General features: G+C 33.5%; 47 protein-coding genes and 2 pseudogenes (1 of these 49 only partly in view). 3 read left to right on the top strand and 46 right to left on the bottom strand.

The annotated features are described in order from the left end of the window. Positions 1 to 41: 41 nt before the first annotated feature. Positions 42 to 1280 (bottom strand): methionine gamma-lyase family protein, encoded by a 1239-nt coding sequence (locus tag RPL90_RS07225; RefSeq protein WP_313547299.1) that lies wholly within the window; start codon positions 1278 to 1280, stop codon positions 42 to 44. Further along, positions 1277 to 2533 (bottom strand): GTPase HflX, encoded by a 1257-nt coding sequence (hflX, locus tag RPL90_RS07220; protein ID WP_313547298.1) that lies wholly within the window; start codon positions 2531 to 2533, stop codon positions 1277 to 1279. The genes RPL90_RS07225 and hflX overlap by 4 nt, the downstream gene beginning before the upstream one ends. 106 nt (positions 2534 to 2639) lie before the next feature. Here hflX and RPL90_RS07215 point away from each other — a divergent pair, with 106 nt between their 5' ends. Continuing rightward, a complete protein-coding gene (locus RPL90_RS07215) occupies positions 2640 to 3113 on the top strand; it encodes a glutathione peroxidase (protein WP_313547296.1) in 474 nt (157 codons plus the stop codon). Between the two features lie 114 nt (positions 3114 to 3227). On the opposite strand, the gene hfq is transcribed toward RPL90_RS07215, so the two are convergent. The 17 genes from hfq to RPL90_RS07130 all read right to left on the bottom strand — a co-directional run bounded on the left by hfq (position 3228) and on the right by RPL90_RS07130 (position 22980). Continuing rightward, a complete protein-coding gene (gene hfq, locus RPL90_RS07210; protein WP_061854789.1) occupies positions 3228 to 3437 on the bottom strand; it encodes an RNA chaperone Hfq in 210 nt (69 codons plus the stop codon). A 4-nt stretch (positions 3438 to 3441) separates the two neighbouring features. Then, the gene (gene miaA / locus RPL90_RS07205; protein WP_313547294.1) at positions 3442 to 4386 is read right to left on the bottom strand and encodes a tRNA (adenosine(37)-N6)-dimethylallyltransferase MiaA; all 945 of its coding nucleotides are present in this window, start codon (positions 4384 to 4386) and stop codon (positions 3442 to 3444) included. A 5-nt stretch (positions 4387 to 4391) separates the two neighbouring features. Further along, positions 4392 to 5333 (bottom strand): alpha/beta hydrolase, encoded by a 942-nt coding sequence (locus RPL90_RS07200; protein WP_313547292.1) that lies wholly within the window; start codon positions 5331 to 5333, stop codon positions 4392 to 4394. A gap of 260 nt (positions 5334 to 5593) precedes the next feature. Continuing rightward, positions 5594 to 7267, bottom strand: a complete 1674-nt coding sequence (locus RPL90_RS07195) for a glycerol-3-phosphate dehydrogenase/oxidase (protein ID WP_313547290.1) — start codon at positions 7265 to 7267, stop codon at positions 5594 to 5596. Positions 7268 to 7409: 142 nt separating this feature from the next. Further along, positions 7410 to 8912, bottom strand: coding sequence for a glycerol kinase GlpK (gene glpK / locus RPL90_RS07190; RefSeq protein ID WP_313547288.1), 1503 nt, complete (start codon positions 8910 to 8912; stop codon positions 7410 to 7412). Positions 8913 to 9066: 154 nt separating this feature from the next. Continuing rightward, positions 9067 to 9885 carry an MIP/aquaporin family protein gene (locus tag RPL90_RS07185; protein WP_313547286.1) on the bottom strand — a complete coding sequence of 273 codons (819 nt, stop codon included), beginning with the start codon at positions 9883 to 9885 and terminating at the stop codon, positions 9067 to 9069. A gap of 452 nt (positions 9886 to 10337) precedes the next feature. Beyond that, positions 10338 to 10871 (bottom strand): glycerol-3-phosphate responsive antiterminator, encoded by a 534-nt coding sequence (locus RPL90_RS07180; protein WP_313547285.1) that lies wholly within the window; start codon positions 10869 to 10871, stop codon positions 10338 to 10340. A 12-nt stretch (positions 10872 to 10883) separates the two neighbouring features. Further along, positions 10884 to 12797 (bottom strand): DNA mismatch repair endonuclease MutL, encoded by a 1914-nt coding sequence (gene mutL, locus RPL90_RS07175; RefSeq protein WP_313547284.1) that lies wholly within the window; start codon positions 12795 to 12797, stop codon positions 10884 to 10886. 12 nt (positions 12798 to 12809) lie between these two features. Beyond that, on the bottom strand, positions 12810 to 15386 hold the full coding sequence (gene mutS / locus RPL90_RS07170) for a DNA mismatch repair protein MutS (protein WP_398573856.1): 2577 nt from the start codon (positions 15384 to 15386) through the stop codon (positions 12810 to 12812). A 280-nt stretch (positions 15387 to 15666) separates the two neighbouring features. Further along, the gene (gene thiW, locus RPL90_RS07165; RefSeq protein ID WP_313547280.1) at positions 15667 to 16158 is read right to left on the bottom strand and encodes an energy coupling factor transporter S component ThiW; all 492 of its coding nucleotides are present in this window, start codon (positions 16156 to 16158) and stop codon (positions 15667 to 15669) included. 34 nt (positions 16159 to 16192) lie between these two features. Further along, positions 16193 to 16558, bottom strand: coding sequence for a YlbF/YmcA family competence regulator (locus RPL90_RS07160; protein WP_313547278.1), 366 nt, complete (start codon positions 16556 to 16558; stop codon positions 16193 to 16195). Further along, a complete protein-coding gene (gene miaB / locus RPL90_RS07155) occupies positions 16558 to 18114 on the bottom strand; it encodes a tRNA (N6-isopentenyl adenosine(37)-C2)-methylthiotransferase MiaB (RefSeq protein WP_313547276.1) in 1557 nt (518 codons plus the stop codon). The genes RPL90_RS07160 and miaB overlap by 1 nt, the downstream gene beginning before the upstream one ends. 201 nt (positions 18115 to 18315) lie before the next feature. Next, positions 18316 to 18612, bottom strand: a complete 297-nt coding sequence (locus RPL90_RS07150; protein WP_313547274.1) for a thiamine-binding protein — start codon at positions 18610 to 18612, stop codon at positions 18316 to 18318. A 131-nt stretch (positions 18613 to 18743) separates the two neighbouring features. Then, positions 18744 to 19361, bottom strand: coding sequence for a poly-gamma-glutamate hydrolase family protein (locus RPL90_RS07145; protein WP_313547272.1), 618 nt, complete (start codon positions 19359 to 19361; stop codon positions 18744 to 18746). A gap of 88 nt (positions 19362 to 19449) precedes the next feature. Then, positions 19450 to 20316: a 2-oxoacid:ferredoxin oxidoreductase subunit beta gene (locus RPL90_RS07140; RefSeq protein WP_061854802.1), complete on the bottom strand. Its 867-nt coding sequence runs from the start codon at positions 20314 to 20316 to the stop codon at positions 19450 to 19452. Then, positions 20317 to 22077 (bottom strand): 2-oxoacid:acceptor oxidoreductase subunit alpha, encoded by a 1761-nt coding sequence (locus tag RPL90_RS07135; protein WP_313547270.1) that lies wholly within the window; start codon positions 22075 to 22077, stop codon positions 20317 to 20319. It abuts the gene before it with no gap. Positions 22078 to 22188: 111 nt separating this feature from the next. After that, positions 22189 to 22980, bottom strand: a complete 792-nt coding sequence (locus RPL90_RS07130; RefSeq protein WP_313547268.1) for a TIGR00282 family metallophosphoesterase — start codon at positions 22978 to 22980, stop codon at positions 22189 to 22191. Between the two features lie 158 nt (positions 22981 to 23138). Here RPL90_RS07130 and RPL90_RS07125 point away from each other — a divergent pair, with 158 nt between their 5' ends. Beyond that, a complete protein-coding gene (locus tag RPL90_RS07125) occupies positions 23139 to 23354 on the top strand; it encodes a hypothetical protein (protein WP_061854805.1) in 216 nt (71 codons plus the stop codon). Between the two features lie 57 nt (positions 23355 to 23411). Here RPL90_RS07125 and rny read toward each other — a convergent pair whose 3' ends face one another. The 18 genes and pseudogenes from rny to rbfA all read right to left on the bottom strand — a co-directional run bounded on the left by rny (position 23412) and on the right by rbfA (position 43666). Continuing rightward, complete coding sequence (rny, locus tag RPL90_RS07120) at positions 23412 to 24971, bottom strand: ribonuclease Y (protein ID WP_313547265.1); 1560 nt, start codon at positions 24969 to 24971, stop codon at positions 23412 to 23414. A 426-nt stretch (positions 24972 to 25397) separates the two neighbouring features. After that, positions 25398 to 26450: a recombinase RecA gene (recA, locus tag RPL90_RS07115; protein ID WP_313547263.1), complete on the bottom strand. Its 1053-nt coding sequence runs from the start codon at positions 26448 to 26450 to the stop codon at positions 25398 to 25400. 168 nt (positions 26451 to 26618) lie between these two features. After that, the gene (locus RPL90_RS07110) at positions 26619 to 27764 is read right to left on the bottom strand and encodes a CinA family nicotinamide mononucleotide deamidase-related protein (protein ID WP_313547260.1); all 1146 of its coding nucleotides are present in this window, start codon (positions 27762 to 27764) and stop codon (positions 26619 to 26621) included. 207 nt (positions 27765 to 27971) lie between these two features. Beyond that, positions 27972 to 28550: a CDP-diacylglycerol--glycerol-3-phosphate 3-phosphatidyltransferase gene (pgsA, locus tag RPL90_RS07105; RefSeq protein WP_313547258.1), complete on the bottom strand. Its 579-nt coding sequence runs from the start codon at positions 28548 to 28550 to the stop codon at positions 27972 to 27974. 42 nt (positions 28551 to 28592) lie between these two features. Next, positions 28593 to 28988, bottom strand: coding sequence for a helix-turn-helix domain-containing protein (locus RPL90_RS07100; protein WP_313547256.1), 396 nt, complete (start codon positions 28986 to 28988; stop codon positions 28593 to 28595). Positions 28989 to 29021: 33 nt separating this feature from the next. After that, a complete protein-coding gene (locus tag RPL90_RS07095) occupies positions 29022 to 29858 on the bottom strand; it encodes a DUF3388 domain-containing protein (protein WP_313547254.1) in 837 nt (278 codons plus the stop codon). Between the two features lie 145 nt (positions 29859 to 30003). Then, complete coding sequence (gene ymfI / locus RPL90_RS07090) at positions 30004 to 30708, bottom strand: elongation factor P 5-aminopentanone reductase (RefSeq protein WP_313547252.1); 705 nt, start codon at positions 30706 to 30708, stop codon at positions 30004 to 30006. Between the two features lies 1 nt (position 30709). Beyond that, a complete protein-coding gene (yfmH, locus tag RPL90_RS07085; RefSeq protein WP_313547250.1) occupies positions 30710 to 31996 on the bottom strand; it encodes an EF-P 5-aminopentanol modification-associated protein YfmH in 1287 nt (428 codons plus the stop codon). Further along, entirely contained in the window at positions 31996 to 33264 is a 1269-nt protein-coding gene (yfmF, locus tag RPL90_RS07080) for an EF-P 5-aminopentanol modification-associated protein YfmF (protein WP_313547248.1), read from the bottom strand. Before yfmF ends, yfmH begins: the two co-directional genes overlap by 1 nt. Positions 33265 to 33289: 25 nt before the next feature. Further along, complete coding sequence (locus RPL90_RS07075) at positions 33290 to 34003, bottom strand: GntR family transcriptional regulator (RefSeq protein ID WP_313547246.1); 714 nt, start codon at positions 34001 to 34003, stop codon at positions 33290 to 33292. 2 nt (positions 34004 to 34005) lie between these two features. Further along, a pseudogene (locus RPL90_RS12965) lies at positions 34006 to 35454 on the bottom strand (DNA translocase FtsK); the annotation flags it as partial. 161 nt (positions 35455 to 35615) lie between these two features. Further along, a pseudogene (locus RPL90_RS12960) lies at positions 35616 to 36423 on the bottom strand (DNA translocase FtsK 4TM domain-containing protein); the annotation flags it as partial. 220 nt (positions 36424 to 36643) lie between these two features. After that, positions 36644 to 38317 (bottom strand): ribonuclease J2, encoded by a 1674-nt coding sequence (rnjB, locus tag RPL90_RS07065; protein WP_313547242.1) that lies wholly within the window; start codon positions 38315 to 38317, stop codon positions 36644 to 36646. A 227-nt stretch (positions 38318 to 38544) separates the two neighbouring features. Further along, entirely contained in the window at positions 38545 to 40644 is a 2100-nt protein-coding gene (gene pnp, locus RPL90_RS07060; protein WP_313547240.1) for a polyribonucleotide nucleotidyltransferase, read from the bottom strand. Between the two features lie 311 nt (positions 40645 to 40955). Then, a complete protein-coding gene (gene rpsO, locus RPL90_RS07055; protein WP_048794049.1) occupies positions 40956 to 41225 on the bottom strand; it encodes a 30S ribosomal protein S15 in 270 nt (89 codons plus the stop codon). A gap of 107 nt (positions 41226 to 41332) precedes the next feature. After that, complete coding sequence (locus tag RPL90_RS07050) at positions 41333 to 42304, bottom strand: bifunctional riboflavin kinase/FAD synthetase (RefSeq protein ID WP_313547238.1); 972 nt, start codon at positions 42302 to 42304, stop codon at positions 41333 to 41335. Between the two features lie 12 nt (positions 42305 to 42316). Further along, the gene (truB, locus tag RPL90_RS07045) at positions 42317 to 43234 is read right to left on the bottom strand and encodes a tRNA pseudouridine(55) synthase TruB (protein ID WP_313547236.1); all 918 of its coding nucleotides are present in this window, start codon (positions 43232 to 43234) and stop codon (positions 42317 to 42319) included. Between the two features lie 84 nt (positions 43235 to 43318). Continuing rightward, positions 43319 to 43666, bottom strand: a complete 348-nt coding sequence (gene rbfA / locus RPL90_RS07040; RefSeq protein ID WP_048794052.1) for a 30S ribosome-binding factor RbfA — start codon at positions 43664 to 43666, stop codon at positions 43319 to 43321. Between the two features lie 423 nt (positions 43667 to 44089). Here rbfA and RPL90_RS07035 point away from each other — a divergent pair, with 423 nt between their 5' ends. Continuing rightward, on the top strand, positions 44090 to 44956 hold the full coding sequence (locus tag RPL90_RS07035) for a hypothetical protein (protein WP_313547233.1): 867 nt from the start codon (positions 44090 to 44092) through the stop codon (positions 44954 to 44956). 66 nt (positions 44957 to 45022) lie between these two features. Here RPL90_RS07035 and RPL90_RS07030 read toward each other — a convergent pair whose 3' ends face one another. From RPL90_RS07030 to rseP, 9 genes are all read right to left on the bottom strand, one after another. Beyond that, positions 45023 to 46006 (bottom strand): hypothetical protein, encoded by a 984-nt coding sequence (locus RPL90_RS07030; protein ID WP_313547231.1) that lies wholly within the window; start codon positions 46004 to 46006, stop codon positions 45023 to 45025. A 163-nt stretch (positions 46007 to 46169) separates the two neighbouring features. Further along, on the bottom strand, positions 46170 to 48293 hold the full coding sequence (gene infB / locus RPL90_RS07025; RefSeq protein ID WP_313547229.1) for a translation initiation factor IF-2: 2124 nt from the start codon (positions 48291 to 48293) through the stop codon (positions 46170 to 46172). Positions 48294 to 48297: 4 nt separating this feature from the next. After that, positions 48298 to 48615: a L7Ae/L30e/S12e/Gadd45 family ribosomal protein gene (locus RPL90_RS07020; protein ID WP_313547227.1), complete on the bottom strand. Its 318-nt coding sequence runs from the start codon at positions 48613 to 48615 to the stop codon at positions 48298 to 48300. Beyond that, positions 48612 to 48896: an RNase P modulator RnpM gene (gene rnpM, locus RPL90_RS07015; RefSeq protein WP_313547226.1), complete on the bottom strand. Its 285-nt coding sequence runs from the start codon at positions 48894 to 48896 to the stop codon at positions 48612 to 48614. The genes RPL90_RS07020 and rnpM overlap by 4 nt, the downstream gene beginning before the upstream one ends. 23 nt (positions 48897 to 48919) lie before the next feature. Further along, on the bottom strand, positions 48920 to 50050 hold the full coding sequence (gene nusA / locus RPL90_RS07010; RefSeq protein WP_313547224.1) for a transcription termination factor NusA: 1131 nt from the start codon (positions 50048 to 50050) through the stop codon (positions 48920 to 48922). 20 nt (positions 50051 to 50070) lie between these two features. After that, entirely contained in the window at positions 50071 to 50538 is a 468-nt protein-coding gene (rimP, locus tag RPL90_RS07005; protein WP_048794058.1) for a ribosome maturation factor RimP, read from the bottom strand. Positions 50539 to 50725: 187 nt separating this feature from the next. Beyond that, positions 50726 to 55042, bottom strand: a complete 4317-nt coding sequence (locus tag RPL90_RS07000; protein WP_313547221.1) for a PolC-type DNA polymerase III — start codon at positions 55040 to 55042, stop codon at positions 50726 to 50728. Positions 55043 to 55234: 192 nt separating this feature from the next. Next, a complete protein-coding gene (locus tag RPL90_RS06995) occupies positions 55235 to 56938 on the bottom strand; it encodes a proline--tRNA ligase (protein ID WP_313547219.1) in 1704 nt (567 codons plus the stop codon). Between the two features lie 20 nt (positions 56939 to 56958). Next, positions 56959 to 57671: the 3' portion of an RIP metalloprotease RseP gene (rseP, locus tag RPL90_RS06990; protein WP_313547217.1), read on the bottom strand. The gene runs 571 nt beyond the window's last position; 713 of the gene's 1284 nt are visible here — the last part of the coding sequence; its start codon lies off the right edge, out of view; the stop codon is at positions 56959 to 56961.

Here is a 57671-nt window from a genome sequence, read left to right as displayed (position 1 = left end):
TTAAAGGAATCGATGTTTTTGCTATTACTTAATTTTGAAAATTATACTAAATCATTTGCTCTTAAACGTTCTACTGCTCTTGTCACAGCAATTTTTACATGCTCATATGTTAAACCGCCTTGAATATATGCTTCATAAGGCGGTCTAATCGGTCCATCAGCTGATAGTTCTATAGAAGACCCTTGGATAAATGTACCGGCAGCCATAATTACATCATCTTCATAACCTGGCATATAAGCTGGTTCAGGGCTAAAGTGTGCATTGACCGGTGATGCGTGCTGGACGCTTTGGCAAAATTGTATCATTTGTGCTTTATCTGAAAATGTTACAGTTTGAATTAAATCGGTTCTCGTAACATTGTATTTTGGTGTTGTAGTCATTCCGAGTTTATCTAATAATAAACTCGTATATAATGCCCCTTTTAAACTTTGGCTCACGACGTGTGGTGCTAAAAAGAATCCTTGATACATATCTTGTAACGTATTTAAAGATGCACCCGCTTCTTTACCTATACCTGGTGCAGTCAAACGATAACCACAACGTTGAATCAAATCTTTTCTACCAGCAATATAGCCGCCTATTTTTGCTAAACCACCGCCTGGATTTTTAATTAAAGAGCCAGCAATTAAATCTGCTCCACATTCAATTGGCTCGCGTAACTCAACAAACTCACCATAGCAATTATCTACAAAGACAATGACATTAGGAAATTGTGCTTTGATTAATTGAATGGCTTGCTCAATTTCATCTAAATTTAAAGATGGTCGTTGATCATATCCTTTAGAACGTTGAATTGCGACAACTTTCGTCTGTTCACTCATATGTTCTAATACAGCTTGCGTATTAATGGCGCCATCTTGCAAATCAATTTTATTATAGATTACACCATGTTCTTGTAAACTTTCTATGCCATCACCGTTTATACCAATCACTTCTAACAATGTATCGTATGGGTCTCCGGTAATATATAGCAATTCATCATTGTATTTCAATGTGCTTTGTAAAGCTAACGTTATAGCATGTGTACCCGAAATAATTTGGGGCCGGACCAATGCATCTTCAGCTTTAAAGGTACGTGCATATATTTCTTCTAAATGATCTCGTCCAAAATCATCATATCCATAACCTGTTGTCCCTTGTAAGTCACTTTCAGTAACTTTAACGGCATGAAAGGCATCTAGTACTTTTTCTTGATTTGTTAATGCAATTTCTTCAATTGCATCAAAATAGGGTCTTAACGTTGTTTCAGTTTCTTTTACGAGTTGCTTAATGGCTGTCATTCGCTTTTACTTCCTTCATTCACTTTTTCATAACCTTTAACTTCATATGCTTCTTGTTCTTCATTAAAATTCAATTCAGTAACAAGTGTGTGTTGTTTTAAATAATATAGTCTATCCGCTTCATTACTAGCTAATGATACTTCGTAATAAGTTAATGTTCTTTTTATTTCTTCAATAAGTAAATTATTAACTACATCAATATCCTGTTCATCTTGGCTAGATACAAAAACATGTGGCTTATTAGAAGATGGTTGTACACCTTCATGTAAATCCTTTTTATTAAAAATAATTGCTTGTGGAATTTGTTCCATACTTAAATCTTTTATAATTTTATTGACCGTGTCATATTGAGTTTTATATTCAGGGTGACTACTATCTACAACATGTAATAATAAATCTGCATCTTTAGCTTCTTCTAACGTAGACTTAAAAGCGGCAATTAAAGTTGTTGGCAGTTTTTGAATAAAACCTACTGTGTCGGACAAGATAAAATTAAAGCCTTCATTAATTTTAATTTGACGCGTTTTCGGATCTAATGTAGCAAAAAGTAAATCTTGTTCATACGTACGCTCTTGTGCTAAGGCATTAAACCATGACGATTTACCAGCATTAGTATAGCCAATTAATGCGACTTGAAAGACATTGTTTTGCTCTCTTTTAGCTCTATAGCGTTCACGATGATCAACCACAGTTTGTAATTGATGCTTAATTTCATTCATACGTGTACGAATATGACGACGATCCATTTCTAATTTAGTTTCACCTGGACCTCTTGTACCGATACCGCCACCTAATCTAGATAAACTTCTGCCATGTCCTTGCAAACGTGGCATTAAATAATCTAATTGTGCTAATTCAACCTGCAGTTTACCTTCTTTACTACGTGCACGTAAGGCGAATATTTCTAATATCAACTGCGTACGATCAATTACTTTAATATTAAGTTGACCATTTAAAGATTTAGATTGTGCAGTTGTTAATTCATCATTTGTCACTACAACATCTATATCATAAAACATAATATAGTCTTTTATTTCCTCTAATTTACCTTTACCTACATAGTATTTATTATCAAAATGTGTTCTATTTTGTGTGAATTGTGCTTTAACGTCTAACTTACAAGTAGTTGAAAGTGCTGCTAATTCTTCCATAGTGGATTCAAAATCAAATTCTTCTTCCTCTTGGGCATGCACCCCAACTAAGATTGCACTTTCGAGTTTCTGATTCGTATTATGTGTTTTCTGTTGGCTCATGTCATGCACCTCATTTCAAAGTTTTTCTAAGCCATTTTATCATAGTGTGAATATAAAGACTATCATAGTAAATTATGTTAAATTAAAGTTAGCAGAGGTGATAACAATGAGTATTTATGATATTTCGGTACAGAAGTCAAACGGTGAGTCATATACATTAGACACTTATAAAGGTGATGTACTCCTCATCGTTAATACAGCAAGTGAATGTGGTTTCACTCCACAATTTGAGGGATTACAACATTTATATGAACAATATAAAGATCAAGGTTTAATGATTCTTGGTTTCCCTTGTAACCAATTCGGTGGTCAAGAACCTGGTTCAGGCGAAGAAGCTACACAAAACTGTAAAATTAATTATGGCGTCTCTTTCCCTATACATGAAAAGATTGATGTTAAAGGACCAAATCAACACCCACTATTCAAGTTTTTAACTGAATCACAAAATGGTTTTCTAAATGAGAAAATCAAATGGAATTTCACAAAATTTTTAGTTGATAGAGAGGGTCATGTTATTAAGCGCTTCTCTCCACAGAAGAAACCAGAACAATTAGAAGAAGATATTAAAGCTTTACTATAAATTACATTTTCAAAGACATAAAAAGAGGTTATAACAAAATTGATGATATACGTGACGTTAACGTATTCTACCAATTAAGTTATAACCTCTTTACTTTGACATTAATATTTTGGGTTACTCGCTATCGTCGATTGTAAAAGTACTAATTGCATGCTTGTAAATCAAGTGTTGCTTTTCTTGTGAAAACAAGCATACTGTTGACTCATCAAAATCTTCGATTACACCTTTAATTTGAAAGCCGTTAATTAAAAAGACGATTACGTTTGTCTTTTCGGCTTTAAAGCGCCCTAGGAATTGGTCTTGGTTGTTGTTCTGTGTAGTCATCTTACTAACTCCTTTTGTTTATTTGGGCGGAAACCTCATCTAAGATTAATGAAAGTGACTTCGTCTCTTTATTTAACCAAATCACGTCCAGTTTATTCTTAAACCAAGTCATTTGGCGTTTTGCATAATTTCGTGAGTGTTGCTTTAACTTCTCTGAAGCTTGTGCTAACGAAACACTCCCTTTTACTACTGGGACTATCTCTTTATAACCAATAGCTTGCATACTTTGACATGATTCATATCCATGTTTAACGAGCTGTTCTACTTCACTTAATAATCCGTTCTCCAACATTATATCTACGCGTTTATTTATTCTGTCATATAATAGGTCACGCGACATTTCCATCCCTAATAATAATGTATCATAATTTTCTGTGAATTGTTGTAATTTCTTGCGAGAACTTAAAAGTTTTTTTGTTTTTAAATAAAATTGGATTGCGCGTAATACTCTTTTTCGATTATTTGGATGTATTGCTACTGCAGACTCTGGATCAAACGACTTTAAGTAGCCATGTAATTCACTATTTGAATAACTTTCAAATTGCTGCATTTTTTCATCTAGCTTTTTGGCTTTTTCCGCACTTATCGTCTCATCTTCAAAAGCATAATTGTAAATAAGTGATTGTATATAAAGTCCCGTACCACCAACAATAATAGGTATTTTACCTTTAGCAGTTATCGAGTCTATTAATATTTGCGCTCTATTTTTGAAATCATATGCCGAAAAAGTATCATCTGGGTTTAAAATATCGATCATATAATGCGGAATGCCATCCATTTCTTCGTTCGATACTTTTGCTGTACCAATATCCATGCCTTTATAGACTTGCATAGCATCGCCACTAATAATTTCACCATTAATTCGTTTAGCTAATTCAATACTAAATTCAGTTTTTCCCACAGCTGTTGGTCCAACGATAACAACGATGAACGGTTTCTGTTGTTGCAAACTTATCACTCACTTTTCTGTATTCTCTGTGCTCTTAAAATTTGTTTATCAATCCATTCAAACATATGGTGCCATATTATATCGTGTTCTTTTTCAAATAAAATTTCATGGCGCTTATTTTTATATAAATGCACCGTAATATGTTTTACATTGCCTCTTTTGAATAATTTACCCAGTTTATAGATGCCTTTGCCATAATTGCCTAATGGGTCTTCTTTACCAGAGATCATCAGTATTGGCATATTGGGATTCATCTGCATTATGGATTTATGTTTACTCGTTTTGACAATATGTTTTACAGTTTGATAAATCAATTGATTAGAAACTAAATATCCTGTTCTTTCATCTTTAATAAATGCCTGAACTTGTGCATGATCTGATGACAGCCAATCACTTTTTGTCTTCACATGTTCTATTCGCTTATTTAATGATTTATACATTAAATTATTTACCCAATTTAATTTTTTACGTTTACCACAGAATAATGTTATACATTTCAATGCTATTTGTAACGTATAGCCTACAATTTTTGGATAATAGCCAGTACCTGTTAAGATCAATCCATTTATAGACTGTGGATATTTTTGTGCAAATAGACGTGCGATAATTGATCCCATTGAATGACCAATGACAATATATGGTAAGTCTTTATAATTTGCGCATAAAGTTTGGGCGATTTCAAATGCATCTTCTGCTACTTGATTAAAATCATCAATATGTCCAATGTTCTTTTCAAGTTCTTCTTCATTATGACCCCTATGATTATGTCTAATAACATCATATCCCTGTTGATTTAAAGCTATTACTAATTCGTCATATCGTCCCATATGTTCTGCCATGCCATGAAAAATATGCACTACACCGATTGTAGACTTTTTAGCCTTATTTAATTTAACTTCTAACGTTGCACCGTCAGCAACAGTTATTTTTAAATTATTTTGATCCATGTAGCTTGCCTCCGATCATGACTTTAAATTTTATCTTAATTCCACATATAATGTTATTTACCACAAATAATAAGAATATAGTCACTTTTGAACTATGCGTTTGTATATACATTTTATAAAACTTAGTGCTTTCATACAACAGCTACACTTAAAATGTTATCTTGCTTTATGTAATAAAAAAGTTACTCTAAAAAGGTATATCCAATCTAGAGTAACTTTTAAAAATTAAATTGTAATGAAAACCAAACTGCGTATGTTTATTATTCTTTAACTGCTGGCTGATTGTTACCAGTTTGTGCTTCGTCGATCGCTTTTTCAAGTTCTTTAGTATATAAATCTTTTTGAACTTCATTGTAACCTAATAATTCAGCCATTACGTTGATAACTTTTTCTTTATAATTTAGAACATCTTTGATGTTGAAATAAAGTTTACCAGTACGACGAATTAAGAAGTCTGTTGGTTTAAATACCATTTCATTTTGAATTGAGTAAATAAGTTCAGTGTAAATATCAAGAGGTAACCCACTATCTTGATTTTTAGCTGTTTGTGCAATTTTGAATAAATCTTCAGCATTTGAACCATATTTCGATGCAAAGTGACGTGCATTGTGCTCATCAATTTGGTAAGCTTTTGCATCTTCAACTTTTTGTTCGATGAAGTTTTCAAAGTTTGCACTTCCACCTACGTCACCACCAGAAATTTTCAATTCTTTAGTAGCACAAGGTTTAAATTTAAGTTTGTATTCTTCTTTTAAGCGCTTAGCTAATAAATCAACGATTTCTAAAGCCATGTGACGGTAACCAGTAAGTTTACCACCTGCGATAGTTAGTAAGCCTGATTTACCTTCCCAAACTTCGTCTTTACGAGAAATTTCAGATGGATCTTTACCTTCTTCTAAGATAAGTGGTCTTACACCAGCCCATGATGATTCAATATCACTATCAGATACGTTTACATCAGGGAACATATAATTAATCGCATCGATTAAATAATCTCTATCTTCTTGAGTCGCTAATGGTGAAGTTTTGTCGTTGTCGTAAAACGTATCAGTAGTACCTACATAAGCTTTGCCTTCACGAGGAATAGCGAAAATCATACGTCCATCTTTTTCAGTATCAAAGTATACTGCTTGTCCTAATGGGAATTTAGATTGATCGATTACTACGTGGATTCCTTTTGTTAAACGTAATTGTTTATTATTACGTGCATAGTCACCACTACGTACTTCATCTACCCATGGACCACTTGCATTGATAACTTTTTTAGCTTTGATTGGATAAGTTTCACCATCAAGTTGGTCTTCAACATGAATACCATTTACTTTTTCGTTGTTATCATATGTGAAATGCACAGATTTAGTATGGTTAATGATCGTTGCACCTTTTTCTTCAGCACGTTTCATAACTTCAATTGTTAAACGCGCATCATCAGTACGATATTCAACATAAGAACCGCCACCTTTAAGGCCATCTTGTTTAACTAATGGTTCTTTTTCTAAAGTTTGTTTTTTGTTTAACATTGTTTTACGTTCAGCTTTTTTTACGCCTGCTAAACGATCATACATAGTTAAACCAATAGCAGTAGTAAATTTACCCATGCTACCACCTTTATGCATTGGTAATAACATACGTTCAGGTGTTGTTACGTGTGGACCATTTTCATAAACGATTGCACGTTCACGACCAGTTTCAGCTACGACACCAACTTGTAGTTGTTTAAGGTAACGTAATCCACCGTGAACTAATTTAGTAGAACGTGAACTTGTACCTTGAGCAAAGTCTTGCATTTCTACTAAAGCTACTTTCATACCACGGTTACTAGCATCTAAAGCAATACCAGCACCTGTGATACCGCCACCGATAATTACTACATCATAATTATCTTCTTTTAAATTTTTCTTAATCTGTTCTCTTTTTAGTGTAGATAAACTCATAAACTGAGCGCCTCCTATAAATTAAAAAAGTAGAGACCTATCCTATACATATATTATTGTACGAACAGAGTCTCTACTTCTCATGTGTATTATTAACTTACCCACATTGTAGCATAGTTAATTATTAAAAGTCTAATTAAAATTATTCTTCTTCTAATTTAAAAACTTGTGTTGCTTCTACAGCTTTTTGCCAGCCTTTATATAATTTCTCGCGTTGTTTTTCTTCCATCTTAGGTTCGAATTTCTCTTCAAGTTTCCAACGATTAGCAATTTCATCTTTACTACTCCAGAAATCTACAGCTAATCCTGCAAGGTAAGCAGCACCTAACGCTGTTGTTTCACTGATTTCTGGTCTTTCAACACCAACGTTTAATAAGTCAGCTTGGAATTGCATAATAAAGTTATTTTTAACTGCGCCACCATCGACACGTAAGTTATTAACTTCGATTTGAGAATCACTGTTCATCGCTTCTAAAACGTCACGCGTTTGATAACATAATGATTCTAGTGTTGCGCGAATGAAGTGTTCTTTTTCAGTACCACGAGTTAGACCAAAGATAGCACCACGAGCTTCGGCATCCCAATATGGTGTACCAAGTCCAACAAATGCTGGCACAACGTATACACCTTCTGATGATTCAACGCGTTCAGCATAATTTTCAGTTTGTGGTGCAGAGTTAATCATGCGTAAACCATCTCTTAACCATTGAATTGCAGAGCCTGAAACGAAAATTGAACCTTCTAACGCGTAATTGACTTTACCGTCTAAACCATAGGCAATTGTTGTTAATAAACCATTTTTAGATGTTACAGCTTCTTCACCAGTGTTCATTAACATGAAACCACCTGTACCATAAGTATTTTTAACATCGCCTCGGTTGAAACACGCTTGACCAAACAGTGCAGCTTGTTGGTCACCAGCAATACCCGCAATTGGTACTTCATGTCCGAAGAAATGATAATCAATAGTATTAGCATAAACTTCACTCGATGCTTTAACTTCTGGTAACATACTTTCAGGAATTTCTAGAATATCTAATAATTCTTTATCCCATTCTAAGTCATATATGTTATAAACTAATGTACGACTCGCATTAGTGTAATCTGTGATATGTGCTTTTCCACCTGATAATTTCCATACTAGCCATGAATCGATTGTACCAAATAAAAGATCGCCATTTTCAGCTTTTTCTCTGGCCCCATCAACATTGTCTAAAATCCATTTAACTTTAGTACCCGCAAAGTAAGGGTCTAATAATAAACCAGTTTTTTCACGGAATTTATCTTCTAAACCTTTATCTTTAAGTTCTTGACAAATACCTTGAGTTTGACGAGATTGCCAAACGATTGCGTGGTATATGGGTCTGTTTGTTTTCTTATCCCATACAACAGTAGTTTCACGTTGGTTTGTAATACCAATACCTGCAATTTGTTCTGGGCTAATATCATTTTCGTTAAATACTTCTGCAATTACTGCTAAAACAGAAGTCCAAATTTCGTTAGCATCGTGTTCAACCCAACCAGATTTAGGGAAGAATTGCTTGAATTCTCGTTGTGCAACTCCTTTAATCGTACCGTCTTGATTAAATAAAATCGCTCTAGAACTAGTTGTTCCTTGATCTATAGATAGAATATATTTTTCCATAATAGTCTAACTCCCTTTCTCAATATCATCTCTTATACGTTCATTAACCATTTTAAAGTTAAATAAATCATTATTAAAGATTTTTGTTATAAATTCTTTGATTCATAATTAAATTAATGTTATCCCAATCATTGTAACATGTGCTTTTACTTAATTAATAAATAGATTCAACATCTTTTTGTTTATTACTTTTGTTCAATACTAAACCTAATACTAATGCAATAATAACTACGATAAGGCCAATAACTGATCCAGCGTCAAAGTCACCTTTGTAGAATAATCTATAAATTACTGCACCAAGCATACCACCTGCAATTGGACCTAAAACTGGAACGATTGCATATCCCCAATTTGATTTCCCTTTACCAGCGATTGGAAAGATAGCATGTGCAATACGAGGACCAAGGTCACGAGCAGGGTTGATAGCATATCCTGTTGGACCACCTAAACTTAAACCAATTGCAATGATTAAACCACCAACAATAAGTGGATTTAAACCGTCAGCAATTTTGTTCGTACCGATATACAATAATCCTAAAGTAAGAATCATCGTACCAATAATCTCACTGATAAAGTTTGCAAAGTAATTTTTAATAGCAGGTGCAGTTGAGAATACACCTAACTTCGCATCTTGATCTTCTGTAGCCTTCCAATGTGGTAAATACATTAACCATACAAGCATACCACCGAAAATACCGCCTAGCATTTGACAAATTATGTAACCTGGAACCATGCCCCAAGCGAGTTGACCATCCATTGCCATTGCTAATGTTACTGCTGGATTCAAGTGTGCACCTGAAATATCGCCTACCGCATAAGCTCCCATTGATACTGCAAGTCCCCAACCTACTGCGATAACTATCCAGTCAGCTCCAAAGCCACCTGTTTTTTTCAAATTAACGTTGGCACAAACGCCACCACCAAATAAGACTAAAATTGCTGTTCCCAAAAATTCAGCAAAATATACACTCATAGAGATTCCTCCTAATAAAGACAAAGAGACTTCTACAAATTATAGCCAGTTGAACCACCGGTTTTCTCACTTGTAGAAATCTCTCATCTCTGTTCTATTATTAACTTGATTTAATCTTACACTTATATTGTAAGCGTTGTCAACAAATTCGTAAAAATTTTGTCACATTTAATTTTTCAATGTGCAATTATTCGTGTTATAAATTTTTTATTTTACATTTAAATACTAAGTTATATCGTATGTTATACTTTTATATTTTATATATGATTACAAATAAAAAATGGAGTAGAACAAAAATCTTATTTTTATAAGAAGGTTTTGTAGTCCCTCCTTAGCAAGGATAACTAGATTTGAAAGCAGCTTTAGATAAGCGCATTTTTAATTCCATCATCTACTACCCATATAAAAGTAGAGCCTGAAGACAATATGATGTCCCAGACTCTAGGTATTTTTTACCATAAGCTACGATCGCTCGAAGTGATATATTTTGCGCCAGAATTTATTGCTTGAATTACTTCATCTTGATCTTTAATCAATCCGCCAGCGATCACTTTAGCATTTGTTTCTTCACCAATAACTTTAATTGCTTTACTAGCAACGCCAGGTAATACTTCGACAAAATCAGGTTCTACTCGGTTAATCAATTCAATACTACGAGTCAATGCATGGCTATCAATAACAAATACTCTCAGTATTGACGTCGTATTCAATGCCTTAGCTTTTTTAATTACTTTTGTTTTAGTAGAAACAATGCCTTTAGGTTTATAATTTTGAATAACATATTCACATGCGAATTCATCATGGCTCATACCTTTAATTAAATCAATATGGACATATGTTTCTAAATTATTTTTGTTTAATAATTCCATGATGCTTTTTAAATGTCCAATATGAGTATCTAACAGTACACATTCTGTATAATCCGTATTAATCAGTTTTTCTAAATCTTTCATTGTTCTAATTGCAGGTAAAATATGTTGTTGCATTGGTTATGCCCCCTACATTATTCGTTTGAATAGTCGTTCTAATTCATAATTACTAAAATTAATTATAATTGGTCTGCCGTGAGGACAAGTGAATGGGTCTTCTGTTTCTCTTAACTGGTTTACTAAATCGGCCATTTCATTATTTTTTAAATAGTGATTGGCTTTAATTGATTTTTTACAACTCATCATAATTGCCGCTTCTTCGCGAATTTTACTAATGTTAACTTTTTTATGTTCTAATACATATTCAATCATATCTTTAATGATTTCTTCAGCTTCGACTTTAGGAAACCAAACGGGATAACTATCTACAATATAGTCATGACCACCAAATGGTTCTAATTTCACGCCTACTTTGGCTAATTCATCTTTATATTGTTCGATAATCATTAGTTCATCTTTTGAAAAATGAAATGTTAGAGGTATTAATAAATTTTGTACTTCATTAGAAACGTCGCCTATTTTATCCCTAAAATACTCGTATTTAATACGTTCTTGTGCTGCGTGTTGGTCTATCATAAACATGCCATTTTCATTTTGAGCAATAATATAAGTGCCATGAACTTGACCTACAACTTCCATATAAGGTACACGTCTAGCTGAAGAACTTGTTACTTTATCTTTAACTTCATCTTCATAATTAGCCGTATCATTATTAGTGTCATTGGCCTCAACATCTGCTAAAACTTGTCTTTGTTGCGCTTTATAACTATCAACGTCTTCTTTTATATTATCATTTGATGTACGCGCCGTATCATTTTCTTCTTGTTTTTGTGGCTGAGTAGTTTCTTCAACATAGTCGAGTGACTGAGTATTTTGTTCAGATTGTGCCTGTTGCATATCTTTACGACGTTGATCAAATTGAATTTTTTGTTGCTCAAATTGTTCTAACACTTTATTTTTTTTATTGATTTTATCCATATCATTATGAGGAATTAATATTTTGTCTTTAAATGCGTGTTGAATTTTTTCAACTATGAGTTTATATAATTGCTCTTCTTTTGATAATCGTACTTCTAGCTTAGTTGGATGCACGTTCACATCTACTAAAATAGGGTCCATCGTAATATTAATATAGCAAATAGGATAACGGCCTATTGTTAATAATGTATGATAACCTTCTAAAATAGCTTTATCCAAAATAAAGTTTTTAATATAACGACCATTGATAAAAATAGAAATGTAGTGTTTATTACTTCGTGAATGTTCTGGTTTAGCAACAAAACCTTCTAAATGATAGTCACTTGTATCACCAGATATATGCACTAAATCTTTGGCAACTTTCATACCATATATTTCGGCCATGACCTCGTTGGTTCTACCAGAACCGTTTGTATGAATAATCGTTTTCCCATCAGCCACTAACGAAATACGTATATTTGGATGACTCATTGCCATCCTGTTAATAATATCAGTTATTTTGCCCAACTCAGTATATAAGCTTTTAATATATTTTAATCTCGCAGGTGTATTATAAAATAACGACTCAACTTTTATATCTGTGCCTCGTTTTGCTTTTGCAGGCTTCTTATTTAAAATGGCTCCATTTTCGGCATAGATTTCATGGCCTTCTTCATTATCAGTACACGACTTCAAAGTTACCTTTGCTACAGATGAGATACTTGCTAATGCTTCACCACGAAATCCTAACGTTCTAATATGGAATAAATCGTCATCATCATCTAATTTACTCGTTGCATGACGATGAAATACTAAATCTAAATCATCTTCACTTATGCCAGTACCATTATCTACAACTCTTATTGAAGCAACGCCTGATTCTTCTACTTCTATATTAATTTCAGTTGCTTGTGCATCGATAGCATTTTCTAATAATTCTTTTACTACTGAGCCGGGTCTTTCTACCACTTCACCCGCAGCAATTTTATTTGCTAGTGAGGTTTGTAATTCTTTAATTTTACCCACTAAAGCTCACCTCTATTTCAATTGATTTTGTAATTCATTTAATTTAACCAATGCTTCAATAGGTGTCATATTTGATAAATTCATATTTTTAATGGCTAATTCCGTTTCGCTTTCTGCTGGTTGTTGCTCAAACAAATTAAATGCTGCTTGTTCAAATTGATTACTATTCGTATTCACTTCTTTATAAGCATTACTCTGCAAGTCACCATCATTTTGTAGCATATGTTTAGTATCCGATTGACTCGCATTATGTTGTTCAAATTGTTCTAATATTATTTGCGCTCTATCTATAACTGCTTCAGGTAAGTGCGCAAGTTTGGCTACTTGAATACCATAACTATCATCCACCGCACCATCTTTTACCTTATGCAAGAAGATAAGCTCCCCATTATATTCATTTGCAGCCACATGGACGTTTTTCAAACTCGGTAGCGTTTGATCTAAGGTCGTCAATTCATGATAATGGGTAGAGAATAAAGTTTTGGCTTTTGATGTATGGGCTACATACTCAATCATAGATTGAGCTAATGCCAAGCCATCATAAGTAGAAGTGCCGCGACCGATTTCATCAAAAATAATTAAGCTATGCTCAGTCGCATTAGCCAATGCTTTTTGCGCTTCTAACATTTCTACCATAAATGTACTTTTACCAGACACTAGGTCATCGGCTGCACCAATACGTGTGAATATTTGGTCGAATATGGGTACGACAGCCGAACTACAGGGTACATAAGCTCCCATTTGAGCCATGATACTTATTATCGCAACTTGACGCATATAAGTAGATTTACCTGACATATTTGGCCCTGTAATAAGATAAATAAATGTCTCTTGATCAAGCTTACAATCATTAGGCACATAGTCATTGTGATCCATCACTCGTTCTACAACTGGATGACGGGAATCTTGTAATTGTAATGTTTTATCCTTACTAAATGTTGGTCTGACGTAATTATATTTTTGTGCAATTTCTGCAAAGCTCTGAAGACAATCAAGTTCCGAAATAATTTTAGCTTGTTGCTGTAGCTTTTCTGTATATGTTTTAATATGTTCACGTAATTCACTGAATAATTGGTACTCTAAATCTATAGCTTTATCTTCCGCGCCAAGAATAATGTCTTCTTTTTCTTTTAACTCATCTGTAATAAAACGTTCCGCATTAGATAATGTTTGTTTGCGATGATATCCAAAGTGACTTGGGTCGAATCCTTGTAAATTAGCTCTAGTAATTTCAATAAAATAACCAAATACTTTGTTAAAACTAATTTTCAATGATTTTATGCCGGTACGTTGACGTTCTTTACTTTGTAATTCAGCTAACCAAGACTTACCATTTTGTGACGCTTCTAAATATTCATCAAGTTGTTTATTAAATCCTTTTTTAAATAAGCCACCATCTTTAACGGAAATGGGTGGTTCTTCCACTATACTATTTTCTAATACAGTCAATAAATCATCCAACGGTTCTAATGCCTCAAAATGAGCAGGCATTTTGTCATCAAAGTCGTTAAGTAAGGCTTTGATATTAGGAATTTCCATTATAGAGTGTTTGAGTTGAATTAAATCTCGTGCATTAACATTACCGTAACTAACACGTCCTACTAGACGTTCAATATCATATACTTGATTTAAATATCCACGTAACGTATCACGTTCAATGAAATGCGCAATAAATTGTTCCACAGTATCTAAACGTGCGTCTATTTGTTGTTGATGAATTAATGGACGATCTATCCATTGTTTTAATCTTCTAGCGCCCATTGGTGTTTTCGTTTCATCCATTAACCAGAGTAACGTGCCTTTTTTTGATTTCAATCTAATACTTTCTGTCAGCTCTAGATTACGTTTAGCGTAAAAATCCATTTTCATAAAGTCGACCGCTTCATATTTTGCAACGGCTTCTATATGAGACAAATCTCTTTTTTGCGTGTGATGTATATAATCTAATAATAATTGTGTTGCAGTATACATCACTTCATCTTCTAAAGAATTCACGCCATATTTCATATCAGAAATTGTTTCTGACACAGTTATTGTTTCGGTAGTTAAATTAATTTGTCTTTGTAATAGCTCTGGTAATGGTTTATGAACGACAATCTCATTAGGATTAATCGTTGTAATTTCATTTATTAAAGTCGCTTCATCATTAAAATGTGTAACTTTTAATTCACCCGTAGAGACATCACAATAGCTAAGAGCATAACGATTGTTATTATGAATAAAACTTAAAATATAATTGTTTTGCGTATCGTCTACGCCACCGTGTTCCATTACTGTACCTGGCGTTACGATTCTTACAACTTCTCTTTTTACCATACTTTTTGTTAATTTAGCATCTTCCATTTGCTCGCATATCGCAACTTTATAACCATTGTTAATCAGTGTTTCGATATAACTATCCGCAGAATGATACGGTACGCCACACATAGGTATCGGATTTTCTTTCTTGGCATCTCTTTTTGTTAACGTAATTTCTAATACTCTTGATGCTTCTTTTGCATCTTCAAAAAACATTTCATAGAAGTCGCCCAGTCTAAAAAATAATAAACAGTCCTGATATTGTGCTTTGATTTTTAAATATTGTTGCATCATTGGAGTTTCATTTGCCATCTCTATAGTTCACAATCCTTTTTCTTCTATATGTAATAGAATAATATTGATACAGTTTATGTATTTATGACATTTTTATTATTCTCTATATATTTAACTCTTAAATTTTAACATAAAAATATCTTGAAACCTATTTATGATAATTTATAATACAACATAACATAAATAAAAACACGAGACTTTTAATTAATTTCTCAATCTCCTAAACCATCTTAGGAAATTCAAAATTAAATGTTAAAATCTCGTGTCGTTTATATATTTATGATAAGAATTTTTTTAATAATCCTTTACGTTTTAAAATCATTAAGATGATGTAGCTTATGACGGAACCGATTACGCTTGAAACTATAAATGCTAGCATTAGAGGTTTAACTACAAAGTTATCTAAACCAATAATCCAAGCCACTGGTATACACATTAAGCTACCAATAATACCTGTACCAATAACTTCTCCTACCGCAGCCATAAATATATGCTTACGATAGTGATAAAAACCACTTGCAAGTAATACACCGATTATACTTCCAGGAAAGGCAAAGGCGCTACCTGTACCAAAAATTAAGCGTAACACCGATGAAATAATAGCTTGTGCCAGTCCGAACCAAGGCCCAACAAAAACGGCACATAATACATTGATTAAATGCTGAACTGGAGCAGCTTTTATTGGTCCTAATGGTATAACTATGATACTACTTAACACAACATTTATAGCTATAAACATCGCTGTTAATGTTAATTTTTTTGTGTTCAACTTAGCTTCACCCTTCCCTCTTGCAATTCACAGTTTATTTATTGTCGTCGTTTTCATGTAATCGATTCAATTGATCAGCCATTGTACTAATCATCATTTGCAATAAATCATTGGCTTCATATTGTAATGCTCTAAATTCTTCAACGATGGGAAGTGCATTGATATCTTGCTCAATCCCACTTATTTTACCTTCTGATTGTTTTAAAGCTTCAGTTTTACCATAATTTTGTAAATTAACCGATTGTTTTTGATTACGTTTTAACTCTTTCATACGTGCTTCAATGTTAATATTGTTATGAATTTGTTGTTCTACATCATGATAATCACGTACCGTATTTAATGATTGAATTTTTGCTACAATATCATCTGCTTCAGCTAAAATATCTTCTTTACTATACACTAATGGGTCACCACAGCTTTATTAGTTTCTGCAATAAAAGTACCATTTAATGAGTACTGTTTTGCTTCATCTATTTTAACTTTCACAATCTTACCAACCATAGATTTCGGTGCTTTAAAGTTTACTAGTTTATTCTTTTCAGTATAACCAGATAATACAGTATCGTCTTTTTTACTCGTTCCTTCACAAAGGACATTAACTGTAGCACCTTCATATTGGCTCATTGCTCTCTCTGAATAATAACCGACTTTTTTGTTTAATATTTGTAAACGTTCTTTTTTCACATCTTGAGGCACGTTATCTTTCATTTTAGCAGCTGGCGTGCCATCACGTTGTGAATAAATATAAGTGTAAGCATGTTCAAACTCAACTTCATCATATAATGTTAACGTTTCTTCAAATTGTTCTGCCGTTTCATTCGGATAACCAACAATAATATCCGTCGTTAATGCTACATTCGGAATCGCTTCTTTAATGCTTTGAACTAAAGCTAAATAACTTTCACGTGTATATTTACGTCCCATAATTTTTAATACTTGGTTATTACCTGATTGTACTGGTAAATGTATATGAGGCACAATATTGCCACCATTCGCAATCACATCGATCATTCTATCAGTGAAATCCCAAGGATGGCTTGTTGTAAATCTTACACGAGGAATATCAATTTTTGAAATATCTTCTAATAAATCACCTAAACCGTAGTCAAGACCATCGATATCTTTACCGTAGGAATTTACGTTTTGTCCGAGTAAAGTGATTTCCTGATAACCTTGACGTGCCAAGTCTCTCACTTCATCAATAATATCTTCTGGTCGTCTACTTCGTTCTTTACCTCTTGTAAATGGCACAATACAGTATGTACAGAATTTATCACAGCCATACATAATATTTACCCACGCTTTAATATTACCAGCTCTTACTTTAGGTAAGTTTTCAATGACATCACCCTCTTTAGACCACACTTCGACAACCATTGCTTTTGCTAAATATGCTTCTTCTAATATTTGAGGTAAACGATGTATATTATGTGTACCAAAAATCATATCAACGTTTTGATAAGATTTTAAAATTTTGTTAACTACTGATTCTTCTTGTGACATACAACCACAAACACCAATTAGCGTTTCAGGACGTTCTTTCTTAAGATGTTTTAAATTTCCTATTTCACTGAACACTTTATTTTCGGCATTTTCTCTTATTGCACAAGTATTAATTAAAATAACATCAGCTGTATTCATATCGTCAGTGGCTTCAAAACCTAATGCAGATAATATGCCCCCCATAACTTCTGTATCATGTGCATTCATTTGGCAACCATATGTTTTAATTAGGAAAGTTTTCCCTTTCCCCATATTGCGATATTTTTCTTCTATTTGAAAGTCGTCATTGTATTTAATTGTTTCTTTACCACGTTTTTTTGCCTCTTTTAAACTTGGTGGCTGATAAACGTGTTCGAAATATTTGCTATAGTCTTTTGTTTCTTTCTTAGCAGCTTTTTTATCACGTTCATCTAATATATTAATTGAAGTATGCTTTCTCTGCTCTTCATTCACTTTACAAAACCCTTTCTATGTCAAAGCACGAATAACACTTCTATGTGAAATGTTACTTATGGCGTGCTAGTTATATGCCGTAAACCATTATTATATTATATTAAATTTAATATCAAAGTGCAAAATGAATATAAAATAGAAGTGACTTAATCATACTGTGGAAAATTGAATTTCTCTTTGGATCGCTCTTAAGGTATGTTATTAAAATTCGTCATATTTACCAGTTAATGTTTCAATCGTTATCCCTTCTGGTACATGATAGAACTTAACTTGGCTAATCGTACTGGGCACTTCTAACTCAACCATGCGATCATTTAATTTTTGAATTAGAATAAGACATTCATTCATGTCACCTTGAATTGTAGTTTCTAAGGGACCCACTCTATATAGTAAACCTGAATCTTGAATTATTTTGATTGCCTCATCCACGTAAGGTATAACATCTTCATTGTTAGGCGTTTTAGGTATAATTTGAATACTCATTAATGTATCATCCATAATGATTGCCCCCTCATTAATTTTATTTAAGTTTAACAAATTAAGCGCTTATGAGATAGTTAAAATCAAGTATTGCTAATTTTTTACTATTAATTATTTTTAAATAACAAGCAGATTAGTATTACTTATTTTTATTGCCCCAATATATGAGCACATGTATTGGCAAGTTCATGCATACGTGGAGACCAATTATTTTCATTTTCTCTATCATATAAATTAAATTTATTATTTTTAAATAACATTTTACGTAGCGCGACGGTAATTTCTAATTGTACACCTTGTGAAGTCATACTTTGATTGACAAAATTATCTTTATGTATACCTGACATATGAGGAGGTGCAGGTGCCACTCTTATGTCTATATCAGTAAATGCTTGTGTAAGTTTCGTTTTTAATTCCTCATCACGCCCACCGATATAAATAATTTCTTTTGTACCATTACATCCATGTATTGAAAGCACTTGTTTTTTTCGAGATACCATTTGTAATAATTGAGGTTCGTCAAAATGTCTCGAAGTCACATGCAATTCATTATTTTTATTTCTCTTACATCCTTTAAAGGTATAAAATGAAAAATCACCTTTACGCGCTATGAGTTGAGCGAGTTCGGATGTACCACGTTCTATTGCGCCTCCATGAACAGCAGTAATGAGGTTTGAACTCGAATTATCGATGAGTTCAATGTTAAAGTCTTCATACTCTTGATTGTGCTGAAACAATTCGGTCATTGACTGATACTTATCTACCATGATTCATCTCCCTCGCATTTTATGCCATATAGTAAAACCTAGAACGTTTTATTGATAAAACTCGCTCTAGGTTTATTCACACAGTTAATTATACAAATTGTCCAATTAATTCGTTAAATTGATTTTCATCAATCTTGATATCTTTTTTTGCTAGAGGCGTATCATCTAGTTCTGCAATTTGAGATTCGTATGATGGCGTTTCTGTATCTTGATATACGATACCTTTTAATAATGATTCATAAGCTAAAACATTTTGCATTGCTTTTTGCTTGTCTGTAACATCATAATCTTCAATATCATCGATGCTCGTCAAGTTCTCTTTAAACCAATCATAAGTGTTTACTTTATTGTATGTTACACATGGTGAGAAAACATTTACAAATGAAAAGCCATCATGATTAATAGCATCTTCTATCATTTTAGTTAAGCCTTTAATATCACTAGAAAACCCTTGTGCTACAAACGTTGCACCTGAAGAAATAGCAATTTCTAACGGTGCTACATTTTGTTCAATATTTCCTTTAGGCGTCGACTTCGTAATAAAACCTGGCGCTGATGAAGGTGACGTTTGACCTTTAGTTAAACCATATATTTGGTTATCCATTACAATATAAGTCATATTCATGTTTCTACGTAACGCATGAATCGTATGCCCCATACCGATAGCGTAGCCATCACCGTCACCACCGGAAGCAATAACTGTTAAGTCTTTATTTGCCATCTTCACGCCTTGTGCTAATGGTAATGAACGGCCATGTATGCCGTGCACTCCGTATGCATTAATATAACCAGACAATCGGCCAGAACAACCTATTCCTGTTATTATCGCAACTTCTTCTGGTTCCAGTCCTACATTGGCTGCAGCTTTTTGAATTGCGGCCTGTACAGAAAAGTCACCGCAACCTGGGCACCAGTTAGGCTTCACATTATTTCTAAAATCTTTAAATGTTGCCACTTAAACCAGCTCCTTAATTTCTTTAGCTATTGCTAATCCTTTTTCTTCAATTTCATGAGGTAAGAACGGCGTACCGTCATATTTGGTTTGATTTACTAATTTATCGCCTAAAATTACATTCATTTTTATTATATTTGCAAGTTGACCTTGATAATTGTGCTCAGCAACAACTACTTTAGATGCTTTATCAACTGCTTCTTGAATAATTTTATTAGGGAAGGGGTGTAATTGTCTGATTTGTATGTGATTAACTTTGACGTCTTGTTTTTCCAAACGACTTTTACCTTCTTGAATGGCACCTTTAGTTGAAATAAAGCCTATATATAAAATATCCGCTTCTGAATGTGCTTCGTCTAATTCAACTGGTTCATTAATTAATAAGTGTTGTGTTTTGCGCATACGTTTTTCCATTTGTTGTTGGCGATTGTCTGCCGCTTCACTCGTTTTACCTTCTTCGTTATGTTCAACACCTGTAACGTGATGAATACCACCTTTTAACCCTGGTACTGGTCTAGGAGATACACCACTTTCTGTTAAAGCATAGCGTTTGAAATAAGTTTTATCATCTTCGTCTCTTTCAATGTCACTTTGTAGTAATTCACCACGATTAATGTCTATCTTATTATAATCTAATTGTTTCACAGTTTGTTTACCTAATGATAACTGTAAATCGCTTAGAATAATTACAGGACATTGATAAGCTTCAGCTAAGTTAAATGCTTCCATCGTTAAATAAAAAGCATCTTCTGCATCTGTAGGTGCTACTACAATTTTAGGAATATCTCCGTGTGTCCCGTATATCATTTGCATTAAATCAGATTGTTCTTGCTTAGTTGGTAAACCGGTAGATGGGCCACCACGTTGTGTATTAATGACGACGAATGGTGTTTCAGTCATACCAGACAAACCAATTGCCTCCATCATTAAGGATAATCCCGGTCCGGCGCTTGCAGTAAATGAACGTACGCCAGCATAGTTAGACCCAATTGCCATATTGGCTGCAGCAATTTCATCTTCGGTTTGTACAACTGTACCTCCAACTTTAGGTAAGTTCTCTATCATATATTCCATAATTTCTGATGCTGGTGTAATAGGGTATGCAGCCATAAATCTTGAACCAGCAGATAATGCACCTAAACCAATCGCATCATTACCAATCATATATAAATGAGGATCTTCGTTAGTATTGTTTAACTCGTAGTCACCAGTAACTGTATCCAATTGTTCATGCATCAAACGATAACCTTCATTTAATGCTTCTATGTTCATTTCTACAACTTTATCGCCTTTCTTTTCAAACATGTTCGTGATTAAAGATTCAAAAGTTGCAGTATCTAAATTCATAAGTGAACAAGTAGCACCCACTGCCACCATATTTTTCATTAATGCTGTGCCTAAGTCTTTGGCAGTTGCAGTAAAAGGTAAATCTATTAATTGCGCTTTGCAATCTTCAGGCTTTTCAGGTTTCGCCTTACTGTCCGCAAGAATAACGCTATCTTCTCGCATTTCGTGATGGTTCACTTCGATCGTTTCTTGGTCGAATGCTATCAAAATATCTAAATCATCACTTATCGCATGAACAGGCGTTGTTGATACTCTAATTTTATTGTTTGTATGTCCACCTTTTATACGACTAGAAAAATGTCTATAGCCATAAAGATAATAGCCTTTGCGGTTCATCGCCGTTGCAAAGATTTCTCCAGTTGATTCAATGCCTTCACCTTGTTGGCCGCCCACTTTCCATGATACTTGTGATTTCATATCAACTTGCCTCCTAGTGGTAAAATAGTTCATCTTTAATAATACCAAATAAAACCACCCTATTACTATGTATAGCGTGGTTAAAATTTATTTTCATACTAATGGACGATACTAATCAAACGGGTGATCGTCATTAATTAACACACGTTCAATATGTTTAGTTTGTCCATTTTTATCTAAATCAATAATGACGCCAGATAGTACACTTCTACCTTCTTCTGGAAGTACGTGTCTTTGAGGTAAACTCGTAATAAATCTATTGATTACTTCGTCTCTATTAATACCTAAAATCCCATCGTAGTATCCTGTCATACCAACATCAGTAATATAACCCGTACCATTCGGTAATATTCTTTCATCCGCAGTTTGAATATGAGTATGTGTACCTACCATCGCACTTACTCGACCATCTAAATACCAACCCATCGCATTTTTTTCCGACGTCGTTTCCGCATGAAAGTCCACGAAAATATAATCCGTTACTTTTTTAGCTTCTTCAATCAATATATCTGCTTTCTTAAATGGGTCGTCTATGTCTTGCATAAATGCACGACCTTGCAAATTAATGATTGCAAGTTTAATGTCATTTATTTGAATAAAACGCATACCGATACCTGGTGCTTCATCTGGGAAGTTTGCAGGTCTTACCATTCTTTTGGCATCGTCTATAAAGTCATAAATTTGGCGCTGACCATAAGTATGATTGCCCATAGTCATAAAATCGACGCCTTCTCTTAACAATTGTTTATAAATCTTTTCAGTTAAACCTTTACCATGTGCGGCATTTTCAGCATTAACTATCGTGACCGTTGGACGATAATGTTGCTTCAATTTGGTTAAATAAGTACTAATCGCATCTCTGCCAATTTTGCCAACCAAGTCACCTATAAATAATATTCTCACTGCGAGTCATCCTTTCTCAGTGTTAGTTTAATGCATATTTCGACATTAGGAAAGTATATTGTAAAAATTTATGCTAGATATTTTGTTTTAAGTTATATTCACGTGGTAATTGAAATATTGTAAAGTTAAAATAATTTATTAGGAGATGTAAATCATTTATGTCAATTAATATTGATCCCGAAAATTTTGCAAATTTAGTAGTTTCAGCAAATCCTTCTAAAAGTGATGATGCTGAAGAAGTAGCTAAAGAAAGCTTAGAACTTTATATTAACGCTTATCGTTTAGCGGAACGTTACTCAAATATTTCAACAAACTCTTATGATACAGCTGAAATCATCCAAGAAGTGAAGAAAACTGATTTAGAACTCACATAATTATGTTATTTTAATAATGATTGCATATAAAAAAGGTTGCCATAATGGCAACCTTTTTTATTTTGCATATTCAACTGCCCTAGTCTCACGAACAACAGTCACTTTAATATGGCCAGGGTATTGAAGTTCATCTTCAATTTGACTTTTTATGTCCCTTGCTAAGCGATGTGATTTTAAGTCGTCTATAGCATCTGGTGATACAATTACTCGAATTTCTCTACCAGCTTGTATTGCAAATGCTTTATCTACACCATCGTAACTTTCTGATAAAGTTTCTAAACGCTCAAGTCTTCTGATATAGTTTTCTAAAGTTTCTTTACGAGCGCCAGGTCTAGCTGCTGATAATGCGTCTGCAGCTGCTACTAAAATAGATATTATAGATGTAGGTTCTACATCACCGTGGTGTGAATGAATAGCGTTAATAACTGTTTCATTTTCATTGTATTTTTTCGCTAATTCTACACCAATTTCAACATGGCTACCTTCAACTTCATGATCGATTGCTTTACCAACATCGTGAAGTAGTCCTGCACGTTTAGCTAATGAAACATCCTCACCTAATTCAGCAGCAAGCATGCCACTTAAATATGCCACTTCGATAGAATGTTTAAGCACATTTTGGCCGTAGCTTGTACGATATTGTAAACGACCTAGTATTTTCACTAAATCTGGATGCATATTATGCACATTTATTTCAAATGTAGCTTGTTCCCCAGCATCTCTTATAATATCGTCTACTTCTTTTCGAGCTTTCTCTACCATATCTTCAATCCGTCCAGGATGGATTCTACCATCGGAAACAAGATTTACTAATGCTGTTCTAGCAATTTCACGTCTGATTGGGTCAAACCCTGATAGTATTACCGCTTCAGGCGTATCGTCTATGATTAAGTCGATACCAGTAAGCGTTTCTAGAGTTCTAATATTTCTACCCTCTCTACCAATGATTCGACCTTTCATTTCATCGTTAGGTAAATTAACAACTGATACTGTTGATTCTGACGTATGTTCAGCCGCTAATCGTTGTACAGTAGTTGCTAATAACTCTTTTGCATTTTTATCGACTTTTTCTTTTGCTTCTTTCTCTTTTTCCTTAACAAGTATTGCAATATCTTGTGACAATTCTTCCTCAACTCTTTGAAGTTGCTCATTAGCTGCTTCTTCTTGACTGAGACCAGAGATGCGTTCTAATTCTTGTTCATGTTTATTTATTAATGATTGAACACTACTCTCTTTTGCATCTACTTGTTGTTGTCTTTCTTCAAGTTTAGATTCTTTTTGCTCTAAAATTTCATCTTTTTTATCAAGCAAATCAGATTTACGTTCCAAATTTTCTTCTTTTTGAAGTAGGCGAGATTCTTGCCTTTGAAGTTCTCCTCGTCTTTCACGAAGTTCATTTTCAACTTGCTCTTTTAAGATTTGGTTTTCTTCTTTTGCTTCAAGTAGTTTTTCTTTTTTTACATTATCTGCTTCTTTATTCGCCTGATCGATGATATCTTCAGCAGTTTGTCTTGCTTGGATTTGTTTTTGTTGCAACAAATTTCGGGCAATAAAATACCCTACAACAACGCCCAGAATAATTCCTAGCAAAATGAGTAGGAGGCCTAATAAACTCACATAAACACCCCCTTTTTCTAGGATTTGCGCTTTATATAAAAATAAATATGATTTTATTGAACTATATAATAATCATACAATGTAATTGTACGTTTAAAAACTAAGAAGTGTCAAGGCATCAATCTACAATAATATAATTTCATTTTAAATAGCCTTTTATTAGTATTTAAAAATATCTTAATTACTTTTTATTATAACTAATAAATGAATTATTTATGGTACTAAATCATAATTTAACATTGTTATAATGCACTATTCAAAGGTTATTGCCTTATAACTTATCTTGGCTATTTATTTATATATAATCAATAAACTCATTCTATTATCTCAAAAATTTTACGAATTTAATATTCGCAAATTAAGCAAAAAAGAGAAGTTTTATCTTCATGCGATAAAACTTCTCTTTTAATGAAATGTTATATTTTGTTATTCTTCATCAAATAATGAATCAGGAACATTGTCTTCACTTTCTGATTCTTCAACATCACCATCAAATATGCCTAATTTCTCGCGTAATTTCTGGTTAATATCTTTTTTAATTTCAGGGTTTTCTTTAAGGAACATCTTAACATTTTCCTTACCTTGACCCATGCGTTCTCCATTGTAAGAGTACCAAGCACCTGATTTATCTACGATTTCGTGTTCAACACCTAAATCAATTAACTCGCCTTCTTTAGATATACCTTTACCATACATAATATCTACTTCGGCAACTCTAAATGGTGGTGCAACTTTGTTTTTTACTACTTTAATTTTTGTTCTGTTACCGACAATATCTTGTCCTTGTTTTAATTGTTCTGCTCGGCGAACTTCTAATCTTACAGAACTATAGAATTTAAGCGCACGGCCACCAGGTGTTGTTTCAGGATTACCGAACATAACACCGACTTTTTCTCTGATTTGGTTAATAAATACAGCTGTTGTATTTGATTTAGAAATCGCACCTGATAATTTACGTAATGCTTGAGACATTAGACGTGCTTGTAAACCAACGTGTGTATCTCCCATTTCACCTTCAATTTCAGCTTTTGGTGTTAGTGCGGCAACTGAGTCGACGACTACGATGTCTACTGCGCCACTTCGCACGAAGGCTTCTGCAATTTCAAGACCTTGTTCACCATGGTCAGGTTGAGATAAATATAAATTATCAATATCTACGCCTAAAGCTTCTGCATAAACTGGGTCTAGCGCATGTTCCGCATCGATAAATGCAGCAATACCGCCTTTTCTTTGCACTTCTGCAATAGCATGTAGCGCAACAGTAGTTTTACCAGAACTTTCTGGTCCATAAATTTCAACAATTCTACCTTTTGGGTATCCGCCTACTCCTAGTGCGTTATCTAATGTTACTGAACCACTTGAAACGCTTGAAACTCTACGCCCTTTGTTATCGCCCAATTTCATAACTGAACCTTTACCAAATGATTTTTCCATGTTTTTTATTACTGTATCTAAAGCTTTTTGACGATCGTTATCCAATGATGAACCTCCTAAATGAGTTTAATCTCTATTAATTATCTTAATCACATCATACATGGATTATTATAATTTATCAAGCATTTTGCGAATATTTGTTCGCTATTAATTTGTTAAAACTTTGTTTAATCGAACATGCGTACTATACAATTTAAATATTGCGCTCTTTTATCAGTGTTTAATAAAATTTAGTAATCTTATGAGCGCATAATTTGGTGTTCTAGATTTAATGAGATTTCTAGATTGTGCAATATTGAATGATTGCACATGTAATTTATCTTCTGACAATATTCCTAAATAAATTTTATTGTCATCATATAATAATGCAATTCCCATTTCTGTTTCAAATAGATCTTTAACAATCGTAGCGCCAATTGCTAGTTGATTATTAATATCATTACTTTTTGTTATAAATTTATCAGAATGGGGTAACATGCCTTTCAACTTGTTAGCATCATTGTAATCTTGTAATCTACTATATAATTTGCCATCGGTTACACCATCATATAGTGCAAACGAACGACTTACTTCTTGCATAACGGCTTGCTCAAGCTTCATATCATCTGAGCCATAATAATAGTCACCTATTCGCGTTAAAATTTCTTGCTTAATAGGTGCAATCAATTCATGGCATTCATGCGTAGTTTGTCCATTAGCAGTTAGACGTATATTAACCTCGTGTGTCCCAGCCAATGGTGCAATTGTTGGATTACTTTGATTATCGATTAAATCGATTAGTTCAGTTTCTACGCGAGATTCTCCAATACCAGCAAATCTAAGTAGTTCTGAAAAAATGACTTGTTCACCATCGAGCAAATGAGGTAATAGTTCATTTTTAGCCATTGGTTGCATTTCTTTTGGTGGCCCAGGCAGTAAAACGATACGTTTGCCATTAGTTTCTACTAACATACCAGGTGCCATACCTACTTTATTTTCTAATACTTTTGAACCTTCAATAACTAATGCTTGTTGTTTATTATTAGGCGTCATAACTTGGTCTTGTTGTTTAAAATAATCCTCGATATACGTTAAAGCTTGGTCATCTGTAACTAAAGAACGACCCAGTATACTAGCCACTGTATGTTTAGTTAAGTCATCTTTAGTAGGTCCTAATCCCCCTGTTAGAATTACTGTATCATTATTGTTTAACGCATTGCTCACTACACGTTCTAGTCGTTTTGGATTATCACCTACCACAGCATGTTCTAACACACTATGGCCGATGCCGTTTAATAGTTTTGATAAGTATTGTCCATTAGTGTTGGCAATTTGACCTAATAGTAACTCTGAGCCAACTGCTATAATTGAAACTTTCACAATTCATTACCTCCTTCAATATGTATACAATGTACGTATTAACTATACCCTCTATTATAAAACTAAATTTCTTTAAAAATCTAAGAATAGTAATTGGAAAATTAATCGCTACGTATGATTAAAATAATTATTTTGCCTACTAACTTTGTGTACAATTAAAACAAGGCAGAAACCAAATTGATTTCTGCCATAGTTCATAACAATATATTATTTTGCTTTAAATACATCTCTGCCTTTATAGAAATATTCAACACCAGAAAGAATAGTAAAGAATACACCAATATAAAGGAGCACTTGACCTAATGGAAAACCTAACCATGTCGCTAATGGATCACCTAAAAGAATCCAAATCAATGCAACCATAGTAATCGCAGTTTTAATTTTACCAAGTTGACCTGCAGCACTTACGAAACCTTGTTCAATTTGTAATAAACGTAGACCTGTAACTGCAAATTCTCTAGCGATAATTATTATTGCAACGACAGAATTAGTTAAATCTATTTGTACCAATGCAATAAGTGCAGCAGATACTAATAATTTGTCTGCTAGTGGATCTAAGAATTTACCCATGTTCGTAACTAATTGCCATTTTCTAGCTAAATAGCCATCGGCAAAATCACTTAATGAAGCTACTATAAATACTATGCCACTTATAATTAACTCGATTCTCACATTATAACCGCCGATAAATGACACTGTTCCAAATCCAAAATTTACCAATGCAAAAATTAAAAATACTGGAATTAGTATAACCCTAAAAACCGTTATCCAATTCGGTATGTTCATATAAAATCCTCTTTTCTATTTTTATCTTAACACGTTGACTTCTTAAAATATGATTACCGCTAAAATCCATAGCACTATTGTAATAAGAATAACGGCACTAATAACGACTGCCAATTGCAGCGGTTCTTTATCTCTTCTTCTATATGACGGCGCTTCACCAGTGGAAAAAGCATGAATTGCTTCATTGATATCATTATTTCTTCTATTCGGAATTTCGTCTCTGTGAGACTCAATCAGTTGCTCCGAGTCAATATTGACTGCCTTAGCATATTTAATAATAAAACCTTCAGCATAATCAGCTTTTTTTAAGCCATTAAAATCATTGTTTTCAATTAACTTTAATGTTTCACGTTTAATATGTGTTTTACCTTCTAATTCATTTAGCGTCATGCCCAAACGTTCACGGCGCCCTTTCAATGTTTGACCAATACTATTCACGGCAAGATTGCTCCTTACTTCACTACAATTTTATTAAAAGAAACCAAAACCATCACCGAAGTCACCAAATCCATTTTCACCGAAATCTAAATTATTTTTTCTTTTGACCGTATTTTTTTTCATTTCTTCATAATGGATTTCTTGGTTTTTATTTTCTCTCAACTCAATGATATAATCAAAATCATTCATTTCGTAATCACTTGTTTCGACAAATAAATCTGGATGTTCCACGACTTTAATCGCTGGTAAATTCATTACTTCTTTCACTAACTCTTGGTGTTTAGTATCTGATTCTCTTGCGGTAACCGCACCATCAATAATGTAAACATGGTCAGAATCATATTCGCCTTTAATCAACGAACTACGCACCGTCTGTTTAATAAGTGTTGAACTAATAAACAGCCATCTTTTATGCGCACATACACTACCAGCAACGATGGATTCTGTTTTACCAACGCGAGGCATACCTCTAATACCTATCAATTTATGGCCGTTTTCTTTAAACAATTCCGCCATAAAATCTACTAATAAACCTAAATCTTCACGTTCAAAGCGAAACGTCTTTTTATCATCGGCATCTTGTTCTATGTAACGTCCATGTCTTACAGCTAATCTGTCACGTAATTCGGGTTTTCTCAACTTCGTAATAGAAATGTCATCGATTTCGCTTACAATGCCTTCAAAACGACTCACTTTTTCTAGGTTGTCTGATTTAATAAGCAAACCTCGTCGAGCTTGTTCAACACCATTAATAGTAACAATACTAATACCCATCATGCCTAAAAGACTTGAAATATCACCTAATAAACCTGCACGGTTCATAGTAATTTCATATTCTAAATACCATTCTTTTTTTGTAGTAACCGTCATATTTTACACCCCTTAGTTTTCGAGCAGTGACAAGTTTAAACAATGATACAAACGGACGTATATATGTTTGTTATCGTTTGCATTTAATTATATGGTCATTATAACATTGAATATTAATTCCGTGGAACAAATTATCGTCTTACTTTTATAAATACCAACCACCGTTAATTTTTTGAACGGTACCTGTAACACTTTTAGCAAAAGGATGGCAAAGATAGGCACAAGTATATGCAATTTCTTCTGGTTCAATTAAGCGCTGTTGAGGTAGATCATCAAGGATTTGTTGCAGTTCCTTATCACTCCACACTTCAGACATACGCCCTCGTACAATACCCGGAGTAATTGCATTAACCGTAACAGTTGTTAATGCTAATTCTTGACTCATTGCTTTAACGAAACCAATTTGTGCACTTTTCATTGCCGAATATACTGACTCTAAACTAGCGCCAGTTTCACCCCATATAGATGAAATTACGATAATTCTGCCATTATCACTGCGACGTAGTTGATCTACAAAATATTTAGACAATCTTATAAATTCACGTACATGTAGACGATAAGCGTCATCAATTTGTTCATCTTGCATGTCTTGAATTTGTCCATAAAGTGCATTTCCACCTGAATATATTAAGCAATCTAAATTATGTATAAAACCAAAAACTTTATTATAATCAGATGCTGCTAATAAATCGCATTGTACAAATTGCACCGCACAGTTTTCAAATTGTTTAGTTAAGTCAGTTAAGTCTGCCGAATTATATTGGATAATAACTTCATAACCTTCATTTAACAAGCGTGTAACGATTGCTTTTCCTATCGAACCAGAGCCACCTATAACCAGAGCCTTCATATTATTTCATCTCCAAACGACTATCAACCATTTGCTCTAAATTCAAACACTGTTTAGCAGTGTCATTAACACTTTCTAACGTAATATTTTCTACTATTTCTAACATATCGAATAGGCTTACCCCTTCAAAATGTAATTTAGTATATTGATTCGCAATATACTCTGGAGAGTTTAAACCAGAAATAAATTCTCCAATAAATTGTTTTTTCAGTAATTCAAATGCTTCATTATCTGTTAATTTACCTTGAGATTTTTCTAATTCTGCTAATAATAATTGTTTGAGTTCATCTGGCTTTTGCGTCGCACTTGAAATAATTGAAAAGCTATACGTTGGTTCTAATATAAATTGATAGCCAAATGTATCATCTATCAATTCACTATTAAGTAACGATTGGTAAAAATCTGTTTCTTCGCCAAATACAAGTTCAAAAAACAATGTCATCTCTAAATCTTTGCGTACATATTGATCAGCAGAAGCATTTGTTAATGGCTTGTTTTTAAAACCAAGCATTAATCTTGGTGATTGCAATTTCATTGTTTCTGACACAAATTGTTGATTGACTTCTTCTTGTTCAATTAATGGGGCTCGTTGTATTTCGGGTTGTGCTACTTTATCTCTTTTATCTTCATGTTTAGTTACGATATTTAAAATTTGTTCAGGGTCTACATCACCTACCACGAACAACACCATATTAGATGGATGATAAAAAGTTTCATAACATAAATATAAATCATCTTTTGTTATCTCATATATACTGTCGACACTTCCTGCAATATCGACTTTAATTGGGTGAGTGTCATACATTGCTCTTAAGGTGTTAAACATGATTTTATAACCTGGTTGTTCTTGGTACATTTTAATCTCTTCGGCAATAATCCCTTTTTCTTTATCTACAGTTTCTTTCGTAAAGTACGGTGTTTCGACCATAGTGAGTAAACGTTTAATATTCGTTTCAACTTGGTCTGTAGCACTAAACAAATAACTCGTACGGTCAAAACTTGTAAATGCATTAACTTGTGCATTATCTTCCGCAAATGCTGTAAATAAGTCATCTTCTTCATTTTCAAATAACTTATGTTCTAAAAAGTGTGCTACACCGTCTGGAACTGTTATGTATGAATCTTGATTATGAGGTTTAAATTTACTATCTAATGAGCCAAATTGCGTTGTATATGTTACAAATGTTTTTTGAAACCCTCTTTTAGGTATAATAAAGACGTCTAAGCCATTGTCTAATGTTTCTTTGTACACATATTCGTCTATTTGTTGATAATATTGTTCCTCCATTATGCTTCTCCTCCCTTAGTCAAAATATATATAGTATCTAAGACTGTTGCTTGGGCTAAAGCGATAATTTGGTCGCGAGAAACATTCATAATACCTTCTATGTATGTAGACTCTGTCATGTCTGACTCGAGTAACAAGTTATTATTTAAACGTTCTATAATACTTTTTGGTCTATCTTCCGCTTCTCGTCGTTGTGAAATAATCACTTTTTTAGCTAAATCTATTTTTTCGTCAGTAAAATCACCTTGTTGGAACTTTTCAAATTCTTTAATGATCGTCATTTGAGTAGTCTCATATTTATTAGAGGATACACCACTCAACACAAACATATAGCCATTTTTACTATCAATTTGTGAATGTATTGAATAAGCTAAACTTTGATTTTCGCGTACTTCATTAAACAATACTGAAGATGGATCTCCACCGAACATCATGTTTAATACAACAAAGGTAAAATAATCATTATCTCCAAATTTACTCGGGAATTTAAAACCCATATTTAATTTCGCTTGATCAATTTCATCATACTCAACCACAAAGTGAGGTAATTGATTTTTAGGTTTTACTTGAACATCATTAAATGATTCAAATTTAAATGGTTTTAATTTGAAGTATTTATTTATATTTGATTTCACTTCATTTTCATTGACATTGCCTACTACGTATACAGCGCAATAGTCATTTTCAATCATAGATTGATATGTATTATATAAAGATTCGTTCGTGATATGTGCTATTTTTTCTACTTGCCCTGTAGAAAGTTGGCTATATGATTGGTCACCAAACATATGTTGAAGTAAATTTAAAAACGCTAGTTGTGATTTATTATCTTCTACTGCTTCTAATTTTTTTGTTAATAAAGACTTTTCTTGTGCTAATAAAGTTTCGTCAAATAAGCCATCATTAACTAAAGGTTGCCAAATTATTTCTTTTAAAAGTTCAATACCTTGTTCGAATAAAGGCGTCGTATCTTTTAAATATTTTTCGTTAACTAACTCTAAAGATATTGTAATTACATGTTTATCTTTAAATTTAGAAACATAGCTATTTACATATGCGCCATAAAGTTCAGATAACTTTCTATTAAAAGCTTTATCTGTAGGATACTTTTGGGTAGCCCTCATAAGTATTTTACTAAGCAACGATCTAGAAGTGATTGTCTCATCATCCAATGGCGCCATAAACTTCAATGTAATCATCGTCGTCTTAAACTTAGTCGTTGGTAACACGCTTACATGAAAATTATCTTGTGGTTTTATATTTTCCAATAATTTTCCCCACTTTCATTTTAGTTTATACTCTATTTCTTACCGTTTTAAATTTTACTAAACTACTTTTAAAGTAATTAAATGAATAAAATACAGGTTTATCATTTTGATCATAATGAACTAACTTTAATAACATTAAGCCTTCATGAGGCGACGCATTTAATAAATCAGAGATATGCGGTTCATAACTTATCGCTTCTATTTCTGTTTCAGCATAGCAAATTTCTTTATCAGAATTTTGTTCAATTGCATTTAAAATGGATTGTCTATTTTCTTGATATTGAAAACAGGTTAAATCATCATTTGGAATTTTATCTAAACAATAAACGACTGGAAATTGATCTGCTGTACGAATACGTTCAATAATCGTTACGAGCGTCTTATCTTCAATTTCTAAGGTATATGCATCTAAAGAAGTAGCCGGTTTTTCATCTAAGCTAATAAATTCAATCCCCGCATTATAACCTTGCTCTTCAATCATTTTACTTATACTCACTACTTCCCCTAAAGGGTAAAGGAAAGGGTGTAGTGGTTTAACACTGACACCTTCCTCTAAATTATTAGTTAAAATTTGTTCTGTTATCAATTCATCTACGCCATCATAGACATCATCTGTTTTAACTTTTAAGTCTCTAGCAATGCTTAAATAACTTGGCAGTTTATCACCATTATTTAATTTACCGGCCTTAATTTGGTTTAAAATCCACTCTTTAACTTTATACACTGAAGTTAATTCCATATTTACACCTCATCGCTATTTAAATCAACTAATATTTGTCTTGGTTTGCTTCCTTTTTGTGGTCCAATTACCTGATTATTTTCTAAATCATCCATCAATCTTGAAGCTCTATTATAACCTATTCTGAACTGACGTTGTAATAATGACGTACTTGCTTTTTGTTGTTCTAATACAAATAAGTATGCTTCATCATATAGTGGATCTTCACTCTTCATTTCGGATTTCTCTACAGGCTCATCCGGTTCCATTTCTTTAACGTAGTTTGCTTTTTGTTGATCTACAACGTAATTAACGACATCTTGTACTTCTTGTTCACTTAAAAATGCGCCTTGCACACGCGTACGTATTGAACCGCCATTAGCCACATACAACATGTCACCTTTACCGAGTAGTTTATCTGCACCACCGCTATCAATAATTGTTCTTGAATCGGTTTGTGAACTGACCGCAAACGCTATTCTTGAAGGGATGTTATTTTTAATAATACCAGTAATGACATCTACTGAAGGACGTTGTGTAGCAATAATCAAATGAATACCTGCGGCACGCGCCATTTGTGTAATACGTTGAATGGCATTTTCAACATCTTTACCGGCAACCATCATCAAGTCGGCTAATTCATCTACGATAGTGACTATATAAGGTAGTTCGGCTTGTTTTTCATCAAGTTCTTCATTTTGACGACGAATATATTGATTGTAACCTTCTATATTTTTAGTCGAAGAATGTTGGAATAAGTCGTAACGTCGTTCCATTTCAGCAACAACTTTTTCTAATGCTTGTGCTGCTTTATGCGGGTTGGTAACTACAGGTGTTAACAAATGTGGTATCCCGTTATAGACATTTAATTCAACCATTTTCGGGTCGATTAACATTAATTTCACTTCGTGCGGTTTGGCATTCAATAAAATACTTGTAATAATGCCATTAATACAAACAGATTTACCACTACCTGTAGATCCAGCCACTAATAAGTGAGGCATTTTATTTAGTTCTACTGTAATAGGATCGCCAGAAATATCTCTACCTAAGCCAACTTCTAGTTTATTCTCAGCAGGAAATTTTTCGTCTAATACTTCTTTTAGCGCAACAAGTGAAATTTTATCATTTGGTACTTCAATACCTACAGCTGAACGGCCAGGAATCGGAGCTTCAATTCTAATATCTTTCGCTGCCAATGCTAACGCTAAGTCATTATTTAAGTTCACAATTTTACTTACCTTGACACCTTGTGCTGGTTGTATTTCATATTGTGTTACCGCAGGTCCTATCTTAATTTGAGTTACTCTGGCGTCAACACCAAAGTTTTTCAATGTAGTTTCAAGTAAACGTCCTTTTTTCTGTACTTCAGTCTTAGATGTAGATTGTTGTTTCGCAGGTTGCTTAAGTAAACTCAATGGCGGGATTTTATAAGCTTCATTTTCTACCTCTCCTGCATCAGAAATTGAACCAGAATTATCATAATCTGCGTCTGCTTCAACGCTTTGAGCATCTTTAGCGTTTACATCGCTTTTATTATCTTTACGTGAATGACTAATAGCTGAAGATAGTGCGGGATTATCATAATCCGACTCATCGTCACTTTGTTGTATTTTTTTTTGAGTTTTAGTTGCTGAATCATTATGACCATAAATAGGAATTGCTGATTGTGGCGTTTGTTGTTCGCTCTCAGTTACTTCTGGTAAGTCACTAACATCTTTTACATTACTCGCTTCGGCTTCTTGTTCTGCTTTTTTCTCTGCCTTCACTCTTGCTTTAGCTTCTTTTTTAACTTTATTTTGATGTCTTTTCTCACTTAATTTGTAAGAAGCAGACTCACTTTTCACCTTAGCATTATCAAAGAAACTTTTAGCTACATCTCTGTGACGATATTTCAATATCAATACAATACTAGAAATAATTAATAAAATTGTTGCTATAATCACACCAACTATCGATATCAGCGGCGTTAAGAATTCTAATAAATAGTATCCTAATATGCCACCGCCAAAATTTGGGAAGTGTGAATGTTCGTATGATTTATAGACAAATGACAGTACAGGTTCTCTTTTAGATTGGCTTGTATGAGCAAAATGAAATACGATTTGTGTTAATAATAATAAAGTTACTTGTAATACGATTGTGCCGACTGTTCTTCTCGTCTTAGGTATTCCTTTATAAAAAGTTATAAATATTGTTGCTACTAATATCAATATATATGTTAAATATCTACTCATGCCCAATAAATAGTTGAAAAAACTATCTAACATGACACCAACAATGCCTAATTGAAAAACAGCTAATACCGTTAAAATTATAACCATTATCGCAAAAATATATTTTAAGGCGTTATCACCTTGTTTGTTTTTACGACTGGTCGTTTTCTTTTTAGTATTAGTAGGTTTTTTCTTAGCAGTGGTTCTCTTTTTCGTTTGTGGCAAAATTCACACCTTCTTTGACTAAATCTATGTATCAGTGGCGTTTAAATTTAGCGCGTCACTTGGAACTAAAATTGTTTGATTACAACAAAATCCATGTAGTACTATTTGAATTTAAACAACACTTCTATTTTATAAACCGCTATTAATGACACAAAGAGGTAGAAACTTTACGCTATATGATTAAAGCTCAAGTCTCAACCTCTTCAACTGTGTGTTAATATTAGATTTCCGAAATTACTGGAATGATCATTGGACGACGTTTTGTACTTTCAAATAAAAGCTTACTGATTTGATCGCGCATATTTTGTTTAATTTCAGACCATTCGATTCTTTTTTCCATGAGTCCTTGTTCTACAATTTCGCGCACTTTTTCTTCAGCTTCATTTAATAGTTCTTCACTTTCACGCACATATACAAATCCACGTGACTGTATCTCAGGACCAGCAGCAATGCGTCTGTTTTTAGGATCCAATGTTACTACTGCAATAAATATGCCATCTTCTGCTAACAAATGACGATCTCTTAAGACGATATTACCGACATCACCGACACCAATACCATCTATTAACACATTACCTGAATTTACTTTTTCATTTAAAATCATTTCTTCGCCGTCATAATTAACAACGTCACCTTTTTCTACTAAAAAGATTTTCTCAGGTTGAACGCCTGCTTCGTTTGCTAATTTAGCATGCGCAATTTGCATTTTAAATTCGCCATTAACAGGAATAAAGTACTCTGGCTTCATGATGTTAATCATCATTTTTAATTCTTCCATACATCCATGACTTGATGCATGGATTTTTTTGTTATTCGGTAAAACGTCTGCACCAGCTCTTACAAGTTCATTTAAAGTATCACCGATGATAACTTCCATATTGGCGGATGCTGTGATAGCTAAAAATACTGAATCGCCTTCTTCAATATTCATAATTTTATGTTTTTGTTGTGCCATTTGGCTTAACGCTTCAATTGGTTCACCTTGCATACCAGTTGCAATGATAATAACTTCGTTTTTAGGATAGTTCTCAACTTCGTTTATTGGGATAAGTAAGTCTTTTGGTATATCAAAATAGCCCATTTTACGTGCAATGCTAAAAGAGCTTTCAAGTGATCTACCTAAGAACGATACTTTTCTATTTAACTTACTAGCGACATTCAACACTTGTTGAATACGGATAAAGTTAGAGGCATAACACGAAACGATTAAACGACCCTTAACTTTAGTAAACGCATCATACATATGCGATTCTACAACATTTTCAGGCGTATTGTAGCCGGGTTTTTCTGCCTCTGTAGAATCACTGATTAGTGCAAAAACGCCTTCTGCACCAATTTCAGTCATATGTTTTAAATCGGGTGCATAATGACCTTGTAAACTTTGGTCGAATTTAAATTCGCCAGTATAAACGATTGAACCATATGAAGTATGGATACACACGCCTAGACTATCTGGAATACTGTGTGCTGTACTAAAGAATGTTACATTAACGCCTTTAAAACGCATAACAGATTCATTATTAACTGTATAATATCTAACTTTTTTATCTATATTACGTGATTTCATGTTTTCTTTAACTAAAGCAATCGTTAGTTTTGAACCGTACACAGGGGCATCAACTTGTTCTAGCACATAAGTTACCGCACCAATCGCATGCTCATGCCCATGTGACAAGAAAATCCCTTTTAGTTTATGTTTGTTTTCTATAACATATTGAATATCTGGTATAACGATGTCGACACCTAGCATTTCATCCTCAGGAAACATTAAACCAGCATCTAACATAAACATTTCATCGTCTACTTCAACGATATACATATTTTTCGCAATTTCTCCGACTCCACCAAGGGGGATTATGCGAATATTTTTATTTTTTTTCTTAATTAAACTCAAAATTGTACCTCCTAATTTTAATCCCCGACCATATATAATCTCATACTATATTATAAGTTATCTTAGGCGCTATGTACACTATTAAAGTAATTTCCATATCATTCAATTTTTGTATGTAATTTAACTTAATAAATAAAAAGAAACTAGTTTAATCATTTACACACTTCCTTTGAACCTATAGTGCGAAATGATTGTTTAAACTAGTTTCATAAATTAATCATACTTAATTATTTACTTTCTAATACTTTGTGAGATGCATTCACACGACCTTGCTTGTCGATTTCAGTTACTTTAACTTTAAGTGTATCACCAATTGCAAGTACATCTTCTACTTTGTTAATACGTTCATTAGCAATTTGTGAAATGTGAACTAACGCATCTTTGCCTGGGAATAATTCAACAAATGCACCGAATTTCTCAATACGTTTTACTTTAGCATCATAAGTTTGACCGACTTCCGCTTCACGCGTAATGTCTTCAATGATTGATTTTGCTTTGTTAATTGCATCTTGATCTATTGCACCAATAAATATCGTACCATCTTGTTCGATATCTAATTTTACGCCAGTCTCATCGATGATTTCATTAATTTTTTTGCCACCAGGCCCAATAACGTCTCTAATCTTGTCTGGTTTAATGTTCATCGTTACGACTTTTGGCGCATAAGCACTGAGGTCAGTTCTAGGTACATCAATAGTTTCAAGCATATGATTTAGGATAGCCATTCTACCTTCACGTGCTTGTTCCAAAGCTTCTTGGATAATTTCTTTAGTTAGACCATCGATCTTGATGTCCATTTGAATTGCTGTAATACCTTCTGAAGTACCAGCTACTTTAAAGTCCATATCTCCTAAAGCATCTTCCATACCTTGGATATCAGTTAAAATTGTATAACTATCATCTCTAGTTACTAATCCCATTGCAATACCAGCTACTGGCGCTTTAATAGGTACACCAGCGTCCATCAATGCTAATGTAGAACCACAGATTGATGCTTGTGATGATGAACCATTTGATTCAAGCACTTCACTTACGATTCTAACTGTGTAAGGGAAATCTTTAATATCAGGGATAATTTGTTGTAACGCACGTTCACCTAACGCTCCGTGTCCGATTTCTCTTCGTCCTGGAGAACGTACCGGTCCTGTTTCGCCAACAGAGAAGTTAGGGAAATTATAATGATGCATAAAGCGTTTTTCTTCCTCAGCGCCTAAGCCATCAATAATTTGATATTCACTTAGTGAACCTAACGTTACTACAGATAACGCTTGTGTTTGACCACGTGTGAATAAACCTGAACCATGCGTTCTAGGTAATAAACCAACTTCAGAGTCTAACGGTCTAATTTCATCTGTTTTACGACCATCAGGTCTAATTTTTTCTTCAGCGATCAATCTTCTCACTTCAGCTTTAACTAAGTCATTTAAAATAGCTTTAACTTCTTTAATTAAAGTTTCATTGTCTGGATCTTCTTCATCGACAAATTGCTCGATTACTGCATCTTTTAAGGCATCTAAATTAACGTCACGCTGTTGTTTATCAAAAGTTAACACAGCTTTTTTTAAGCCTTGTTCTTCAGTTAAACGCGTTACTTTATCTATTAATTGTTCATCTTGTTCTACTGGTGTAAATGCTTGTTTTTCAGGTTGTAAATGATCAATAATTTGTTGTTGAAAGTCGACTAGACGTTGAATTTCCTCGTGTCCAAAAAAGATTGCTTCTAGCATTTCTTGTTCGGTAATTTCACTAGCGCCAGCTTCTACCATGTTTACAGCATCACGATGACCAGCAACTTCTAAATCTAATCTAGAAACTTCACGTTGTTCTACTGTTGGATTAATTACAAATTGTCCGTCTACAAGTCCAACATTAACACCTGCTATTGGCCCTTGGAACGGGATATCAGAAACGCTTAATGCAACTGATGAACCAATCATCGCTGCCATTTCAGGCGAACAATCTGGATCTGCACTAAGTACTGTATTCATAATTTGAACATCATGTTTATAACCTTTTGGGAATAATGGACGAATGGGTCTATCAATAAGTCGTGCTGTTAACGTAGCATCATCGCTAGGACGTCCTTCGCGTTTTTTAAAACCACCTGGGATTTTACCTGCTGCGTACATTTTTTCTTCAAAGTTAACCATTAATGGGAAGAAATCCACATCACGTGGCTCTTTCGAAGCAACGGCAGTAGAAAGTACTACCGTATCTCCATAACGTACAAGCGCAGCACCGTTAGCTTGTTTAGCTAATTGCCCCGTCTCGATTGTTAATGAACGATTTGCCCATTCAGTTTTAAAAACTTTTTTCTCTTGAGACATTATAAATCTCCTCTCCTATATCTAATAATCCTATCATATCATTTATTTAAGTAATTTTATATTAGTATATTGAAGTATTATCAACCTATTTATGGCTGGACTACTACAACATATTTTAATGTTTGAGTTATAAAAAAAGAGTAGGATAGAAATCCAATGTATATTAGATTTCGTCGTCCCACACCATGGTAACAATGACTAAAATTGAAAGTGTTATATGTTGTATACACACTATATAGACGAAAATTACCGATAAAATATTTCAGGCCGAGACAAAGTTGTGTCCCGGCCTGAATATAAACGTCTAAAGATTAACGACGGATACCTAATGATTTAATTAATTCACGGTAACGTTGAATATCTTTTCCACGTAAATAGTTAAGTAAGTGTCTACGACGACCTACCATTTTTAATAAACCACGACGTGAATGGTGGTCTTTTTTGTGTGTACGTAAGTGCGTGTTTAATGCAGTGATTTCTGCAGTTAAAACAGCTATTTGTACTTCTGGTGAACCAGTGTCTGCTTCATGCGTACGATATTCTTTAATAAGTTCGTTTTTGCGTTCTTGTGAAATTGCCATAATCAATTTCCTCCTATTTAATTAAAAGTATCCTTTATCCGAGCAAAGCGTCGGAGACTCAACTTGCCAAGGTAAAGGTGTTAAAATGTAAATTTTATACATTCGACTTAAATATTATATGATACATCATCGCCAAAATCAACCGATAATAAATATTTAGCTTGTTCTTTATCTTTATGCATTTGTTCTACTAACGGATCAATACCATCAAATTTAACTTCTGGGCGTAAAAAATGATGCCAATAAACAACTACTCGCTCACCGTAAATATCTTCTTTAAAATCAAATAAATTCACTTCAATTACGACTTGTGCTTGTGAGGGATCATGGAATGTCGGTTTAACTCCTACGTTAGCAACGCCTCTGTAAATTTTTTCTTCAGCGCCAATTTTCATACTAACAGCATAAACGCCCTTTTTAGGTAGCACGTAATCTCCACTTGGTTGAACATTAGCAGTTGGAAAACCAATTGTTCTACCTCTTTTTTCTCCTTGAACAACTGTACCTTTAATTTGGTAACGATAACCTAATTCTTCATTTGCTTTAGTTAAATCGCCTTCTTTTAAAGCACGTCTAATTTCTGTCGTTGAAATTTTCTCAGATTCAATTTCTAATTTACTAACTATAGTCGTTTCGCATTCATCTAATTCACTTAATGTCATCATATTACCTTTACCAAATTTACCAAAAGTAAAGTCAAAACCAGCTATTATTTTTACCACATTATTTTTCAATATGTAGTGGTTCACAAAATCTTCTGCACTAACATCAGCAAATTTCGAAGAAAAATTGATGACAATGCAGTAATCAATGCCATATTGTTCGATAATATCCAATTTATCTTCGATAGGTGTTAAATAATCTGTTCTTTTACGTTCAGGGTTTAAGACAACTGAAGGATGAGGATCAAATGTCATAACCGCTTTTTTTAAATTACTTTCTTCTGCTTTTTGAATTAATGTATCAAATACTTTAGCATGGCCTTTATGCATGCCGTCAAAAAAGCCAAAAGCCATAGCTACCGGCTCTTTAATGAATTGATCTTCTTGAATTGGATGTGTAACTTCTATAACTTTCATACAAATACTCCTTTAGTTAAAAACCCGCTTAGGCTTAATTTCATCCGCTTTAGTTGGATGAGGTTCATATATCGCTAATATTTTTTCAGTACGTGCATCTAGCATTACTATTTTACCAAAAATGGGTTCATTAAAATCGTTAATAGCGAACTTTTGTCCATTTAATATTTTGTTCTTTATGTCGTCATCGTTAATTTTGATAGAAGGCAAACCTTTCAAACCATATTCTATAGCAAATAATTTTTCCTGTAATGCTTCTTGCTCATGCATCTGTGAGACTTCTTCTAGTGTCAGGCTTTCATTGACATTAAATCCACCACTAGTTGTACGCGTTAATTTAGACATATGTGCTGGCAAGCCTAGCGATTTACCTATATCTGTCGCTAACGTTCTTATATAAGTTCCTTTACCACATCTAACAATTAAATCGAATAGACAATGACCATCTTCATAAACCAAATCACCATTTCTCTCAATTTGGTAAATATTAACTTGCCTTACAGGTCGTTCAACAGTTTCATTATTTCTTGCATATTCATATAGCTTTTTACCGTTTACTTTAACCGATGAATACATGGGTGGTATTTGTGTGATCGTCCCTTGAAAAGATGTTATTACTTCATCTATTTCAGCAGCGTTTAGTCCATTTTTGTCTACCTGCTTCGACTCTAAAACAACGCCCATTTGATCTTCGGTCGTCGTACTTGAACCCAAAGAAACTGTAGCGTGATAAGTTTTACCCATATCCATAATATAATCACTAACTTTAGTTGCTGGACCAATACAAATAGGTAATACGCCATCAACTTCCGGATCTAATGTACCGGTATGTCCTATTTTTTTAGTTCCTAATATTTTTCTTAATTTAAACACGACGTCGTGACTCGTCATGCCTCTATCTTTATATACTGGTAAGATGCCATTGTACATATTCGAAAACATCCTTTTCTTTTATTGTCTAAGCGATAAAAAGCTGGAACTTAAACCATCAATGATTTACGCTCCAGCTTCTCTTTAATCCTTCTTATGCAAGTCTTGAATCATACGTTCAATCTTATTACCATAATCGATTGATTCATCGTACTCAAAGTTTAATTCCGGTACAATACGTAATCTCATACGTGAAGCTAATTCAGTTTTAATAAAACCTTTAGCTTTTTCTAATCCCTTAAACGTATCATCAATTTGTTTTTGTTCCCCTAAAACAGTTAAATAGACTTTAGCAATTGAAAGATCGTTTGTAAGTTCAACATCTGTTATTGTTAAAAATCCAATTCTTGGATCTTTTACCTTATTGTTTACAATATCCATAATTTCTTGTTTCATTTGTTCGCCAACACGTTCTGCTCTCATGTTCATCATTTTCACCTCACGATTGTTTATGAGCTAACTTACTTACAAATTATATGATAGTTCGATTATTATCGTCAAACCTTTCATTACAAACTTTTTTAATTTCAAAATACATATATCACACTATTTATTGAAATTTTTTTAAATAACTTTTACAAATTAACCTTACAGTTACGCACTATTAAAATGCCTAACTGTTAAAATTTGTAATAATGTTACAAATATAATGAGTTGCTTCATATAAATTATGCCAAACTGTATATTTTTTCTCCCTAACTGTTTATGTTTTGAGCTTTCACAATTTGTATTTAGCTTAATCCTTTTAAATTTCAAATTAATTATAATATATTAATACTACAGACAATATAAATATGGTAATATAAATAATTAGAGTGTTAAAAATCGATTTTTGCTGTAATTAGGAGGTATTGTTTGAATAAACCTGAAAGACTTTTGTACATATATACGCGTTTACTAAATGGTAAACATTTAAAGAAGTCTACTTTAGCACAGGCATTTAACATCAACTTACGATCTGTTCAAAGGGATTTTAGTGATATTAATAATTTCTTATATGAAGATGAAGAGTGGCGAGGGCTTAATGCTAAAATTGTTTATGACAATATTTTAGAAACGCACAGTCTACAAACATTTCCATTAAAAATTAGACAACAAATGTTAATTACGTTGTTATATCAAATTAAAGGCACACTGCCTGTTGTACATGAAGATATATATAAATTTATAGAACAGTATTCGTTTTCTAGTACGAACCACAAAATATTGGTACATAATTTATTGAAAAAATTCCATATCAAAGAAAAAGACTATAATTATAGTTCATTTATACAAGTAGCACGTTGCATAGATGCTAAATACAATATGACAATTACAACACGAGCAGGTACTCATCTTTACGTTAGCCCAATCAATATTCATGTCATTGATGATGAATTTTGGATGACATATATAATAGATGATTTAATAGATGCTATTAAGTTTGAAGATATAGCTCAACTTAAAGAAACATCTATCAACTACACATTAGCAGATATGAAAATTAAAAATATGATTACCCTATCAATTAGTGTAAGTTTTTGGCAATATGTTTCTACAGAATATAATGTTATTGCTTCTTATGATAAAAACGATAAAATAGTTGCCCAAATATTAATGTCTAAAGTTGAATGTTTTGCACTAATTAAAAAATATTATGAGCATATAAAATTAATAGCCCCTGATTCCTATAGAGATGAACTGATCAACCAATTAAAAATCATCATTGATCAATATATATAATAATAAGAGGCAGAACTGATTATCATTTCAGCTCCACCTCTTTTACAATTGCATTTTTCATGGTTACTATTTATTTTTTAATGTTGCCATTCTTTTATAAAAATCTGACTTCCCATTTAATCTTGCTTCTTTTAGTTGTTGATTCCATTTGTAGTATTCACATTTAGATAATTTTCTTTTTTGCTTTAACTTCTCACGTTGCTCTCTATAACTTAAAATATTTCCTACGGTAAAATATTTATTCTGCTTTGAAGCATAGACAAAAGTATTCTCTAACAGCACTTGTTTTTCTTCTTCAGTAAAAGCTTTACTAAAATACGAACCCCAAAGTTCTTCTTCTCTCACAATATAAATCCGTTGTTTATTATCATTGAACATCATTTTAAATAAATCTGCATTTTGTTGTTGAGAAGGTAAAACAGCTAATGTGTATAAAAAATCTTTTGGCACGCCTGCTTGGTAAGTCGTTTGATAAGGAAAATAATTAAAAATCATTAATCGATTAGGATCAATATTAAATTGCTTTAAGATTGAGGAATCTCCACCAAAATATTTCATAAACCAGATATGTTCATCTTCATAAGGTAAAAATCCTTTTCTACCGTTAAATTTCAAATCGCCTCTAAAGTCTTGTAATATTCTATTACGCAAGCGAATCTTTCTTTGTCCATCGATGTTCGGATTGTCTGTTCTAAAATCATTTTCTGGTTGCTTGTTTAAAATAACGATATCTGCAGTTTCTGGATTACCAAAATATGGTTGTGGAATCATAGGATTAATTGTACAATTTTCAACCATTATTTTCTTTCTATTTTTATCAACCGTCATTAAGCCATTTGCAAAATTTAGCAATTTTTTAAACTTAGGTAATGCTGTGAAATTTTCGCCGAAGCGTTCACGACAATGAGCGAGATCATCTAGATGCAAAAATGCAGTTTCATCGTTATTTTCAGCAATTGCATTTAATGAATTTTCACTATACTCGTAATTATATTGCGCTAAGTATTTACTCCAAAATTGTTCTATATTTGTTAAATACTTATTAGTCATAAATACTCCTCCAACGTTTGTTTACGTGTTAATTATATAAACACACCTAGACACCTGATGTCATTAAATAAAAATTGTTGTACTTACAACAAAAAAGTTACACCCCTATTATATTTTAGAAGTGTAACTTTTTTAAAGTATAAATACAGAAATACTATATTATTTATCTTTCAACTTCAACCATTTCGTATGCTTCAATGATGTCGCCTTCTTTAAGGTCATTAAATTTCTCAACTGTGATACCACATTCATATCCTTGAGCTACTTCTTTAACGTCATCTTTGTAACGTTTTAAAGTATCTAATTCCCCTTCGAATTGTACTACACCATCTCTAATAACGCGTACGCCAGCATTACGTGTTATTTTACCATCTGTAACATAACTACCTGCGATAGTACCAACTTTAGAAACTTTAAATGTTTGACGAACTTCTGCTTGACCAATAACTTGTTCTTCAAATTCTGGATCAAGTAGACCTTTCATCGCTGCTTCGATTTCTTCAATTACATTGTAAATTACACGGTGTAAACGCATATCTACATTTTCAGCTTCGGCAGCACGTTTAGCGCCACTATCTGGTCTAACGTTAAAGCCAATAATAATACCATTAGATGCATTAGCTAAAGTAACGTCTGATTCATTAATTGCACCTACAGCAGTGTGAATGATTCTAACATTGACGCCTTCAACATCTATTTTCATTAGTGATGCAGCTAACGCTTCAACTGAACCTTGAACGTCACCTTTAATAATAACATTTAAGTCTTTCATTTCACCTTGTTTCATTTGCTCAAATAAATTATCTAATGAAACGTTTTTACTTTCTTGACGTTGTTGTAAAATATTTTCTTCATGACGCGCTTCACCAATTCTTCTCGCTTGTTTTTCATCAGAGAATACAACAAAACGGTCACCTGCTTGAGGCACATCGTTAATACCTGTAATTTCAACAGGTGTAGAAGGACCAGCAGTTTTGATTCTTTGTCCTAGATCATTTACCATTGCACGGATACGACCATACGTATTACCTACAACAAGAGAATCTCCAACATTTAACGTACCATTTTGTACTAATAAAGAGGCTGATGGGCCACGAGATTTATCTAATTCAGCTTCAATAACTGTACCAACTGCACGATTATTCGGATTAGCTTTTAATTCTTGTACTTCTGATACAAGTACAATCATTTCTAATAAATTATCGATACCATCGCCACTAAGTGCTGAAAGTGGTACGAAAATTGTATCGCCGCCCCAATCTTCAGGAATTAAACCATATTCTGTTAATTCTTGCATAACACGGTCGGGATTAGACGTTGGTTTATCAATTTTATTAACAGCAACGATTGTTGGTACATTAGCTTCTTTAGCATGATTGATTGCTTCAATCGTTTGTGGCATTACACCATCATCAGCTGCAACTACTAAAATTGTTATGTCTGTAACTTGAGCACCACGTGCACGCATAGTAGTAAATGCAGCGTGTCCTGGTGTATCTAAGAAAGTAATTGTTTTACCGTCATTTTCTATTTGATATGCACCAATATGTTGTGTAATACCACCAGCTTCGCCAGCTGTTACTTTAGTATGGCGAATAGAATCTAGTAATGTCGTTTTACCATGGTCAACGTGTCCCATAATTGTAACTACGGCAGGTCTTTCGATTGCATCTTCATCATCCGTTGCATCTTCGAAGTAAATGGCTAAATCTTCTTCATCTACTACTTCTTCTTTTTCAAGTTCTACACCATATTCGTCAACAATTACTTCTAAAGTTTCATCATCTAATGATTGGTTAATATTTGCCATGATTCCTAATAAGAAAAGCTTTTTAATAACATCAGAAGATTCAACATTTAATTTTTCGGCAAGTTCACCTACTGTTATACCGTCTTGGTAAGTTATTTTAGAAGGTGTTTCTTTTGTTGTCTGTTGCTCTTTATTATTTTGTTTGTTTTGTTTCTTGTTGTTTTTATTGTTTTGCTTTTTGTTATTTTGCTTCTTATTGTTTTTAGAATCTTTGTTGTTACTTTGAGCAGATTTTTGAGAACTTTGTTGTTTTTTATTGTCTTGTTTTTGAATTTGATTTTTAGCTTGTTGAGCTTGACCTTTGTCATTTTGTTTGTTGTCTTGCTTATAAATTTTATCTAAAGCAACAATTTGGTTGTCTTCTAACGCTTGCATGTGGTTAGAAACCTCAACATTCATTTTCTTAAGTTCATCTATAACATCTTTACTTTTTAAATTTAATTCTTTGGCATATTCGTAAATTCTTTTTTTACTCATATAGTCACTCCTTACGATATTCTTCTATCATGGACAATAACTTTTTAGCAAAACCTTGGTCAGTAATTCCTACGTTAACACGTTCCGCTTTACCTAAAGCTTGTCCTAGTTCTGATCTAGTTCCAAATATACGAAATGATATATGGTAACTTTCACATTTGTTCTGTATTACTTTTTTCGTGTTCTCTGAAGCGTCCTCAGCTATAATGACGAGTTGGATTTTATGTTTTTTTATTTCGTTGATGATGACTGATTCACCTGTCTTAACTTTTCCCGCTCGCATAGCTAATCCCAAAAAATTTACGATTTTCTCTTTCATCATTTAGGTATCTCTTCACGATAAATCAGACGTACTATCTCTTTATAAACTGGATCTAAAGTTTCAGCATCTGATTTAAAGTATTTTTCAAGCACGCCTTTTTGTTGCGCTTTTTCAACTTCATTTACATCTTTAGAAACATAAGCACCACGACCTTGTTTTTTACCTGTCGCATCTGCAAATATTTCTCCTTCTTTATTAATGACAACCCTAATCATGTCTTTCTTAGGATGCATTTCATTAGAAAGGATACATTTACGCATTGGAATTTTTTTCTTTTTCATAAAGTAATCACTCCAATTATTTATTAAGCATCAAGATTATTGTCTTCATTTTCTTCATCAAGTTCATTAGATTCTGTAGCTACTTCGTCTAATGAATTACTAGGATATACGCCAGCTTCACGTGCATCACTTTCTGATTTGATATCAATTTTCCAACCAGTTAGTTTGGCAGCTAAACGCGCGTTTTGTCCACGTTTACCAATAGCTAATGATAATTGATAATCAGGTACTACTACTATTGTAGATTGATTTTCTTCGTCAACAATAACTTCAAGCACTTGAGATGGACTCAATGCGTTACGTACAAATACTTTTGGGTCTTCGTCCCATTGTACGATATCAATTTTTTCGCCACCAAGTTCATCTACGACAGCTTCAACACGAGCACCTTTTGAACCTACGCATGCGCCGACTGCATCGATGTCTGGATTATCAGAGTGTACACTAATTTTAGAACGATCGCCCGCTTCACGTGCAACTGACTTAACAATTACTGTACCATCAAAGATTTCTGGAACTTCTTGTTCGAATAAACGTTTTAATAGGCCTGGATGACTTCTTGAAACGTAAATTTGAGGTCCTTTAGTAGTTTGCTCTACTTTGTTGACGAATACTTTAATACGTTCGTTTGGAATGTATTTTTCATTTGGACTTCTTTCTGCTTCAGATAATACTGCTTCAGTGCGTCCTAAGTTGACATAAACATAACGATGGTCAACTCTGTCAATTAATCCTGTTACGATATCTTCTTCCTTATCGATAAATTCATCGTATAAAATTTCTCTTTCAGCATCTCTTAAACGTTGCATAACCGCTTGTTTTGCAGCTTGTGCACCTACACGGCCAAAGTCACTTGGTGTCACGTCTTCCTCGTAAATATCACCTATCTCGTATGCTGGATTTTTCACTAATGCTGTACTTAAATCGATTTCATCTCTGTCATCAAACACTTCTTCTACAACATTTTTTCTAGCTATAACTTTGAAGATGCCTTCATCCATGTTTAATTCTACACGCACGTTGCGCGCACTATCGTAGTTTTTCTTGTAAGCAGTAATCAACGCTGCTTCGATAGCATCAATCAACACTTCTCTTGGTATTTTCTTTTCTTTTTCTAAATATTCAGTAGCTAATAATAGTTCGTTACTTGACACTATTAACCCTCCTAATCAACTTAAAGCATTACAGAATGACGTGCTTTAGCTATTTTATTTCTTGGTATTTCGATTGTTTTTGTTTTAGCTTTTTCTTTAACTTCCATGACAATTGTATCTTCATTAACCGATTGTAATGTGCCTAACCATTCCTTATCACCTTCGATTGGCGCATAGAGAGAAACAAAGATTGGTTTAGTGATTGCATTTTGGAAATCTTGCTCTTTTTTTATCGGTCTTTCAGCACCAGGTGAAGCAACATCTAAGTAATACATTTGTTCTATAGGATCGTTTTTATCCATGACTTCACTTATTTTCTCGGATGCTAATGTACAGTCATTTAAGTCAACGCCACCCTCTTTATCAATAGAAATGCGTAAAAAATGATCTTTACCTTCTTTAGTGAATTCGACATCTACTAATTCAAAATTCAAGTCATCCAAAACGGGTTTAATTAGCGCTTCAACTTCTTGATCTATTTTACTCATGCTGGCCTCCTTTTTTGACAAATAGAAAAGAGCGGGTAATATGCCCACTCTTCCTGCTTGAGTCTAATCTTTTAACAATAATATTATACCATATGTTCATGATGCGCACAAACAGCACTATTTATTAATGATTTACAACCATATAAAAACGTATAAATACATTATTTGTATGCTAATAAGCGCACTGCTACATATCAAATATGGATAATTGTGCTTTATCCGGTAGGTCTGGTAATGAGCCTAATTCATCTAAATAATCAATAACTTTTTGTGACAAACCAGCTTTTTTGTTTAAATCTTCTTTTGATAAAAATGGTCCTTCTTCCCTAGCCTCGACAATACGTTTTGCAACGTTTTCACCTAAACCAGGAACTGCTATAAATGGAGGTATTAGTGTGTCACCTTCAATTACAAATTCAAATGACTTACTTTTTTCTAAACTTACTGGTTGCATACGATAACCCCTATGTGCCATTTCATTCATAATTTCTAACACAGTCAAAGTATCTTTTTCTTTTTTACCTAAATCCATATATTTAGAATACATGTCTTTAACAGTATTACGTATGCTCTCTTTATCTTTAATCATCGAAATTAAATCAAAGTCTGATGCTCTTACTGTAAAGTAACTCGCATAATAATATAAAGGATAATGCACTTTAAAGTAAGCAATTCTTACTGCCATTAATACATAGGCAGCCGCATGGGCTTTAGGGAACATGTATTTAATCTTTCTACATGAATCTAAATACCAATCTGGCACTTCGTTTTCGACCATAGCTTCTACCATATCGTCAGTTAAACCTTTACCTTTACGCACAAATTCCATCGTTTTAAAGGCAAGTGATGGCTCTAAACCGTTATACATTAAATAAACCATAATATCGTCACGACAACAGATTACACTTGATAAGTCACAAGTCCCTGAACGAATTAAGTCTTGCGCGTTTCCTAGCCACACATCGGTACCATGTGATAGTCCTGAAATTCTAACTAATTCGGAAAATGTTGTTGGTTTTGTATCTTCTAACATTTGTCTTACGAAACCAGTACCGAACTCTGGCACACCGAAAGTTCCTGTTTTACACAAAATCTCATCTTCAGTAACGCCTAAAGATTGTGGCGAGCTAAATATGCCCATCGTATCTTTATCATCAACTGGTATCGTTTTTGGATCAATGCCTGATAAATCTTGCAACATACGAATCATTGTTGGATCATCATGTCCTAATATATCAAGTTTTAACACATTATCATGTATAGAATGGAAATCAAAATGTGTCGTCATCCAAGAAGCCGATTGATCATCCGCTGGAAATTGCACAGGCGTAAAATCATATATATCCATGTAATCTGGCACAACGATAATACCACCAGGGTGCTGACCAGTCGTACGTTTAACGCCTGTACAGCCTTTAACAAGTCTATCTACCTCTGCACCGCGTTTATGAATTCCTTGATCATTTAAAAACCCTTTAACGAAACCGAATGCAGTTTTTTCCGCTACAGTACCAATCGTACCAGCACGGAACACTTTATCATCACCGAACAATTCTTTAGTGTAATTATGAGCTTCTGGTTGATATTCACCACTAAAGTTCAAGTCGATATCGGGTACTTTATCCCCTTTAAAGCCTAAGAACGTTTCGAAAGGTATATCTTGTCCTTCTTTAATAAGTTCACTGCCACACGTGTCGCAATTTTTATCTGGTAAATCAAATCCCGAACCTACAGACCCATCATCAAAGAATTCACTCGTTTTACATTTTGGACAAATATAATGCGGTGGTAAGGGATTGACCTCTGTAATTTCCGTCATCGTTGCGACGAAACTTGAACCTACGGAACCACGTGACCCTACTAGATAACCATCATCTAATGATTTTTTTACAAGTCGCTGAGAAATCAAATAAATTACTGAGAAACCATTACCTATTATACTTTCAAGTTCTTTTTCCAATCTATCAATAACGATTTGAGGTAAATCTTCACCATACAATGCTTTAGCGTTAGAATAACTCAATTCGCGAATTTCATCATTAGCGCCTTCCATTCGTGGCGTATATAACTCATCTTTAATTGGTACGACACGTTCAATTTGGTCAGCCAATTTATTCGTATTTGTTACGACAATTTCTTTTGCTAAATCTTCACCTAAGAAATGGAATTCCTCTAACATTTCATCCGTTGTTCTAAAATGAGCTTCTGGCAATGTTGAACGATTTAATGGATTCCCGGGTTGAGATGCAATTAAAATTTTACGCGCAATAGCGTCGTGTTCGAATAAATAATGTGCATTACCTGTCGCAATTACAGGAATGTCCGCAGCTTGTCCTGCTTTCATTAAACGATTGTATATTTCATGAAGTGTTTCATTATCTCTAATTAATTCTCTATCAATTAAGTCTCGATACAGAGCAGGTGGCTGCATTTCAATATAATCATAATATTTAGCAATTTTTTCAACTTGTGTTTGATCCTTTTGCATGACAGCGGTGAACAATTCACCTTCGTCACAAGCAGTACCTACTAATATACCTTCTCGATGTTCGTCTAACAATGAGCGTGGAATTCTAGGTGTACGATAATAATATTTTACTAGTGACGCACTCACAATTTTGAATAAGTTTTTTAAACCTTCTTGGTTTTGAACTATAAGTGTCACATGGTTAGGTCTAGCACGTTTATAGGCATCTTCATTCGTTAAAGATTTATTGATGTCTTGATGATTATTTACATTTAATTCTTCAAGTTGTTTTAACATTTTAATAAACATATATGCCGTTGCTTCAGTATCATAAATTGCTCTGTGGTGTTGCGTAAGTTCAACGCCATATTTTTTAGCTAAGAAGTTTAAACCATGCTTACCATATTCAGTGTTAATTGTTCTAGAAAGTTCTAGTGTATCTATAACACCGTTAGTCGATGGTCCAAAGCCAGCATGTTCATAACCTGTATCGATAAAGCCCATATCAAATGAAGCATTATGCGCAACGAAAATGGCATCGCCTACCCATTCTTTAAACTCTGTTAACACCTCGTTAATTTCAGGGGCATCCACTAACATATCATCAGAAATATGCGTTAAATTTTTAATCGTTTCAGAAAGTCGCTCATGCGGATTACTAAAACGTTCAAATTTATCTATAATTTCCCCTTCTTTAACTTTTACCGCGGCTAATTCAATAATTTTGTCGTACTGGTTAGATAAACCGGTAGTCTCAACGTCAAAAACGACATACGTAGCATCTTTTAAGTTTCTGTCCGTCGGTTTATAGGCTATCGGTACACCATCATCTACCAGCATACCTTCCATGCCATAAATCATTTTAACATCATTTTTTTCAGCCGCAGCATGCGCATCAGGGAAAGCCTGTACAACATTATGATCCGTAACGGCAATGGCTTTATGTCCCCATTTTGCAGCTTGTTCAACATAAGCACTAATATTTGGAATACCATCCATTTGACTCATAGAAGTGTGTAAATGGAATTCAACTCTTTTATCGTCAGCCTTATCTTGTTTAGAAACTTTCTTTATTTCTTCAATGTCCGACATCATCATTACTAAATCTCTGACGAATGTATCTTCTTCTATGCGACCTTGTGCACGTACCCATTTACCTACACTTAACGCTTTAAAATGCGCTAAATCATCTTTGTTTTTACGTGTGAACATTTTTAACACAAGAGAATCTGTATAGTCAGTCACTTTTAATTCTACAATATGTCGACCACTTTTTAATTCTTTAAGGTTAATATCAAAAATGACACCTTCGACTGCCACTTTAAATTCTTCTTCAATAATATTTTCGATTGGTCGCACGCTTTCAACTTGGATTGGTTTCCCAATTTGACATTTACTTACTTCACTTTCGTTATTGTCTTGTTGTTTGGCTTTTTCAGCTTTCATTTTTTCTAATTTTTCAGTAGCTTCACGCGCACTCTTTTCATCTTCTTCTTGAATGTGTGCTTCTAATGATGCTAAATCTTCATCTGTATTATCATTATTTGTTTCAAAAATTACTTTAGTAATGTTAAAGCCACATTGTTTAAATGCTCTCACTAAGCTACCATTACACACCTTATCAAAATGATTACCTTCAACATCATTTTGACATACTACTTTGATCACATCACCAGACATTATAAGTTTCTTTTGTTTTAGTTGGCCTTTTACTTTCGGTGATAGGTTAGTTTGGTCAATACAATAATTGAAATATTTTAAAGCATGTTCATCTTGATTTGATGTATTTTCAATTTCAAATTGCCATTCCACATGCGCAATAGTTTTAAATTCTTCTGTCACGGCGTTAGTAAAAAGTAAGTAATCTTCATATGATAAAAAGCGCGGTAATTTAATTTGAAGCATCCATGATCTATTTTTTGAGGAGACATCTATACGCGTTAATTCACCCTGTTCTAATATATCTTGGTCTAACTGATTCGCAATCTTAATTTGGTCAGCTAGTATTTTAAATTTTTCTTGATTTGTCATTGCCATGACGGTAACCACCTTACTTTAAAATGCACTGATTACAGACAGTGCTTATCGATTCAATTATGTAACTTTGCATGTTAATCATCTTAATCTCTATAATAAATGCACCATTGCGTATATACAATGATGCATTTGTCAGAAGCAGATAAAATACTCATACATTATAACAAAATATTAATCGCTCTGCTTGTCCTGTTATTTAACTTTTTCATATAACGCTTTTGCATAATCTAATAAATCATCAACGTGAACGTCTTCACTTTCGCCTAAATCTCTTCTTTTCACTTCTACTATGCCTTCTGCTGCATTTTTACCGATAACAACTCTAACTGGTAAACCAATTAAATCTGCATCATTAAATTTAACGCCAGCACGTTCTTTACGGTCATCGTATAAGACATCAAATGAATCTTTCAAGGAAGCGTATAGCTGATCTCCTAATTCACGTTGTTCATCTTTTTTAGGATTTAACGTAATTAAATGTAAATCAAATGGTGTAACTGCTTTTGGCCAAATGATACCATTGTCGTCATTGTTTTGTTCTACAATAGCACTTAATGTTCTAGAAACACCGATACCATAACAGCCCATTAATAATGGTTTTGCTTTACCTTGATTATCTAAAATTGTCGCATTCATTGCTTCTGAATATTTTGTACCAAGTTTAAAGACTTGTCCTACTTCAATACCTTCAGCAAAATGCGCTTTCCCAGAACCATCTGCAAGTGATTCTCCTTCTAAAATAAATCTAAAGTCACCATATGCATCAACGTCAAAGTCTCTACCAATGTTAGCATTCACTAAATGATAGCCGTCTTCATTCGCTCCAACTACAATATTATTTAAATCTTGTAATGCGTTGTCTGCGTATATTTTAATATCTTTATCAAATATCGGACCTAATGAACCTGGATTCGCACCTAATAAATTAACGATTTCTGATTGCGTTGCAAGTTCGATATTGTCAGTTTCAAAGTATGACTTTAACTTCACATCATTAATTTCATGATGACCACGAACTAATATCATAATAAATTCGCCGTCGACTTTAAAAATCATAGATTTAGTTATTTCATCTAATGGTCTATTTAAGAAATCAGCTAATTCTTGCGCCGTATGTACATTAGGCGTTTCAATTTTAGCTAATACTTCTACAGGTTGATGTTTTTTATTTGGTTCATAAACAACTTCAGCCTTTTCTATGTTTGCCGCATAATCGCTATTTTCACTATAAACGATAGTGTCTTCACCAATATCACTTAAAGCCATAAATTCATGTGTATGATTACCACCGATAGCGCCGGAATCAGCTAACACAGGACGTGCATTGATACCTGAACGTGAAAAAATTCTTTTATATGCTTCATACATATCTTGATATGTTGCATCTAAAGATGCTTCATCGACATGGAATGAATAAGCGTCTTTCATTATAAATTCTCTACCACGCAATAACCCGAAACGTGGACGCTTTTCGTCACGATATTTTGATTGAATCTGGAATAAAGTCAGGGGTAATTGTTTATAGGATTTTAACTCATCTCTAACGATAGATGTCACGACTTCTTCATGGGTAGGTCCAAGCGCAAATTCACGACCGTGACGGTCTGTTAAACGCATAAGTTCAGCGCCATAAGAACCCCAACGCCCTGATTCTTCCCATAATTCAGCTTGTTGTAATGCAGGCATTAAAATTTCGACTGCATCGATACTTTCCATTTCTTCACGTATGATTGCTTCAAGCTTATTTAATACGCGAGTGGCTAATGGTAAATAACTGTAAATCCCACTAGTACTTTGTTTAATGAGCCCTGCTTTTAATAATAGTCTGTGACTAAGTGCTTCTGCGCCGGCAGGTACCTCTTTCATAGTTGGTATAAAAACCTTAGATTGCTTCATACACTTTTACTCCTCTCTCGTTATAAGAAATAGCGTTGAATATCATTCCATGTAACTAGGACCATGATGATAAGAACAAAAATAGCCCCTACTGCAATAATTGCTGATTCAACTTTTTTATTTACTGGTTTTCTAAATATTGCTTCATATATAACAAATAATATACGTCCACCATCTAATGCAGGAATTGGTAATAAATTCATTAGTCCTAAGTTAACACTTAATAATGCAGTCCAACTAATTAAATTAATAATGCCAGTTTTAACGACAGTATCAACGTTGTGATAAATACCGACCGGACCATTTAACATATCAAATGAAAATCCACCTGTGAAAATACTAGCGATCATACTAACGATAGCAGTGAAAATAAATTTACCTGCATGTATTGTTTGTTCGACACCACTTACTAATGGTTTAAATGCGGAATGCTCATTTTTAGGTTGGAATCCTAAAATATATGATGTTTGAGTTTTTGTTTTAGTTATCTTTTGTTCAATTTTTTTAGGCGTAACTTCGACTGTCTTATCTTTACCATCACGTTCTACTGTAACATCAGTTTTATTACTTTTTATTTTATTTAATTCATCATTTATTTGTTGTTTCTTAGTGATTTTTTGATCACCGATTTTTACTATTTTGTCACCAGTCTTTAGCCCTGCATTTTGTGCGGGATAATTATCTGCTAAATGACCTATTGTCGTAGTTGGCGTACCTTGATAATAAGCCAAGC

Source organism: Staphylococcus kloosii (genome assembly GCF_032139365.1).
Classification (GTDB): domain Bacteria; phylum Bacillota; class Bacilli; order Staphylococcales; family Staphylococcaceae; genus Staphylococcus; species Staphylococcus kloosii_A.
Note: the sequence above shows the minus strand (reverse complement) of the source record. Positions and strands in the feature narration are given on the sequence as shown.

Excerpts from the sequence above, each read along its gene's own strand:
- RPL90_RS07225 (WP_313547299.1), bottom strand. The coding sequence starts at position 1,280 with ATGACAGCCATTAAGCAACTCGTAAAAGAAACTGAAACAACGTTAAGA.
- hflX (WP_313547298.1), bottom strand. The coding sequence starts at position 2,533 with ATGAGCCAACAGAAAACACATAATACGAATCAGAAACTCGAAAGTGCA.
- RPL90_RS07215 (WP_313547296.1), top strand. The coding sequence starts at position 2,640 with ATGAGTATTTATGATATTTCGGTACAGAAGTCAAACGGTGAGTCATAT.
- hfq (WP_061854789.1), bottom strand. The coding sequence starts at position 3,437 with ATGACTACACAGAACAACAACCAAGACCAATTCCTAGGGCGCTTTAAA.
- RPL90_RS07200 (WP_313547292.1), bottom strand. The coding sequence starts at position 5,333 with ATGGATCAAAATAATTTAAAAATAACTGTTGCTGACGGTGCAACGTTA.
- RPL90_RS07195 (WP_313547290.1), bottom strand. The coding sequence starts at position 7,267 with ATGAGTTTATCTACACTAAAAAGAGAACAGATTAAGAAAAATTTAAAA.
- glpK (WP_313547288.1), bottom strand. The coding sequence starts at position 8,912 with ATGGAAAAATATATTCTATCTATAGATCAAGGAACAACTAGTTCTAGA.
- RPL90_RS07185 (WP_313547286.1), bottom strand. The coding sequence starts at position 9,885 with ATGAGTGTATATTTTGCTGAATTTTTGGGAACAGCAATTTTAGTCTTA.
- RPL90_RS07180 (WP_313547285.1), bottom strand. The coding sequence starts at position 10,871 with ATGCAACAACATATTTTACCTGCAATTAGAACAATGAAAGATTTAGAA.
- mutS (WP_398573856.1), bottom strand. The coding sequence starts at position 15,386 with ATGCAACAATATTTAAAAATCAAAGCACAATATCAGGACTGTTTATTA.
- RPL90_RS07150 (WP_313547274.1), bottom strand. The coding sequence starts at position 18,612 with ATGGATGATACATTAATGAGTATTCAAATTATACCTAAAACGCCTAAC.
- RPL90_RS07145 (WP_313547272.1), bottom strand. The coding sequence starts at position 19,361 with ATGGTAGATAAGTATCAGTCAATGACCGAATTGTTTCAGCACAATCAA.
- RPL90_RS07135 (WP_313547270.1), bottom strand. The coding sequence starts at position 22,077 with ATGAAATCACAAGTATCATGGAAAGTGGGCGGCCAACAAGGTGAAGGC.
- RPL90_RS07125 (WP_061854805.1), top strand. The coding sequence starts at position 23,139 with ATGTCAATTAATATTGATCCCGAAAATTTTGCAAATTTAGTAGTTTCA.
- pgsA (WP_313547258.1), bottom strand. The coding sequence starts at position 28,550 with ATGAACATACCGAATTGGATAACGGTTTTTAGGGTTATACTAATTCCA.
- RPL90_RS07095 (WP_313547254.1), bottom strand. The coding sequence starts at position 29,858 with ATGACGGTTACTACAAAAAAAGAATGGTATTTAGAATATGAAATTACT.
- ymfI (WP_313547252.1), bottom strand. The coding sequence starts at position 30,708 with ATGAAGGCTCTGGTTATAGGTGGCTCTGGTTCGATAGGAAAAGCAATC.
- yfmH (WP_313547250.1), bottom strand. The coding sequence starts at position 31,996 with ATGGAGGAACAATATTATCAACAAATAGACGAATATGTGTACAAAGAA.
- RPL90_RS07075 (WP_313547246.1), bottom strand. The coding sequence starts at position 34,003 with ATGGAATTAACTTCAGTGTATAAAGTTAAAGAGTGGATTTTAAACCAA.
- pnp (WP_313547240.1), bottom strand. The coding sequence starts at position 40,644 with ATGTCTCAAGAGAAAAAAGTTTTTAAAACTGAATGGGCAAATCGTTCA.
- rpsO (WP_048794049.1), bottom strand. The coding sequence starts at position 41,225 with ATGGCAATTTCACAAGAACGCAAAAACGAACTTATTAAAGAATATCGT.
- RPL90_RS07050 (WP_313547238.1), bottom strand. The coding sequence starts at position 42,304 with ATGAAAGTTATAGAAGTTACACATCCAATTCAAGAAGATCAATTCATT.
- truB (WP_313547236.1), bottom strand. The coding sequence starts at position 43,234 with ATGTACAATGGCATCTTACCAGTATATAAAGATAGAGGCATGACGAGT.
- rbfA (WP_048794052.1), bottom strand. The coding sequence starts at position 43,666 with ATGATGAACATGAGAGCAGAACGTGTTGGCGAACAAATGAAACAAGAA.
- RPL90_RS07030 (WP_313547231.1), bottom strand. The coding sequence starts at position 46,006 with ATGACTAATAAGTATTTAACAAATATAGAACAATTTTGGAGTAAATAC.
- infB (WP_313547229.1), bottom strand. The coding sequence starts at position 48,293 with ATGAGTAAAAAAAGAATTTACGAATATGCCAAAGAATTAAATTTAAAA.
- RPL90_RS07020 (WP_313547227.1), bottom strand. The coding sequence starts at position 48,615 with ATGATGAAAGAGAAAATCGTAAATTTTTTGGGATTAGCTATGCGAGCG.
- rnpM (WP_313547226.1), bottom strand. The coding sequence starts at position 48,896 with ATGAAAAAGAAAAAAATTCCAATGCGTAAATGTATCCTTTCTAATGAA.
- rimP (WP_048794058.1), bottom strand. The coding sequence starts at position 50,538 with ATGAGTAAAATAGATCAAGAAGTTGAAGCGCTAATTAAACCCGTTTTG.
- RPL90_RS07000 (WP_313547221.1), bottom strand. The coding sequence starts at position 55,042 with ATGGCAATGACAAATCAAGAAAAATTTAAAATACTAGCTGACCAAATT.
- RPL90_RS06995 (WP_313547219.1), bottom strand. The coding sequence starts at position 56,938 with ATGAAGCAATCTAAGGTTTTTATACCAACTATGAAAGAGGTACCTGCC.